At 72.1% G+C, this 57,671-nt stretch carries 46 protein-coding genes (1 of these 46 running past the window's edge); 18 read left to right on the top strand and 28 right to left on the bottom strand.

From position 1 onward, the window contains the following. Positions 1 to 170: 170 nt before the first annotated feature. Both AC067N_RS03350 and AC067N_RS03355 read right to left on the bottom strand, forming a co-directional pair. Positions 171 to 1,493, bottom strand: coding sequence for a helix-turn-helix domain-containing protein (locus tag AC067N_RS03350; RefSeq protein WP_478677193.1), 1,323 nt, complete (start codon positions 1,491 to 1,493; stop codon positions 171 to 173). Positions 1,494 to 1,838: 345 nt separating this feature from the next. Then, positions 1,839 to 3,485 (bottom strand): acyl-CoA dehydrogenase family protein, encoded by a 1,647-nt coding sequence (locus AC067N_RS03355; RefSeq protein ID WP_478677194.1) that lies wholly within the window; start codon positions 3,483 to 3,485, stop codon positions 1,839 to 1,841. A gap of 268 nt (positions 3,486 to 3,753) precedes the next feature. Between AC067N_RS03355 and AC067N_RS03360 the strand changes: the two genes are divergently transcribed. Next, entirely contained in the window at positions 3,754 to 4,878 is a 1,125-nt protein-coding gene (locus tag AC067N_RS03360; protein WP_478677195.1) for a YihY/virulence factor BrkB family protein, read from the top strand. Between the two features lie 421 nt (positions 4,879 to 5,299). Then, positions 5,300 to 5,995 carry a DUF6597 domain-containing transcriptional factor gene (locus AC067N_RS03365; protein ID WP_478677196.1) on the top strand — a complete coding sequence of 232 codons (696 nt, stop codon included), beginning with the start codon at positions 5,300 to 5,302 and terminating at the stop codon, positions 5,993 to 5,995. A gap of 59 nt (positions 5,996 to 6,054) precedes the next feature. On the opposite strand, the gene AC067N_RS03370 is transcribed toward AC067N_RS03365, so the two are convergent. Beyond that, a complete protein-coding gene (locus AC067N_RS03370) occupies positions 6,055 to 6,453 on the bottom strand; it encodes a VOC family protein (RefSeq protein ID WP_478677197.1) in 399 nt (132 codons plus the stop codon). A gap of 193 nt (positions 6,454 to 6,646) precedes the next feature. Between AC067N_RS03370 and AC067N_RS03375 the strand changes: the two genes are divergently transcribed. After that, a complete protein-coding gene (locus tag AC067N_RS03375) occupies positions 6,647 to 7,324 on the top strand; it encodes a hypothetical protein (protein ID WP_478677198.1) in 678 nt (225 codons plus the stop codon). Positions 7,325 to 7,417: 93 nt separating this feature from the next. Here the strand turns inward: AC067N_RS03375 and AC067N_RS03380 are convergent, their stop codons facing one another. From AC067N_RS03380 to AC067N_RS03410, 7 genes are all read right to left on the bottom strand, one after another. After that, positions 7,418 to 7,945: a DUF6584 family protein gene (locus AC067N_RS03380; protein WP_478677199.1), complete on the bottom strand. Its 528-nt coding sequence runs from the start codon at positions 7,943 to 7,945 to the stop codon at positions 7,418 to 7,420. A 179-nt stretch (positions 7,946 to 8,124) separates the two neighbouring features. Next, on the bottom strand, positions 8,125 to 10,908 hold the full coding sequence (locus AC067N_RS03385; protein WP_478677200.1) for an alpha/beta hydrolase family protein: 2,784 nt from the start codon (positions 10,906 to 10,908) through the stop codon (positions 8,125 to 8,127). Between the two features lie 203 nt (positions 10,909 to 11,111). Next, positions 11,112 to 11,300 (bottom strand): hypothetical protein, encoded by a 189-nt coding sequence (locus tag AC067N_RS03390; RefSeq protein ID WP_478677735.1) that lies wholly within the window; start codon positions 11,298 to 11,300, stop codon positions 11,112 to 11,114. Between the two features lie 204 nt (positions 11,301 to 11,504). Continuing rightward, positions 11,505 to 13,343: an alkaline phosphatase family protein gene (locus AC067N_RS03395; RefSeq protein WP_478677201.1), complete on the bottom strand. Its 1,839-nt coding sequence runs from the start codon at positions 13,341 to 13,343 to the stop codon at positions 11,505 to 11,507. A 734-nt stretch (positions 13,344 to 14,077) separates the two neighbouring features. Continuing rightward, entirely contained in the window at positions 14,078 to 15,118 is a 1,041-nt protein-coding gene (locus AC067N_RS03400) for a LacI family DNA-binding transcriptional regulator (protein WP_478677202.1), read from the bottom strand. 200 nt (positions 15,119 to 15,318) lie between these two features. Then, entirely contained in the window at positions 15,319 to 17,364 is a 2,046-nt protein-coding gene (locus tag AC067N_RS03405) for an NAD(+) synthase (RefSeq protein WP_478677203.1), read from the bottom strand. Then, complete coding sequence (locus AC067N_RS03410) at positions 17,361 to 17,603, bottom strand: Arc family DNA-binding protein (protein ID WP_478677204.1); 243 nt, start codon at positions 17,601 to 17,603, stop codon at positions 17,361 to 17,363. Before AC067N_RS03410 ends, AC067N_RS03405 begins: the two co-directional genes overlap by 4 nt. A 379-nt stretch (positions 17,604 to 17,982) precedes the next feature. On the opposite strand from AC067N_RS03410, the gene AC067N_RS03415 reads away from it, so the two are divergent. Continuing rightward, positions 17,983 to 19,566 (top strand): carboxylesterase/lipase family protein, encoded by a 1,584-nt coding sequence (locus tag AC067N_RS03415; RefSeq protein ID WP_478677205.1) that lies wholly within the window; start codon positions 17,983 to 17,985, stop codon positions 19,564 to 19,566. Positions 19,567 to 19,975: 409 nt separating this feature from the next. Here AC067N_RS03415 and AC067N_RS03420 read toward each other — a convergent pair whose 3' ends face one another. The 3 genes from AC067N_RS03420 to AC067N_RS03430 all read right to left on the bottom strand — a co-directional run bounded on the left by AC067N_RS03420 (position 19,976) and on the right by AC067N_RS03430 (position 22,402). Beyond that, positions 19,976 to 20,722 (bottom strand): anti-sigma factor, encoded by a 747-nt coding sequence (locus AC067N_RS03420; RefSeq protein WP_478677206.1) that lies wholly within the window; start codon positions 20,720 to 20,722, stop codon positions 19,976 to 19,978. A 191-nt stretch (positions 20,723 to 20,913) separates the two neighbouring features. After that, a complete protein-coding gene (locus AC067N_RS03425) occupies positions 20,914 to 21,546 on the bottom strand; it encodes a class F sortase (RefSeq protein WP_478677207.1) in 633 nt (210 codons plus the stop codon). A 43-nt stretch (positions 21,547 to 21,589) separates the two neighbouring features. Next, entirely contained in the window at positions 21,590 to 22,402 is an 813-nt protein-coding gene (locus AC067N_RS03430; protein ID WP_478677208.1) for a DUF4397 domain-containing protein, read from the bottom strand. A 364-nt stretch (positions 22,403 to 22,766) separates the two neighbouring features. On the opposite strand from AC067N_RS03430, the gene AC067N_RS03435 reads away from it, so the two are divergent. From AC067N_RS03435 to AC067N_RS03445, 3 genes are all read left to right on the top strand, one after another. Next, entirely contained in the window at positions 22,767 to 23,420 is a 654-nt protein-coding gene (locus tag AC067N_RS03435) for an RNA polymerase sigma factor (RefSeq protein WP_478677209.1), read from the top strand. A gap of 283 nt (positions 23,421 to 23,703) precedes the next feature. Beyond that, positions 23,704 to 24,774: a MerR family transcriptional regulator gene (locus tag AC067N_RS03440; RefSeq protein WP_478677210.1), complete on the top strand. Its 1,071-nt coding sequence runs from the start codon at positions 23,704 to 23,706 to the stop codon at positions 24,772 to 24,774. A gap of 203 nt (positions 24,775 to 24,977) precedes the next feature. Beyond that, positions 24,978 to 25,190, top strand: a complete 213-nt coding sequence (locus tag AC067N_RS03445; protein ID WP_478677211.1) for a DUF6480 family protein — start codon at positions 24,978 to 24,980, stop codon at positions 25,188 to 25,190. 33 nt (positions 25,191 to 25,223) lie between these two features. On the opposite strand, the gene AC067N_RS03450 is transcribed toward AC067N_RS03445, so the two are convergent. Further along, entirely contained in the window at positions 25,224 to 26,006 is a 783-nt protein-coding gene (locus AC067N_RS03450) for a YqjF family protein (RefSeq protein ID WP_478677212.1), read from the bottom strand. A 14-nt stretch (positions 26,007 to 26,020) separates the two neighbouring features. Beyond that, positions 26,021 to 26,587 carry a DUF4383 domain-containing protein gene (locus AC067N_RS03455; RefSeq protein WP_478677213.1) on the bottom strand — a complete coding sequence of 189 codons (567 nt, stop codon included), beginning with the start codon at positions 26,585 to 26,587 and terminating at the stop codon, positions 26,021 to 26,023. Positions 26,588 to 26,834: 247 nt separating this feature from the next. Here AC067N_RS03455 and AC067N_RS03460 point away from each other — a divergent pair, with 247 nt between their 5' ends. Further along, positions 26,835 to 28,325: a cryptochrome/photolyase family protein gene (locus AC067N_RS03460; RefSeq protein WP_478677214.1), complete on the top strand. Its 1,491-nt coding sequence runs from the start codon at positions 26,835 to 26,837 to the stop codon at positions 28,323 to 28,325. Positions 28,326 to 28,399: 74 nt separating this feature from the next. Here AC067N_RS03460 and AC067N_RS03465 read toward each other — a convergent pair whose 3' ends face one another. After that, positions 28,400 to 29,650 (bottom strand): NAD(P)/FAD-dependent oxidoreductase, encoded by a 1,251-nt coding sequence (locus AC067N_RS03465; protein ID WP_478677215.1) that lies wholly within the window; start codon positions 29,648 to 29,650, stop codon positions 28,400 to 28,402. Positions 29,651 to 30,237: 587 nt separating this feature from the next. Beyond that, positions 30,238 to 31,206, bottom strand: coding sequence for a homocysteine S-methyltransferase (gene mmuM / locus AC067N_RS03470; RefSeq protein ID WP_478677216.1), 969 nt, complete (start codon positions 31,204 to 31,206; stop codon positions 30,238 to 30,240). 136 nt (positions 31,207 to 31,342) lie between these two features. On the opposite strand from mmuM, the gene AC067N_RS03475 reads away from it, so the two are divergent. After that, on the top strand, positions 31,343 to 32,842 hold the full coding sequence (locus AC067N_RS03475; protein WP_478677217.1) for an amino acid permease: 1,500 nt from the start codon (positions 31,343 to 31,345) through the stop codon (positions 32,840 to 32,842). Positions 32,843 to 32,926: 84 nt separating this feature from the next. Here the strand turns inward: AC067N_RS03475 and AC067N_RS03480 are convergent, their stop codons facing one another. From AC067N_RS03480 to AC067N_RS03490, 3 genes are all read right to left on the bottom strand, one after another. Then, positions 32,927 to 33,493: a GNAT family N-acetyltransferase gene (locus tag AC067N_RS03480; RefSeq protein ID WP_478677218.1), complete on the bottom strand. Its 567-nt coding sequence runs from the start codon at positions 33,491 to 33,493 to the stop codon at positions 32,927 to 32,929. 273 nt (positions 33,494 to 33,766) lie between these two features. After that, positions 33,767 to 35,887, bottom strand: a complete 2,121-nt coding sequence (locus AC067N_RS03485; RefSeq protein ID WP_478677219.1) for an autotransporter — start codon at positions 35,885 to 35,887, stop codon at positions 33,767 to 33,769. A gap of 80 nt (positions 35,888 to 35,967) precedes the next feature. Beyond that, a complete protein-coding gene (locus tag AC067N_RS03490) occupies positions 35,968 to 36,573 on the bottom strand; it encodes a hypothetical protein (protein ID WP_478677220.1) in 606 nt (201 codons plus the stop codon). Positions 36,574 to 36,890: 317 nt separating this feature from the next. Here AC067N_RS03490 and AC067N_RS03495 point away from each other — a divergent pair, with 317 nt between their 5' ends. Continuing rightward, entirely contained in the window at positions 36,891 to 38,003 is a 1,113-nt protein-coding gene (locus AC067N_RS03495) for a glycoside hydrolase family 43 protein (protein ID WP_478677221.1), read from the top strand. A gap of 1 nt (position 38,004) precedes the next feature. Then, positions 38,005 to 39,417 carry an RICIN domain-containing protein gene (locus AC067N_RS03500; protein WP_478677222.1) on the top strand — a complete coding sequence of 471 codons (1,413 nt, stop codon included), beginning with the start codon at positions 38,005 to 38,007 and terminating at the stop codon, positions 39,415 to 39,417. 396 nt (positions 39,418 to 39,813) lie between these two features. Here the strand turns inward: AC067N_RS03500 and AC067N_RS03505 are convergent, their stop codons facing one another. Both AC067N_RS03505 and AC067N_RS03510 read right to left on the bottom strand, forming a co-directional pair. Then, positions 39,814 to 40,278 (bottom strand): hypothetical protein, encoded by a 465-nt coding sequence (locus AC067N_RS03505; RefSeq protein WP_478677223.1) that lies wholly within the window; start codon positions 40,276 to 40,278, stop codon positions 39,814 to 39,816. Then, the gene (locus AC067N_RS03510; protein ID WP_478677224.1) at positions 40,275 to 40,724 is read right to left on the bottom strand and encodes an ATP-binding protein; all 450 of its coding nucleotides are present in this window, start codon (positions 40,722 to 40,724) and stop codon (positions 40,275 to 40,277) included. The genes AC067N_RS03505 and AC067N_RS03510 overlap by 4 nt, the downstream gene beginning before the upstream one ends. A 244-nt stretch (positions 40,725 to 40,968) precedes the next feature. Between AC067N_RS03510 and AC067N_RS03515 the strand changes: the two genes are divergently transcribed. Together AC067N_RS03515 and AC067N_RS03520 are read left to right on the top strand one after the other, a co-directional pair. Further along, a complete protein-coding gene (locus tag AC067N_RS03515; RefSeq protein WP_478677225.1) occupies positions 40,969 to 41,832 on the top strand; it encodes a DUF5753 domain-containing protein in 864 nt (287 codons plus the stop codon). Further along, entirely contained in the window at positions 41,829 to 42,050 is a 222-nt protein-coding gene (locus tag AC067N_RS03520) for a DUF397 domain-containing protein (protein ID WP_478677226.1), read from the top strand. The genes AC067N_RS03515 and AC067N_RS03520 overlap by 4 nt, the downstream gene beginning before the upstream one ends. A gap of 67 nt (positions 42,051 to 42,117) precedes the next feature. Here AC067N_RS03520 and AC067N_RS03525 read toward each other — a convergent pair whose 3' ends face one another. Together AC067N_RS03525 and AC067N_RS03530 are read right to left on the bottom strand one after the other, a co-directional pair. Then, complete coding sequence (locus AC067N_RS03525) at positions 42,118 to 42,738, bottom strand: class I SAM-dependent methyltransferase (protein ID WP_478677227.1); 621 nt, start codon at positions 42,736 to 42,738, stop codon at positions 42,118 to 42,120. 350 nt (positions 42,739 to 43,088) lie between these two features. Next, the gene (locus AC067N_RS03530; protein ID WP_478677228.1) at positions 43,089 to 44,768 is read right to left on the bottom strand and encodes a rhamnogalacturonan lyase B N-terminal domain-containing protein; all 1,680 of its coding nucleotides are present in this window, start codon (positions 44,766 to 44,768) and stop codon (positions 43,089 to 43,091) included. Between the two features lie 191 nt (positions 44,769 to 44,959). On the opposite strand from AC067N_RS03530, the gene AC067N_RS03535 reads away from it, so the two are divergent. Then, the gene (locus AC067N_RS03535; RefSeq protein ID WP_478677229.1) at positions 44,960 to 46,003 is read left to right on the top strand and encodes a rhamnogalacturonan acetylesterase; all 1,044 of its coding nucleotides are present in this window, start codon (positions 44,960 to 44,962) and stop codon (positions 46,001 to 46,003) included. 77 nt (positions 46,004 to 46,080) lie between these two features. Further along, complete coding sequence (locus AC067N_RS03540) at positions 46,081 to 47,853, top strand: DUF2264 domain-containing protein (protein ID WP_478677230.1); 1,773 nt, start codon at positions 46,081 to 46,083, stop codon at positions 47,851 to 47,853. Between the two features lie 65 nt (positions 47,854 to 47,918). Here AC067N_RS03540 and AC067N_RS03545 read toward each other — a convergent pair whose 3' ends face one another. After that, positions 47,919 to 48,536, bottom strand: a complete 618-nt coding sequence (locus AC067N_RS03545) for a TetR/AcrR family transcriptional regulator (protein WP_478677231.1) — start codon at positions 48,534 to 48,536, stop codon at positions 47,919 to 47,921. Between the two features lie 143 nt (positions 48,537 to 48,679). Next, a complete protein-coding gene (locus AC067N_RS03550) occupies positions 48,680 to 49,999 on the bottom strand; it encodes a jacalin-like lectin (protein WP_478677232.1) in 1,320 nt (439 codons plus the stop codon). A 238-nt stretch (positions 50,000 to 50,237) separates the two neighbouring features. On the opposite strand from AC067N_RS03550, the gene AC067N_RS03555 reads away from it, so the two are divergent. The 3 genes from AC067N_RS03555 to AC067N_RS03565 all read left to right on the top strand — a co-directional run bounded on the left by AC067N_RS03555 (position 50,238) and on the right by AC067N_RS03565 (position 53,798). Beyond that, positions 50,238 to 51,962 carry a PHP domain-containing protein gene (locus AC067N_RS03555; RefSeq protein ID WP_478677233.1) on the top strand — a complete coding sequence of 575 codons (1,725 nt, stop codon included), beginning with the start codon at positions 50,238 to 50,240 and terminating at the stop codon, positions 51,960 to 51,962. Between the two features lie 8 nt (positions 51,963 to 51,970). Then, entirely contained in the window at positions 51,971 to 52,477 is a 507-nt protein-coding gene (locus tag AC067N_RS03560) for a hypothetical protein (RefSeq protein ID WP_478677736.1), read from the top strand. Positions 52,478 to 52,886: 409 nt separating this feature from the next. Next, complete coding sequence (locus tag AC067N_RS03565; protein WP_478677737.1) at positions 52,887 to 53,798, top strand: D-alanyl-D-alanine carboxypeptidase family protein; 912 nt, start codon at positions 52,887 to 52,889, stop codon at positions 53,796 to 53,798. Positions 53,799 to 53,917: 119 nt separating this feature from the next. On the opposite strand, the gene AC067N_RS03570 is transcribed toward AC067N_RS03565, so the two are convergent. Next, positions 53,918 to 56,821 carry a glycoside hydrolase family 2 TIM barrel-domain containing protein gene (locus AC067N_RS03570; protein ID WP_478677234.1) on the bottom strand — a complete coding sequence of 968 codons (2,904 nt, stop codon included), beginning with the start codon at positions 56,819 to 56,821 and terminating at the stop codon, positions 53,918 to 53,920. 184 nt (positions 56,822 to 57,005) lie between these two features. Then, positions 57,006 to 57,671 carry the 3' portion of a carbohydrate ABC transporter permease gene (locus tag AC067N_RS03575; protein ID WP_478677235.1) on the bottom strand. Its footprint extends 228 nt past the window's final position, so the window shows 666 of its 894 coding nt (coding positions 229-894); its start codon lies off the right edge, out of view — the gene reads right to left on this strand; it ends in the stop codon at positions 57,006 to 57,008.

Here is a 57,671-nt window from a genome sequence, read left to right on the forward strand (position 1 = left end):
ACGACACATGGCTCCACACCCGAGCCGCCGCCCTCAACCTCCGCCGACTGATCAACCTCGGACTCACCCACACCAGTGGCACCTGGCACATCGCACCGGCCAGTACATGACTGGAGGGGCTGTCCGGCCTGACGGCCGGACAGCCCCTCACCAAGATCTTCATCGACCTTCTAGGGTCGTTCGCCGTGCTCCAACGGCCCTTCGCCCCGCACCTGTCCGCTCGGCGCCGCCGCCGCTCTGGCCCGCACCACCCCCGGCGCCACCGAATGCGGCAGCAGGTCCAGGGGGTTGTCCGGGAGGACGACCTCGACGTCGGCCCGTTCGGTGAAACGGTAGGGCCGGTGGTCGAGGTAGGCGCCCAGGTAGCGGCGTACGCGGGACATCTCGGCGCGGACGGTGACCGTGCGGGCGGGGTCGCCGAACATGTCGTCGGCGAGGGCGGAGGCGCTGCGGCCTCCCCGGTGGAGGGCGAGGAGGTACAGGAGTTCGGCGTGGCGGGGGCTCAGCTCGTGGGTCCAGGAGCCGGCGCAGTCGGAGACGGTCACGGCCCAGCGGCGCGGGTGGGAGACGTCGAGACTGATGCGGGTGGCCGTCGGGGCGGGCGCGGGGTCGGCGGTGGGTCGTATCAGCCAGCCGGCGGCGAGCGGCTCGACCATGCACAGCCCGAGGGCGGGCAGCCGGCAGCGGCCGGGCGCGAGGGACTTGGGCAGGGCGAGGCGGCTGCTGTACGGCATGCCGGTGACCGCGGCCGTCCAGCCGTCCCGGTCCACGGCGACCGCCGGACCGCCGATACGGGCCAGCACCGGGGCCGCCACCGCCCGCAGCTGTTCGAGCGAGGAGAGGTGGAGGTCGCGCAACCTGGCCTGGGCCAGCTTGGCGACGGAGTCGACCAGCGCGAGCGTGGCGGGGTGCAGGGTCTCCAGGGGGCCGCTGATGTCGACCGAGCCGAGGAGCCGCCCGTCGCGCGGATCGGTGATGGGGGCGCCGGTGCAGGTCCATGAGTGCAGGGCCCGCACGAAGTGCTCGGAGGAGAACACCTGGACGGGGCGGCGGGACACCAGGGGAGTGCCCACCCCGTTGGTGCCGACGGTCTCCTCCCGCCAGTCCGCGCCGATCCCGAGACCCTGCCCGTCGGCCTTGCGGAGCACCGCCGTACTGCCCTCCCGCCACAGCACCCGGGCGTCCGCGTCGGCGACCATCATGATGTGCTGCGCGGTGTCCGCCAGGGACAGCAACCCCTCGCGCAGCACCGGCAGTACATGCCGCAGGGGAGAGGTCCGGCGGCGGCGCTCCACCTCGTCACGGCTCAGGAGGTCGGTCCGGAAGTCGTGGTCGGGATCTATCCCGTCGCGCAGCATGCGGCTCCAGGACTCCCGGATCACCGGGCGGGGGCCGGGCCTCGGACGCCCTCCGGCGAGGACGGAGGCACGGACCTCGCCGAGGACCCGTGCCGCCCGGGCGGCGTCCGTGGCGGTGAGCCGCGTGACTTCCATAGGCGAGTACGGCACTCGTTCCTCCCCGGCAGGCCGCCTCCCCGCCCGGGAGGGCCGCGGGAGTCCGACCTGCGTGACCGGCGTTGACTACGGGCCTCATAGTCTGCCGTTCCCCGGCCACGGAAGGGCTCACTCCGGCCACACCGCGCAGACGAGTTGCAACCCCCTGCAACTCTGGCGGACGGCCGGGGCCTGCCTGAAACTTGTTCGACGCCGCCCGGTGCGGCGCGTGTGCTCCGCTCGCAGGGGCCCGAAGGCGGGGGTGGTGCCGTGTCGGCGCAGCACCACCTCCGCGCCACTCGCAGGGGGTGGCCCCGCCCGGCGGCTCGGCCCCCCCGGTGGCGCTCAGCCCACCGGCCGGGCCCGCTCCACCACCGAGGCCAGGTCCAGGGTGTGCGGCAGGGTCCCGAAGGCCGTGCCCCAGTCGCCGCCCAGACGGGACGCGCAGAACGCGTCGGCGACCGCCGGGGGCGCGTACCGGACCAGGAGGGCGCCCTGGAGGACGACCGCGAGGCGCTCCACGAGACGGCGGGCGCGGGCCTCGATGCCGTCGAGGTCGGCGAGTTCGGTCAGCAGGTCCTTGATCGCACCGTCGAGACGGTGGTCGGCGCCGCGGGCCCGGCCCACCTCCCGCAAGTACGCGTCGAGCGCCCGGGGTTCCCGCTGGATGGCGCGCAGCACATCCAGCGCCTGGACGTTCCCGGCGCCCTCCCAGATCGAGTTGAGCGGCGACTCCCGCAGCAACCGGGGCATGCCCGACTCCTCGACGTAGCCGTTGCCGCCGAGGCATTCGGATGCCTCCGCCACCAGGGCCGTACAGCGCTTGGTCACCCAGTACTTGGCGGCCGGCACCGCCAGCCGCAGGAAGGCGCGCTCGTTCTCGTCGCCGTCCGGTCCCTCCGCCGCGTCGTACGCCGCGGCCAGCCGCATCGCCAGCGTGGTCGCCGCCTCCGACTCCAGGGCCAGATCGGCGAGGACGTTGCGCATCAGCGGCTTGTCGACGAGCTTCCCGCCGAACGCCTCCCGGTACGTGCAGTGGTGCACCGCCTGCGCCACCGCCTGCCGCATCAGCGAGGCCGCGCCCAGCGCGCAGTCCAGCCGGGTGACGGACACCATCTCGATGATCGTGCGCACGCCCCGGCCCTCGTACCCGACCCGGCGGGCCCACGTCCCGTCGAACTCGACCTCGCCGGACGCGTTCGACCGGTTGCCCAGCTTGTCCTTCAGCCGCTGGATGCGGAAGACGTTCCGGGTGCCGTCCGCCAGCACCCGCGGCACCAGGAAGCAGGTCAGCCCGCCGGGAGCCTGGGCCAGCACCAGGAACCCGTCCGACATCGGCGCGGAGCAGAACCACTTGTGGCCCCGCAGCCCGTACGTCCCGTCCTCGGCCAGCGGCCGGGCCTCGGTCGTGTTGGCGCGCACGTCGCTGCCGCCCTGCTTCTCGGTCATGCCCATCCCGAAGAGCGCCCCGGCCTTGCGGTCGGCCGGCCGCAGGTCCCAGTCGTAGATCGTGGACGTCAGCCGGGGCTCCCACTCGGCGGCCAGCGCGGGGTCCGTACGCAGGGCCGGGACCGCCGCGTGCGTCATCGACAGGGGGCAGCCGTTGCCGGCCTCGACCTGCGTCCAGACGACGAAGCCGGCGGCGCGCCGCACATGTCCGGAGGGACGCGCCCAGGCCGCCGTGAGGCCCGCCGAGACGCCCTTGCCGAGCAGCCGGTGCCAGGACGGGTGGAACTCCACCTCGTCGATCCGGTTGCCGTAGCGGTCGTGGGTGCGCAGCTTCGGCGGGTTGTCGTTGGCGAGCCTGCCCCACTCCTGGACCTGCTCGGAACCCGCCGTACGGCCGAGCCCCGACAGGTCGCCGCGTGCCTCGTCCAGCACGTCCGGGGCCACATGCCGCTCGACGGCCTCCGTCAGGACCCGGTCGGCGGCGAAGACGTCATAGCCCACCAGGGGCGGAACCTGATTGGTCACTGCGTGCGTGGCTGCCATGCCACGAAACCTACCCCCCGGTACGGCGCCGGTCACCCGCATCCGGGGGAAGGTGCCCTGGACCGGTCCACGCACCTCCGAGGCCATGGTCCCTTCGTCGCGGGCCGGCGATCCGGTGGGACCGGCAGGGCCGGCGGGCGGCCGGACGGCGCACCGCGGCCGGGTGCCGCCGCCCGGCGCGCGGCGAGCGGTCGGGCCCGTGTGAACCGGCCGCGGCCCGCCGCACCGGGAGGTGAGGCCGGCCTGCGCAGACGGATACCTTTAGGGCGTGCAGTCAGCAAGTCAGTCACCCCCCGGACCCGAGAGCCCGCACGGGCGTCTCCACCGCGCGCGTGCCCTCTACCGGAACGTCTCCAAGCGCAGGACCGCCTGGCTGCTCCTCAAGGACACCGTCAACTCCTGCATCGAGTACCGCATCCTCGGCCTCGCCGCGGAGGCGGCGTTCTTCACCCTGCTCTCCGTGCCGCCGCTGCTGCTCAGCATGATCGGCCTCCTCGGCTACGTCGACGACTGGACCGGCGCCGACACCATCGCCAGCCTGGAGCTCAACCTGCTGGAGGCCTCCCGCACCGTCCTGTCCGACAACGGCGTCCGGGAGATCGCCCAGCCCATCCTGGACGACGTGATGAAGGGCGGCCGCCCCGACGTCATCTCCATAGGGTTCCTGATCGCCCTGTGGTCCGGCTCCCGCGCGGTGAACGTCTTCATCGACACCATCACCGTCATGTACGGCCTCGACGGCGTCCGCGGCATCGTCAAGACCCGCCTGATGGCGTTCCTGCTGTTCATCGTGGCCCTGCTCATCGGTTCCGTCGCGCTGCCGCTGATGGTCGCGGGCCCCGACGCCGTGGTCCGGATCGTGCCGTGGTCGACCACCGTCGTCCAGGTCCTCTACTGGCCGGTCGTGATCGTCCTGTCGATCGTCTTCCTCACCACGCTCTACCACGTGTCGGTGCCCGTGCGCTCACCGTGGGTGGAGGACGTGCCCGGTTCGCTCGTCGCCCTCGGCATGTGGGTCCTCGGCAGCTTCCTGCTGCGCATCTACCTCGCCGCCACGGTCGAGGGGGCGACCATCTACGGCTCCCTCGCCGCCGCCGTCGCCGTGCTGCTGTGGATCGGTGTGAGCGCCTTCGCGGTCCTGGTCGGCGCCGCCGTCAACGCCGCCATCGACCGGGTCTGGCCGGCCGCCGCCACCGCCGCCGCCCGCGCCGCCAACGAGCGCCTCAGGGAGGAGCAGGCAGCCGAGTACGTCGCCCGTGCCGCCGCCGCCCGCTCCCACGATCCCGAGGACCCGGACATGCCCTCCGAGTTCCCGGAGCGCTGGTCCCGCTTCCTGCCCCCGGAGGACGTGACGTCCCGTCTGCGGTCACCCGCGAAGAAGGGTGACGAGTAGCGGGCGCGCCCCGCCGCGCTCCGCGCGACCCTGGACCGTGTCGGGCACTCGCCGCGGGGGCGGGCGGAGCCGGGGCGGCGCTCGCCGGCCGTTCCGCGAACCGGTCGGGGAACCGCCCGCGATCTGCCTCACGGGGTGGCGGCCCGCCGTGGCCGCGCACCGGCTCCGGGGCGCCGAGGACACACGTGCGGCGATCGCCCGGCGGGGCGGCCAAGGGAGCGCCTTCTCGCTGTGGAGCGTGTTCAAAGGTGTACGGGGTGAGCCCGCGGCTGCGTCGGGGGCGCGCGGCCCGGCGCCATTGACCAGGTGGGTCGCCGCCCCCGGCGGGGCGCGGGCGGGGGCCGCGGGGGGCCGCCGGTTCGTCCGGCCTTCCAGCGGCGGCGCTGCAGGCCACCGGTCGACGCAGGCGTAGCCTTTTCCCGTGTATGCGGAGCGGGCGTCCCGGCTGGGCGGTGCCGTCGTGTGGACCAGGAGTCCCGGCGGTGCGGGCGAGACCGGCTCCGGACGGGTCCTGCCCGACGGCTGCATGGATCTGCTCTGGAACGACGGGCGGCTGCTGGTCGCCGGGCCCGACACCCGCGCCTACATCACCGAAGGCACCCCCGGCAACTGGGCCGGGGTCCGCTTCTACCCCGGCACCGCACCCGCCTTCCTGGGCGTGCCCGCGCAGGAACTGCGCGACCGGCGCGTGGAGTTGGACGACCTGTGGCCGGCCGCCGTCGTACGCGGGCTCACCGCCCGGGTGAACGCGGCCGGCGATCCGGCGAGCGGCCTCGAAGAGGTGGTCCTGGCGCGGGCGGCCGAGGTCGAGCCGCCCGATCCGCTGCTGCGGCGGGTGGTCGCCGCGCTGGAGGCCGGGCGGCCGGTGTCGGCCACCGCCGACGAACTCGGGCTTGGCGCACGGCAGTTGCACCGCCGCTCCCTGGCCGCCTTCGGGTACGGGCCCAAGACGCTGGCCCGGGTGCTGCGGTTGCAGCGGGCGCTCGCGCTGGCCCGTGGCGGGGTGCCGTACGCCGAGACCGCGGACCGGGCCGGTTACGCCGACCAGGCCCATCTGGCCCGCGATGTCCGGGATCTGGCGGGACTTCCGCTCGGGGAGCTGCTGGGCGGACGGTGACGGGCCCGCCCGGGGGCGTGCCCCGCCGATGCCTGGCCGGGAGCCCCGCGCGGCGCCCGCTACCCGGCCGTCGGCAGCGGTGCGAAGAGGTCGACGCCGTTGCCGTCCGGGTCGAGGACCACGGCGTATCGCTGCCCCCACACCGCGTCCCACGGCTTGAGCTCGCCTTGGTGGCCGGCCGCGACCAACTCCTCGTACACCGCGTCGACCTCGGCCGGGCTCCCGCACAGCAGGGCCAGCCCCGCGCCACCACCCCGGCCCCGCCGCCACTCGGGGTGGAACGACCGCACGGTCTCCTCGGTGTCGAGCATCAGCCGCAACCCACCGGGCAGTGCGGCCTCGGCGTGCGGCAGGCCCTCGGAACCCTCCGGGAAGTCGAAGCCGAGCCGCCGGTAGAAGGTGACCGAGGCGGCCATGTCCGAGGCCACCATCCCGATCGCGTCGAGTCGTGGAGTCATACGGCCACCGTAGGCGTGCCACGGGCGGCCGGTCTTGAAGGAATCGGACACGTGGCGGAGCCCGTCGGCGGCACGTGCCGCCGCAGCCCCTCGGTGCGGCACGACGGTTGATCGCGGCGGCGCAGGGCAAGCGCTTCCACGCAATGGACCCTTTGCGCCGCCTGTGGAACAACTGTGCGGCAGGATGGGGGACATGTTCCGTACCGCGCGCACTCTGCTGCCCCTGGCGTTGCTGCCGCTGCTGCTCACGGGCTGCGGGAGCGAGAAGTCCGTGGCGGTGCCCCGCGAACCCCTGGCGCCGACCCCCGACCGGGCCCGGCTCCACGCCCGCGCCGAGGCGCTCGGTCTCACCCCGGGGCTCGTCTACGTCACCGAGTCCCCCGGGTTCGAGCCGGCCCGGCAGTCGGTCGGTGTGTACGGCGACGACGGTTTCTCCGCCGTCTACTGGTCCCGGCGGGACGGCGCCCGGCTCCTGCTCCTGGTCGACCGCGGCGCGATGACCGCCCGGAACTGCCCCGAGCGGCCCCTCGGACAGGGCACCGGCGCGCCGGTCAGCTGTGCGCGCGACGGCGACGCCTGGTACCGCACGTCGGCGGGACAGCACGAGTACGCCGTCCAGCGCGCGGGCAACGTCGTCCGGATCAGCGCCGCCACGGCCGCGGTCGACCGCGACGTCCTGCGCGCCGCAGCCCGGGCCGCCCACCGTCCGACCGACTCCGAACTGGCCTGCCTGCTCCCGCCCCCGCGCCACTCGACGGTGCCCCGCGAAGGGAAGACGCCACTCCCGGCCGACGGGACCCCCGTCGAACGCGGCGACCTGCCCCCGGTCGGCGACGGTGCACCGGACAACGAGGTCGGCGCGTCCGGCTGAGAGCCCCCGCCGGCCGGCCCGCCCGGCAGACCGCGGCGGCACGCTCCACGGCCGGCCGCCGGGCGCTTCCTCACCGGCCCCCGGTGCCCTGGGTCAGCCGAAGAGGGCAACGACCCCGTTCACCCAGATCGCGAGGAACGCGACAGCCCCCACCAGGCAGCCGACGCCCGCCAGTACACCGCCGACCGTCCGCGGCGCGGAGGGCGCCTCGTCCTTCTCCTCCGGGTCGTCCCGGTAGGAGGCGGGGTCGTCCCAGTCGACGGGGTGCCCCAGCTCCTCGGCGCAGGCGGTCCGCACGGCGACCAGCTGCCCCTCCGCGAAGGCGGTGGCAGCCATCGCCTCGGGGCCGCGCCAGGCGAGGGCCTTCATCCGCCGTCCGGGAGACCCGTACCGCTCCTCGAAGGCGGCGGTCTCGTCGGCGTCGCGGTCCTCTTCGAGGTACATCCAGCGCCCGGCCTCGGCGGCGTCGCCGTAGAGCCGGTACACCTCGGCCAGACGCCGGCGGAGCGTCAGGTCGTACGGGAAGGACGAGACGAGACCGCGCAAACGCCGGCGTGCGACGGGAACCCGGCCCGCGGCCAGGTCCGCATCGACTCTGGTAAGGGTCTCTCTCCGGGGCATGAACACATGATCGGGTACCGCACCGATCCACGTCGACCTGGTTTGCCGCGGGCTGTTCGCGAGGAACGCCGCGGCTTCAGCGCGCGTCGGGAACCTGGCCGGCGGGGGTGGGACGAGAACGGTGAGGGGGCACGGACCGATCACCCGGTCCGTGCCCCCTCCCGCTGCGGGCACGTGCCCTACGGTGCGTCCACGACCGTCCCCGTGACCCCCGGCCGGCCGGGGAGCGGCTCACCGTCCTCGCCGGTCAGCGCGAGGATCAACGACTCGGCCGGCTCGGCCACCTCGTCCTTCGCCGTCGGCACGGTGACGTCGGCGGTGGTGCGGCCGGCCGGGAAGCCGACCGACAACCACAGGCCCGTGCGCGACAGCGGGCGCTCCGGATCGGGCCGCTCACCGGTGTTCTCCCGCAGCCACCGCGGATCCACGTCCTTGGTGGACAGCTCGACGCCCTCGGTGATCGGCAGCACCCGGACGCTGTGCACGATGTCCTGCTCGGCCGGTGCCGAGAGCGACACCCGCCAGGTCAGCTTCCCGCCCTCGGTCACCCGGTCGACGACCGGCTTCAGCGTCACCTCGGGCGCCGGGTCGTCGTTCACCGCGGTGACGCCGCCCAGGTAGGTGCCGACGACCGCGCCGCGCACGGCCTTGGCGACGAGATCGCGCCTCTGGTCGGCACCGAAGCGGGTGTCGCCCTTGACCACGACCGGCACATCGACGGGGTTCACCCCGGGCCGTACCGTGACCAGCTTGTCCACGGCGCGGCCGGTGTCCGGGTCGAGGACCGAGAAGCGGACCTTGCCGCTGCCGTGGCCTGACACCTTGACGGGGACGCGGTACGTGCGGGAGCCGGAGTCGCCCTCCTCGACCCTGAGCCGGCCGATGTCGACTCGGGGAAGCGCGGCGGCGGTGACCGTCGGAGTGCCCGGGGCCCAGCCCCAGGCATCCATCAGCCAGGCGCGCCCGGACCGCGAACGCGGGGTCAACTCAAGGGACTTGACATGCTTGAGGTCGACTTTGCCGCGGATGGCCGCGGTCAGCGGGACCCGTATCTCGCGTGCCCAGTAGGAGGCGGTGCTTTCGGTGCCGGGCAGCCCGTCGACCTTGACCCGGCCCAGCTTGGCCCGGCGTCCGGCGGTGTCGGTGACGGACACGTCCAGCCTGGTGCCGGTGGTGTTCGGCGGCACGATCACCCGCAGCGCCAGGTCCTCGGCCCCGGACAGGGAGAGCGGTCTGGCCGGCGTGACCTTCGCCGCCTTGCCCGCCGCGGACCACTTCAGGGCGACGGCGCTGCGGCCGGCCTCCTTGTCCGAGTACCACCAGGCGAAGTGCGGGGACCTCCCCCGGACCTTTCTGCCCAGGCAGGCCTTGGCCGGAGCGGGGTCGACCGCCGCGCACAGCCTGCCACCGGTCACCTTCACCCCGGCGTCGGGCAGGAGTCCGCCGCTGCGGCGGGCGCCGACGGCGTGGGTCAGCACCCTGGCCGGGTCGGCCGACGGGGCACGCCGGTTCGAGCCGTCGAGCAGCGGGCGTACCCGGTCGTCGCCCGCCACGAACAGCCGGGCCGCGGCGGCGATGTAGGTGGCGCCGGCCCTGTGCTGCCGGCCGGGGGTGAGCCGGGTACGGGTGCCCGGGGAGCACACCGCGTCCCGGTCGCCGCTGTCCGGGTCGTTCCAGAAGTCGTCGAAGGCGGGCGCCTCGGCCTCGCCGGGCGTCCACTCGCTGTTGAAGAAGTTGTGGTTGGCGCCGATCATGTACACCGCGCTGTGCAGGGCCTTGCCCTTGCTGACGCCGCGCGTGCCGTCCACGTACACCTGACCCTGGAGGTCGGAGACGTCGCCGTCACAGCCGGGAAGGATGGTTACGGACGGGACGTCGGGCACGGGGTTCTGGCCGAAGATCGTGGGTCCGATGAGCACGGTGCCGCGGATCTTCCAGCGGACCGGGCCGCGGTAGCCGTCCCGCGCGGCGGGCGCCGGGTAGAGGCTGTCCATCGCGGCCCGGTCGACGCCCTCGCCGCCGCGCGAGTGTCCGACGAGCAGGACACGGGAGAGGTCGGCCTCGGGCGTGTCGCGCACGACGGCCGGGGCGTCGCTTCGATGGGCGCTCCAGTCGGCCCACTTCGCGAGGTGCTGCCGTACCAGCGAGGAACGGGCCTGCGCGCCGCCGTCCTCGACCTCCCCGTCCTGGCCGTTGATGCCGTTCGCCGAGATCGACACCGTCATATAGCCCTGGGAGGCCAGTAGTTTCTGGTCCCGCAGATAGCCCTTGTAGCTCGGGATCGCCTTCATTCCGGCCGGGCAGGGCCAGTCGCCGGTCACGTCGTCGCTGCCCGGCTTGTAACACGTGCCGTGCCGGCCGTGCAGGAACAGTGCGAGCGGCCGCTTGCCGGTGGCGCCCGTCGGCGCGACGACGACGGCCTGCATCTCGACCGGCTCGGCGAAACCGGGCAGCTTCACCGCCGGGAGGTCGTACTCGCCGGAGACCGTGCGGTAGGGGCCCGGCTTGCCCGGGTCGACGGAGTTCGCCGGGGGCTGGGCCGGGGGCCGTCCCGCGGCCTGCGCATCCCGCCCGCGGCCTTCGGTGCCTCCGCTGCCTTCGGCCGCCGCGTCGAGCCGGCGTCCGGCCGCCAGGACCCGCAGGTCCTCCAGCGGGGTGTCCTGGTCCAGCGCGAGCCGGAACGAACGGCCGTCCTTCGCCGGCTTCGGCACGCCGAGCAGCCGCTCACCGGCGTGGAACTCGACCCGGGCGTCGCCCATGGGCACCGTCCGCCCGGACCGCCAGACCAGCTCCCGTTCCACCCCTTCGCCGGTGACGCGCCACCCCGGCGGCAGGCCGCCGTTCGACGCCGCCGCCGACGTCCCATTGCCGGACGGGTGTTGGGCCTGAGCCAGTCCGGGTGATCCCGCCAGGGCCGCGAGCACGGCCACGGCGGTGACACCTATTCGACGGGCATGGATCAAGGGTTCCTCCCCACGCTTCGAGCGCGGGCGCCCCGTCCGTACCGGAGCGCCCCACGCCACGAAGGAAGCGAAACGGAACCCTTGGGTTGCCTTTGCGGCCGAACCTGCTGACGACTGAGCGGAATTGAGTGCCCGTCGGCAAGGCCGTGTCTGGCGATCCGGGTCGTCGCCCGGCGGGCGGACGGGATCGCCGGACTTGCCCCTCAGTCGTCGCTGCCGCCGCTGTCGGCACGGGACCTGTTGTTCGTCTTGGGCACCAGCTCGCTCATGACCTCCGTCGCCTTGGCCACGCCCCGTGCCCAGCGGGGGGCGTCGCCACGGGCGGTCCAGTAGACGCAGACGCAACCGCCGATGACGAGCAGGACGACGACGAACAGGATGGCTGTGAGCACGGTGGTCAATCGCTCTCTGTGGGTGCGGCCGAACGCCGGGGCCCTGCACGCCGAAGGAGACGGGGCCGGGTTCGATGTGGTGCGGCCATCATCGCGCAGGTGCGTCGGCACCTCCCGGGCGGTCGCCGTGGTGTTCCCGACTCGGCCCCCCGGAAACAGTGCCCCGGCCTCCGTCGGCGACCGCCGCTGTTCGCCGCGGAGCCCTCAGGACGTGCCGCCCGGCTGCTGCGGGCCGAACGCCGTCATGAACTGGTCGCGGAACTCGTCCATGCGCCAGACCGGGGTGTCCGAGGCGGGCTTGAGGCCGTCCGCCCAGCCCCAGTCGGCGATCTTCTCCAGCACCTTCGGGTCCTGGGCGACGACCGAGACCGGTACGTCGTGGCTCGGATTGTCCCCGGTCACCGTCTTGTTGGGCTGGTGGTCACCGAGGAAGATCAGGACCGTGTCCTTCGAGCCGTACTTGGCGACGAAGTCGACGATGCTGCTCACCGAGTACTGGATGGTCTTGCGGTACTCGTCACGGACGGCGAGGGGATCCTTCCAGACCTCCTTGGGGTCCTTGCCCTCGGCCTTCTGCAGGTCGTGGTAGACCGAGCCGTCACCGATCTCCTCCTCCGGGATCGTCCGGGGGATGGGCGCCCACGGGTTGTGACTGGACGTCAGGATGATCTCCGCCATCATCGGCTTGCGGCCCTCCTTGCCGTACTCCAGCTCCCTGAACGCCTTCAGGGTGTACTGGTCCGGCATGGTCGACCAGCTGAACTTCGGCCCTTGGTAACCCAGTTGGTCGGAGTCGTAGATGTGGTCGAGACCGAAGTACTTGCCCTCCGGCCAGGCCTTCTGGGTGCCCGGCACGATACCGACCGTGCGCCAGGCGCCGGTGCGGCGGAACGCCTCGGTGAGGGTGAGGCGGTCGCTCGCGACGAGGTGGTTGTAGCGGGACTGGTTCTTGATCCACAGCCCGGACAGGAACGTGGAGTGGCCCAGCCAGCTGCCGGCGCCCGTGATGGGCGAGCGCAGCCAGCCGCTGCGCGACGCGTACCCGGCGTCCTTCAGCTCCTGCGTCTTCTGCGCGAGCGTCTCGCTCAGCGGCTCGCCCATCTGCGGATTGTCGATCGCGGAGCGGCCGTAGCTCTCGATGAACGTGATCAGCACGTCCTTGCCGCGCAGCCCCGTCAGCAACTGGTCCGGCGGCACGTCGGCGAAGGCGTCGACCGCCGCCTGCTTCTGGAACGCCTCGCCGTCCTTCAGCCCTTCGCGCACCGACTCGATGCGGTTCTCGACGAGCGTGGCCGCGCTGTGCGAGGCCAGCGGGACGCCCGCGACCTCCAGGGTCAGTGTCGAGCAGGTGATCCAGACGGTGCCGAGGACGAGGAGCGTACGGCTCGCGGTGTGCCGGTCGCGTTCCATCAGCCGGCTGATCCGCCGCACGGCGAAGGTCGTCAGGAACGGCAGGGCGAGCACCAGCGCGATCACACCGATCGTCGCGGCCTGCGCCGCCGTGTTGCCGAGCGAGTCCTTCATGAACGACCGGGCGTTGTCCAGCAGCGGCCAGTCCAGCACCAGGTCGAACGGCCGGTCGAGGGTCCAGTACGACCCCATGTCCAGCACCTTGACGATCATCAGCAGGCCGAGCACCGCGCCGATGACCACCACGGCCACGCGCCGTGCCCTCGGCGGCAGCACCAGCAGCAGCGCCGCCCCGAGGATGCCCTCCGCCGGGATCCGCAGCAGTCGGCCCACCTCGAACTTCGTCATGTCGTTGGGCATGAGCAAGGCGAACATGACGAACGCGACGGCCAACCCGGTCCCGGTCCAGGCGAGTATTCGAGCCCTCCGGGGGTGCCGGGCGCGCCGGTCTCGACCGGTGGGAGCCTGAGCGGACGCCGAGTCGGGTTCCGCCCGGGCCTCGACTCCCGGCGCGGTCCGGGACTCGGCCTCGGCATGGGCCTCGACGTCGACGTCGGCATCGGCGTCGGAATCAGGCGTGACGTCGGCGGTCTCGGGGGCGACCGAGGGCCCGGCCGCGCGCCCATGCTCCACCGTGGTCTCCGGATCGGCCTGGACTTCGGTCGCCGTCTCCGGATCGGCCTGGTCCTCGGTCGCGGGCTCTGGCGGCGTATCGGCTGCGGGCTCCGGTGTCGCATGGGCCTCGGCTGCGGGTTCCGGCGTCGCGTCGGCTGCGACCGCGGGCTCTGGCGTTGCAGCGGCTGCGGATTCCGGCGTCGCGTCGGCCCCGGTTGCGGGCGCTGACCCGGAATCATTCCCGGGCTGCGGCTGCGGCTGCGGCTGCGGCTGCGGCTTGGGCGCCGACGCCGGCCGCGCCTGGTCCGCCGGCTCCGCCCGCTCTTTCAGCCCTGGCTCCGGCTCCGGCTCCGGCTCCGGCTCCGGCGCGGCGCCGGCCCCGGGCGCGGCCGTGGCTCCGGACTCTCCCTCCGGCGCGGGACCGGTCTCCGCCGCGGCCGCGGACCCCTCCTCGGAGTCCCGTTTCGGCTCTTCGGCCCCGGCGGTGTTCTCGGGGGCGGTGTCGTCGTCCGGTGCTGGTGCCGGGCCCGGAAGCTGCGGAGAGCGTGTGTGCGACAACCCGAAGGTCCTTCCCTGTGGAACATGCTGGAGCTGTGTGCTGGTGGACGGAGGGAGGAGAGGAGAGAAACGGGACCCGCCTTCGCACCCGTACGCCCATCACTATGCGTACGGTCCGACGACGCCCACCGTTCATCCGTGCCCAGGCCGTCCGCAACGCTCCACGTGAACCCCGACACCCTCCCACCCGCGGGTCAGGCCGAGCGCGGCGCCCCCGTGCTCGCCCGCTCCACCAGCCGCGTCGACAACTCCGTGCGCGTGCCCTCCGGCCGGTCGCCCTCCATCATCCGGACCAGCAGCCGCAGCGCCGTGGACGCCATCTCGGACAGCGGCTGGCGGACGGTGGTCAGGCCCGGCGTGGCCCAGCGCGCCTCCGGCAGATCGTCGAAACCCACCACGCTGATGTCGTCCGGGATCCTCAACCGCCGCTCGGCCAGCGCCTGGTAGACACCGAGCGCCATCTCGTCCGAGCAGACGAACACCGCGGTCGGCGGTTCCGGCAGGTCCAGCAGCTGGAGCATACGGTGATGGGCGGTGGTCTCCATGAAGTTGCCGTAGCGGACGTACTCCGAGCGGTACGGGACGCCCGCGGCCATGAGCGCCGAGCGGTAGCCCGCGACCCGCGCGCTGCTGCACATCTTGCGCCGGTACCCGGCGATCACGGCGACCCGCTCGTGCCCCAGCGCCAGCAGATGCTCGGTGGCGGTCATCCCGCCCTGCCAGTTGGCCGCGCCCACGGACACCACGCCGGGCGGCGGCTCGAGGACCGGGTCGATCAGAACGAACGGGATACGGTGCTGGGCGAGCCAGGAGTACTGGGCGGGGGACAGCTCGGCCAGGTTGAACAGCACACCCGCCGAGCCCCGGGCGGTCAGCTTGTCGAACCAGCCGCGCTCGGGGCGCGCGCCCCGGGTCCGGGTGAGGCCCGCCGAGACCACCACCTCCAGGCCCGCGTCGTGCGCCGCCTGCTCGACGCCGTGCAGCACCGCGCCCGACCAGGAACTTTCCAGCGAGTGCACCACCAGGTCGACCATGCGCGGCGGCTTCGACGGCTCGAACCTGGGTCTGCGGACATAGCCGAGCCGGTCCAGCGCCTCGGTGACCCGGCGCCTGGTCTCGGGGGCCACGTCCTCCCGGCCGTTGACCACTTTCGAGGCCGTCGGCACCGACACCCCGGCCTCGCGCGCCACCACCGCCAGGGTCGGCCCGGCCGTCGCGCTCCCGCCACGCACCATCGCGACTCCACCTCTCAGGCCCCGTCCCGAGGGCCGGTGAAATTTTCGAATAGCAAGCGCTCTCTACCGTAAGGCCAACTCAACACGGCGGGAAGGACAGGGGAATCAGAGGGGGCGCCCCTGCCGGGACGTCGGAAACCTCGTACCGAGGCCGAGACGGCGAGGACCCGACGGGGCGTCACTTCTCCGCGCGGTACCGGTTACTCGCCGACCTCCGGCAGCTCCCAGCGGGCCAGGTCCCGCAGCCACGCCGCGGCCGAACTGTCCGACGGCGCCCGCCAGTCACCGCGCGGCGACAGGGAACCGCCGGCCAGGACCTTCGGCCCGTTCGGCATGGCCGAGCGCTTGAACTGGGCGAAGGCGAAGAAACGGCGGCAGAAGTACTCCAGCCAGTGCCAGATCTCCGGCAGTTCGTACGCCACCCGCTCGCCCTCCGGGAACCCGGGCGGCCAGTCGCCCGCCTCCGCGTCCCGCCAGGCGTGCCAGGCCAGGAACCCGATCTTCGACGGCCGGTAGCCGTAGCGCAGCACATGGAACAGCGTGAAGTCGTGCAGCGCGTACGGGCCGATCTTGGACTCCGTGGACTGAAGCTCCTCGCCGGGCACCAGCTCCGGGCTGATCTCCGTGTCCAGGATCGCCGCCAGCGTCTCGTTGGTGTCCTCGTCGAACTGGCCGCTGCTGATGACCCAGCGGATCAGATGCTGGATCAGCGTCTTCGGCACACCGGAGTTGACGTTGTAGTGGCTCATCTGGTCGCCGACGCCGTACGTGCACCAGCCGAGCGCCAGCTCCGACAGGTCGCCGGTGCCGAGGACGATGCCGCCGCGCTGGTTGGCCAGCCGGAACAGATAGTCGGTGCGCAGCCCGGCCTGCACGTTCTCGAAGGTGATGTCGTACACCGGCTCGCCCGACGAGAACGGGTGGCCCATCTCCTTCAGCATCAGCCGGGCGGTCGGCGTGATGTCCAGCTCCGCCGCGGTGACCCCGAGGGAACGCATCAGCCTGTGGGCGTTGCCCTTGGTGTGCTCGCCGGTCGCGAAACCGGGCAGCGTGAACGCCAGGATGTCGCTGCGCGGGCGGCCCGCGCGGTCCATCGCCCGCGCGGCGACGATCAGCGCGTGCGTGGAGTCCAGGCCGCCCGACACCCCGATCACGATCCTCGGGCTGCCGATCGACGCCATGCGCTGCTGGAGGCCCGCGACCTGGATGTTGTAGGCCTCGTAGCAGTCCTGGGCGAGCCGGGCGGGGTCCGACGGCACGAACGGGAACCGCTCGACACGGCGCCGCAGCCCGAGATCGGTGGTCGGCGGGTCTAGCCGGAACGACACCTCACGGAACGCGCCGGTGCGCCCGGACAGTGCCCGGCGGTTGTCGTCGAACGTGCCCATCCGGTGCCGGGACTGGCGGAGCTGGTCGAGGTCGACGTCCGCCACCGCGTACTGGTCGCCCTCGGGGAACCGGTCGGTCTCGGCGAGCAGGGTGCCGCTCTCGTAGATCATGGTCTGGCCGTCCCAGGACAGGTCGGTGGTCGACTCGCCCTGTCCGGCCGCCGCGTACACGTAGGCGGCGAGGCAGCGGGCCGACGCCGACCGGCACAGCAGGCGCCGGTCCTCGGCCCGGCCGACCGTGATCGGGCTGCCCGAGAGGTTGACCAGGACGGTCGCGCCGGCCAGCGCAGCCTCCGCGCTCGGCGGCACCGGCACCCACATGTCCTCGCACACCTCGGCGTGCACCACCAGACCCGGGATGTCCTCGGCCGCGAACAGCAGGTCCGGGCCGAACGGCACCTCCGCGCCGGCGACCCGGATGGTCCCGCCCCGCTCGTCGTCGCCCGCGGCGATCTGGCGCTTCTCGTAGAACTCGCGGTAGTTCGGCAGATACGACTTGGGCGCGATCCCGAGGATCCGCCCCCGGTGCACGACCACCGCGCAGTTGTAGATCCGGTGCCGGTGCCGCAGCGGGGCGCCGAGGACGAGCACCGGCAGCAGCTCGGTAGATCCGGCGACCACCGTCCGCAGCGCCGCCTCGACCTCGTCGAGCAGCGCGTCCTGGAGCAGCAGGTCCTCGATCGAGTAGCCCGACAGGCACAGTTCGGGGAAGACGGCCACGGCGACCCCGTCCTCCGCGCAGCGGCGGGCCTGCCGCAGCACCGCCTCCGCGTTGGCGGGCGGGTCGGCGATCGTCGCGTGACCGGTGCACGCGGCGACCCGCGCGAAGCCGTGCTGATAGAGCGACCAGAAGTTCACCGGTTTCCTCCGTGGGTACCCCGGTGTGCGGCCGGGGAGGAAGTGGGCTCCTGCGGAGCAGGGTGGGGAGCCGGAGTGCCGTCGAGGCGATCCGGTGTCCTCGCCGCCGGGCCGATGGCGAACTCCAGCAGATGGATGATCTCCGAGTTGAGGGACCGCCGATCGGTCCGGGCTCGGTCGACGAGGCGTTCGTGGAGGTCAGCGGGCAGGCGGAGAGAGATCCGCTTCTCAGGATCCATGCTGAAATGATGCCACGATGGCATCGGGACGGAGTTTCGGGGGAGGGGATCGTCCAGCGGGTCCCGGCTGAGGGCCGGAGCCGACCCCGTTACGCGTCAGCGCCGGCCGACCCCGTCACGCCGCCGTTCGCCGCCCGCCAGGACCGCCCGCCAGGACCGCCCGACCGCCCGGCAGGGCCGTGCCTGCCGCCACGGGCTGTTCCGCACCACGCGCGGTACGTCGCCGACCGGGCTGAGGCCACTTCCCCTCCGGGACCCTTCTGTACGCCAAACAGCCGTCAAGGATCCGCCAGGACCGGAATACGGCGAGGGGATGTGGTGCTCTGATGCTCTGATGTGAAAGACGGTTCACGAGCGGGCGTGAGGAGCTGGTGAGCGCATGACGGCAGACCGGCCGGACCCCGTGGTCCGCACACCGTACGGGGAGGTACGCGGCAGGTACGCGTACGGGGAGGGGTACGAGAACGGGATCGCGGTCTTCCGCGGTATCCCCTACGCGGCCCCGCCCTTCGGCCCTCGCCGGTTTCGCCCACCCGCCCCGCCCGACCCGTGGGACGGCGTCCGCGACGCGGGCGCCTTCGGGCCGACCCCGCCGAAACCAGCGTACTCGGAGGCGTTCGCCCGCTATCTGTCCGACCCCGTCGTCGCGGGCGACGACTGCCTCAACCTCAACGTGTGGACGCCGGAGCCGGGCCCCGGGGCCAGGCTCCCCGTCATGGTCTGGATCCACGGCGGCGCGCTCACCCGGGGCTCGTCCGCGATCCCGGTCTACGACGGCAGCGCCTTCGCCCGTGACGGCGTGGTCCTCGTCTCCCTCAACTACCGCCTCGGCGTCGAGGGGTACGGCCTTTTCCCGGACGCCCCGCCCAACGCCGGACTCCGCGACCAGCTCGCCGCGCTGGAGTGGGTCCGGGACTCGATCACGGCGTTCGGCGGCGACCCCGACCGGGTGACCGTCTTCGGCCAGTCGGCGGGCGCCATCAGCATCGGCGCCCTGCTCGTGGCGCCCCGCGCCCGGGGCCTGTTCCGCCGGGCCGTGCTGCAGAGCGGGCCGCCCGAGGCCCTGGACCGGGACAAGGTGCGCCGCATGGTGCGCCGGATGGCCGCCCGGCTGAAGGTGCCGGCGACCGCCGCGGCCTTCGCCGACGTGGACCGTTCCATGCTCGCCGAGGCCCAGGCCGAGGTCGGCCGTCTCAGCAGCCCGGTGCTGGGCGGACCCGCCTTCGGCATCGTCGTCGACGGTGAGCTGGTGCCGCGCGACCCGCTCAAGGCCCTCGTCGAGGACGGTGCCGCCCGGGACGTCGGCCTCCTCATGGGCTGGACCCGCGACGAGCACCGCCTCTGGCTGGTCCCCGGCGGTCTCCACGAGCGCCTCGACCGGCTCGGCACGGTCGCCCTGACCGGCGCCCGCGCCCGCTGCCACTGCGGCCCCGAGCTCCCTCGCCGGTACCGCGAGCTCCATCCCGGCACGGGCCCCGCCGACCTGGCCGGCCGGCTCGTCACCGACCACCTCCTCCGCGTCCCCCTGCACCGAGTGGCGGACGCCCGCCTCGCCCACGCGCCGACCCACGTCTACGAGTTCGCCTGGCCGTCGAACCTCCCCGACCTCGGCTCCTGCCACGCGCTGGAGCTCGGCTTCGTCTTCGACACCGGCGACACCCCGGCCTCCGCGAAACTCGCCGGCGAGCACACCCCGCGCGCCCTGGCCACCGCCCTGCACGACGCCTGGGTCCGTTTCGCGACCCACGGCGATCCCGGCTGGACACCCTGGGACGCCACCCACCCCGTGCGTGTCTTCGACGACCCGGACGAGCGGCGGATCGCCCTCGGCCCCTACGACCGCGAACTCGCCCTCTGGGAAGAAGACGCGCGACGCCCCCGCAGACCCCAGGGCACCGGAACCTTCACCACCTCCGGCGGAGCCCCGCTACCGGCCCTCCGCCGCTTCCGCCGGGCCCCCTGAGCCGCCTCGTGGGCGAGCCTCCGGCGACGCGGCCGCGGGGCGGCACCCGGCCCCGGGAGATCGCCGACCGGCCTGTCCGCCGACCGGCCTGTCCGCCGGCCCGCCGGGTATCCCGGGCCCGGCCGGCGAGAGGGCCGGCGCGGTCGGCGCAACGGCATGACGGGCGTGCCACGCAGCGGCCGGGGCCCGAGGGGCGACGGAAGGCGGTGCAAGGGGCCCGAGGGGCGACGGAAGGGGCGGGGCGCCCGGATGCCGGAGGGGTGGCAGCGGGACGCGGCGGGCAGCCGCCCCGGCCCCCGGGTGGGTACGGGTCCTTTCGCCAGGGGTGACCCGCGGGCATGGTGAAGAGCCCCTGACCCGGACGGGAACCGCTGTGGACGGGTGCCCGCCGGCTCTCGGCGGCGCCGGGTCAGCCGGGCAGGGGGCCGCGTACGACGCTCCGGCCGGAGTGGGCCGGGTTCCCGTTGTCCTCCTGCGCCGACACGTCGATCAGGGGGTACCGGCCGAGGTCGACGCGTGCGGGGAGCGGCAGCGTGGCGGTGCCGTCCGGGCGGAGTACGCCCATCGCCACCAGCCGGGTGTGGCTGCGGTCCATCAGCCACACCTCGTAGTAGCCGTCCGTGCGCGGCAGGCCCGTGACGTTCACCGTGACCTCCCGTTCGGCCCCGGAGCCGCGGATCAGGCGCACCGTCCCCGCTGCCCGCGGCACGGCCAGCGGGGCCAGGCGGCCTGCGGGGCCGGCCTCGGCACTCGGTGTGCCGTCGTCGAGCCGCCATGCGGTGACGGCACTGCCCAGCAGCGCCCCCGCGACGAGACTCGCGGCGGCGGCCGACAGGGCGGGTCGGCGCAGCCACGCACGGCCGCGTCCGCCGGGTCCGCCCGGGACCGGTGGGGTGTCCTCGCTCCCGGCCCGCCGGTGCGGGGCCGTGCCCGGCCGCAGTTCTGCCGAGATCGAGTGCCACACCTCGTCGGGCGGTGCGGTCAGGAAGTCGTCGGTCGACACGTTCCGGGCGGCACGGACCACGCGTCGCAGCTGGTCGAGTTCATCGAGGCACCGCGGACACCGTGCCAGATGATCCTGCTGGCCCGGGGTGGGGCGGGCATCGGGCCCGAGCGCGAGGTCGGTCAGTTCGTCGGGGTCCAGGTGCTGCGCCATGCTCCACCTCCCCTCGTACCGGCCGGAGCGGCGGGGGCGGGCGGACGGGGGCGAGGGGTCCGCCGACCGTGTCGTTCGGTGTTCCCCCTCCCGTCGTCGCGCACCGGGGGGACAGCCGGTCGCCGCTCGGTCATGGTCTCCTCCGCCCCGGGCACGGACAGCAGCGTAGGCGTGAACACCGGGCCACGGGCTCATTCCGCGGCGGTGACCGGTACCGCCGTCACCACCAGGTTCCGCTGGTAGCCGCCTCGTTCCTCGTCGAAGGGGGGCGCGCAGGTGATCATCGTGAGGACCGGTTCGCCGCTCCTGGCGAAGGCCGAGGCGGGCAGCCGGTCCTTGTCCACCCGGTTGCGGGAGACGACCCGATACGTGACCGGCGGTGCGGCGGCCCGCCGAACGGTCACCTCGTCGCCGGCGCGTACGTCGAAGAGGGCGGCGAAGGCCCCGAGGTCGCCCGTGCGGGAGTCCACGTGTCCCACCATGACGGCGGAACCGGACGGTTCGCCCGGGGCGGGACCGAAGCGGTACCAGCCGATCTTCTCCGGGTCCTCGGGAATCTCGGCGCTGCCGTCCGGGGCCACTCCGCCGGGTTCGACCTCGGCGCTGAGACCGACGCGCCCGATGTCGAGCCGCCTCGGGACGGCGGCGGGGCCCGGGCTCGACGGCGCCGTCGGAGTGCCGGTGCCCGCCGCGCTGACGGGCGGGGCCACGGACGACGAGTCGGCCGCCCGCGCGTCGAAGTCCGCGGCAGGCGGAAGACTCGGGCCGTCGGACGGTGCCAGTGCCAGCACCGTGGCTCCGGACACCGCCAGCAGGGCTGTCACCGCTGTCCGGAGTCGTCGCCGGAGCCACGGGGCCGGCCTGGTGTCAGGCACGGCCGCGGGCCACCGCTCGGCGGACGGAGAGCGCGCCGGCGAGGCCGAGGAGGCCGGCTCCGGCGGCGTAGGCCAGCCATGCGTCGGTGTCGTTGGTCGCACCGGCGTTCACACCCGAGGGCGCGGAGTGCGTGCCGGTCAGGGTCTGCACCTTCAGGGCGAGGTTCTTGTCCTCGGCGCTTCCCCAGGCGTAGACGATGTTGGAGGTGCCCTCCTTGAGAGCGAGGTCGGCGGGACCGATGGCGACGTCGTCGGTACCGGCCAGCACGACGTCCGCCGAGACCGTGCCGGCGTCCACGGTCGCCGTGTCCTCCTTCGGGTTGACGAGGTCCTTGAAGACCGGTGTGCCGCCCGCCCTGACATCGACGGCCGGAGCCGCCGCCACATGACGGACCGTCAGCCGGGCCTTGCCTGCCGCGACTTTGGAGGTGTCGTTCACGTAGGCGTCCAACTGCGGCGCACCCTCGGCGTCCAGGTGGGCCACGACGGTCGCGTTGGCCCCCGCGGGAACCTCGACGGTCTTCTGGATGGCGGGCTCGCCCTTCGGGTCAGCCCCGGCCTCGAAGACCTTCAGGTCGTACGAGCCGGGGGGAAGGGGCTGCGGGTCGGTGAGGGTGCCCGGTTTGAAGTCGGGAATCAGTTCGTCGCCGTTGGCGTACACGTCGACGGTCAGGCCGGGAACGGCGTGGAGGACGGAGACCATGGCCTGGTCGTCGTCGGCGGCGTTCGCGGTTCCGGCGGCGCCCAGGGCGAGCGCGAACACGCCGAGAGAAGCCGCTGCGGCAACGGGGGTACGGGAGATCATGGCTGGCTGTCCCTTCGAACTGCCCACTCCCTGTGAGTGAGTGCACCAGGTCTTCGGCGCGCGCCGCGGCGGGGGATGCAGATTCTTTCGCGGGCGGTCGGGACCTGTGCGTGGAGCCTTGTTCCCCGGGCGGCCCGGGACCTGTGCGCGGAACCTTCTTCCGGGGGCGGCCGGGACGTGCGCGTGGAGGCCGTGCGTCGACCGGCGACCCTGTGCGGGGCGGTCCGAACGGAACGGCCGCGGCCGTTCCGGCGCGCACGGGCGCTTGAGCGGCCATTTCGATGCGCTAACGCTGCACGTTGCGGCGCCGCATCGTTTCGACGGACGGTCGTCGTGTCGTAGTCCTTCGACCTCGGAGCTCACGATGGCCACAGCACGGCCCGACACGCACCTGAGCGCCGACGCGGAGCGCACCCATCCGCGCCAACCCGACCCCGGCCGGGTGACCGGTCCGCTTCCGCCGCCCGAGGAGACCGATGACGACACCGAACTCGCCCGGCGCTTCCACGCCGGGGACGAGCAGGCGATCGCCCTCGCATACCGGCGGTGGGGCTCCCTCGTCTACACGCTCGCCCGGCGCTCCCTTAACGACCCGCGGGACGCCGAGGACGTCACCCAGCAGGTCTTCCTCGCCGCCTGGCGGGGACGTGAGCGGTACCGCCCGGAGCGCGGCGCGCTGGGCGGATGGCTCGTCGGCATCACCCGCCACGCGATCGCGGACGCGCACGCGGCGCGGGCCCGCCGGGCCGACATCGAGAGCATGTCCGCGGCGCAGCAGGAGGAGGCGGTGCGGCACTGGGGCGTCGACGAGAGCCAGGCCGCCGTCGACCGTGTGCTCGTCCTGCAGAAGCTCCAGCGGCTGACGCCGGTGCAACGGCGTCTGCTGGGCATGGCCGTGTACGGCGACATGACCCAGGCGCAGATCGCCGAGCACACGGGACTGCCCCTGGGCACGGTGAAGAGCCACATCCGCCGGGCCCTGCACTCGCTGCGCCGGGTGATGGAACCCTCTGTCTGACCGCGTTCCCGGCGCTCCCTCCGGCCCGCGTTCCGGCCCGCGCCCGCCGGCGGCGGGCGCGCGCACCGCACCCGCCGCGGCGTATCGCCGGACCGCACCCGCCGCCGGCGGCGGGTGCGCGCACCGCACCCGCCGCGGCGCATCGCCGCACCGCACCCGCCGCGGCGCATCGCCGGACCGCACCCGCCGCGGCGCATCGCCGCAGCGCATCCGTCCGTCCGCCGGACGGGGAATACCTCTCGGGCTCTGGGCCCGGGTCATCGGCTACGGCGGAGGCGACACCATGGACACGCACGAGGAACCCGGCGCCGGCGTGACGACCGGGGTGCTCGCGCGCAGGCTCGGCATCTCTCCCACCACACTGCGTTCATGGGACCGCCGCTACGGTCTGGGGCCCGCCACCAGGGTCGAGGGACGTCACCGGCGATGGACGGCCGAGGACGTCGCGATGGTGCGGGAGATGTGCCGCCTGACCGCGGAGGGTCTCCCTCCCGCGGAGGCCGCCCGGGCCGCCAAGGCCCAGGCGGTCCGGACCGGCACCGGGCGGTCCCCGGCCGCCGAGACGCCCCCGGCCGGCCATCCGCCTTCCCGCCCTCTCCCGCCGGTCGGCGAGCCGCGGTCCCCCGTGGACGCGGCACCGGCGGAGATCCCGCCCATCGCCGACTCGCGCCGACTGTGCCGCGGACTCGCGCGGGCGGCGGTCCGCATGGACGCCGAGGCCGTACAGGAGCAGATCACGTCGACGGTGGAGTCGTACGGCCTGATGGCAGCGTGGGAGGAGGTCCTCGTTCCGACGCTGCGGTACGTCGGACGCAGGTGGGAGTCCTCCGACGACCGGTACGTGGAAGTGGAACACCTGCTGTCCTGGCACGTCTCCGCGGCCCTCCGCCACGCCTACGCACGCGCCACGGCCCGGAACGGGACCGCCGACACGCGCCAGGTCCTCCTGGCGTGCCTGCCGGGCGAACAGCACACCCTTCCGCTGGAGGTGCTCACCGCCGTACTGGCGGAGAACGGCCTGCGCGTACTCATGCTGGGCGGTTCGGTGCCCGTCGAGGCGCTGGAGGCCACGGTACGGAGGGTCGCCCCGGCCGCCGTGGCCCTGTGGTCGCAGTCCCGGAGCACCGCGAACCTCCCGCTCGCCCGGCACCTCGCGGCCATCCGCTGGGGAATCCACGGTGCCCGGACCCGCAGTCATGTCCTGCTGTGCGGCCCGGGATGGGGGCTGCGTCCGGATCCGGAGCTCCCGCGCCCCCTCGGTCTGGGCGACGCCGTCCGGATCATGGTCTCCGCCGGCCGTCCCGGCGGCGACGCGGCCACGCCGGGTGAGGAGCACGCACCGGAGTCCGTGTGACCCGCGGTGCCGTGACGGAACCGGCGGCAGGACCCACCGGAGGCAGGAGCGCCGAGCCGTTCGACGGCGCGCTCCGCATGCGCATCCGGACGGGCCCTCCGCGCGGAAGAGCAGGTGTGACGCATATCCGTATGCGGCTCATGTTCCGCATACGGCTTCTGTTCCGTATCGGGGGGCGATCGTTCCAAGCCCGGAGGAGTGCCATGAACCCCGAGAAGCCGCATGAGGCAGGTGTCAGGAGCGAGGGGCTCCTCCCGCCCGGTGAGACCCCCGCCGCCGAGGGGTCGACGGCCGAGGCGCACCGCGAACGACCGGACGGCGGCATCTGGGAGCATCCGCACCTGTGGCTGTTCCTGATCGCGATCGGCGGTCTGCTCGTCGCCGCCTTCTTCCTGGTACGCATGGTCACCCTGTGATGAACCGGCCGTGTCGCCGACGGCCCGCCCGGATCACCGGGCGGGCCGCCGGGGCAGCGCCACGGGGGTGCCGAAGCGCACCGGGACGCCGGGGGAGTACAGGACGCTGTCGGGCTGCGTGCGCAGCGGTGTGAGGCCCGCCGCGGCCAACGGGGAGGCGTCCAGGCCGAGGAGATCGCAGCGGCGGAACGGCCAGCCGGGATGCGTGTTGGGCAGGTAGTACGTCCGCCGCCCGGGCCCCCGCTCGTGCAGCCCCCAGCGGTAGGTCAGGAACTCGTCCAGCGGCCCGGGTGTCACCACCTCGTCCGACACATCCAGCCGGACGCGGCCGCTCGGACGGTCGTGCACACGTCCCCGCGTGCGGTAGAGCAGACGCCGCCCGTGCCACTGCCGCGAGATGCGTACCCAGCGGTAGGGCAGCCCGAATCCGGCGCGCGCGGCGAGGACCGGCAGCAGCCGGTCGCAGTCGAGCGACCGGAAGACGACACCCCGCCGTCCGAGCGTGTCACGGCTGTACAGGCGGACGTTGACCTCGTTGAACGAGCCCAGGTACGGCAGCGGCGGGGTGTGCCCGAACGCGAGGCCCTCCATACGGAAGAAGACCAGTCCCGCGTACGCGCGGCCGCGATACAGGTCAGGGACGGTTCCCCGCGGGAGGAGGCGGGCCACCGCGCAGGGCTCCACCTCCCAGTGCAGGAACACCAGGTCGCGCCAGACCTGACGGAACAGGACACGGCGCAGGCGGCGAGGGGCGAGCGGAGTGAGCGACTCGACGCGACGGACAGGTTGTTCCTGTCGTTCGCCACCTACGTCCATGACCCTTCCTTCCCTCAGTCCCGGGGCTGCGCGAGCGCGGGCGCCGGCGCCGAGTCCGGTGCGGGGGCGAGCGCCGCCTGGCGTGCCCGGCGGCGTGCGGCGAGGGCCTCCCGGGCCGCCTCGCGGGGGTGACGGCGCCGCCAGTACGGGTTGTCGTGGGGCAGCTTGCTCGACACCCGGCCGTACATGCCGAAGCAGGCGATGAGCAGCCCCATGACGAAGCTGAACATGACGTTGGACATGCCGAAGTCCAGGACGTTGGCCGGGCGGTCCAGGACGAAGATGTGGAAGAAGCCGCTGAGCAGGAACAGCGTGCCCACCGTCATGTTCAGCGTGGACGCGAAGTTGCCGCCGACCACGGCACCGCCGATCAGGGCGAGGCCCACCAGGACCGAGATCAGGCTGAGCACGCCGTTGGTGGACATCCCGGAGATCCGGGTGCCGTCCGTGTCGAAGGGAGTGAGCCGGTCCGCGAAGCCCAGACAGCCGAAGACCAGCAGGATGACACCGCACAGGCCGGCCCCGTACCGGTACACCCGGGCCAGCCGGTGGTCGACGGGAAGTTCATCGCGAAGCCTCATGACGTGTCCTCTCTCCCGTGCCCGAAGGTGCCCGCCCCGTGTCGGAGCCGGCACCCGGTCTGCTTTCGTCACCTTTTCCGCCGATGTGCGGCATACGGTTGCAGTGTCTTCCCGGACGCATCCGCGGCACGGCCCGGTCCGTGAACATCCGTGCCGCTACCGGGCGGGCCCCGCACGGAGACCCGAAGGCGCCACGGCGCGGAGATCGCGGACATCGCGGAGATCGCGGAGATGAGGAGACGTTGTCGTGACCGTCCCCCACTGGCTGTTCGGCGACCAGCTCGGGCCGCGATTCCTGACCGGCCGCTCCGACACGCCCGTCGTGATGGTCGAGGCCCGCTCCGTCTTCCGGCGCCGCCGCTTCCACCGGGCGAAGGCGCACCTGGTGCTGTCCGCGATGCGCCACCGCGCCGCCGAACTCGGTGACCGGGTCCGCTACGTCCGCGCCGACACCTACCGCGAGGGGCTGCGCGAGGCGGTCCGGGACGGGCCGGTGACGGTACGTCACCCGACGTCGTACGCGGCACTGCGGCTGGTGAGGTCGCTGGACCCGGTGACCGTGCTGCCCGCCCGCGGTTTCCTCGTCACGCACGACGACTTCCGTGCCTGGGCCGACGGGCACGGGGGACAGCGGCTGCGGCAGGAGGACTTCTACCGGTGGGTGCGTCGCTCGCACGACCTGCTGATGGACGGCGACCGGCCGGTGGGCGGCCGGTGGAACCACGACCACGACAACCGCGAGCCCCCGCCGAAGGGGGCGCGCACCCTCGGCGCCCCGCCGCCCTACCGACCGGAGGAGGACGAGATCGACGACGAGGTGCGCCACGATCTCGACCGCTGGGAGCGCGAGGGCTCCGTCGCCTTCGTCGGCAGGGACGGCCCCCGCCTGTTTCCCGCCTCCCGGCGAGAGGCGCTGGCCGCACTGCGCCGGTTCGTCGAGCACCGGCTCGCCGGCTTCGGGCCGCACGAGGACGCGATGCTGGCGCGGGACCCGGTGATGAGCCACAGCCTGCTGTCCTCCTCCCTCAACCTCGGCCTGCTGGACCCGGCGGAGTGCGTGGAGCGCGCCGAGGACGCGTGGCGGGCGGGGCGCGCTCCGGTCAACAGCGTGGAGGGGTTCGTCCGCCAGGTCGCCGGCTGGCGTGAGTACGTCTGGCAGCTCTACTGGTACTTCGGCGAGGACTACCGCCTCCGCAACGCCCTGCGGCACCACGCGCCGCTCCCGCGGTGGTTCCTCGAACTCGACGCGGACGCGGTGCGCGCGCGCTGCCTGGCCACGGCACTGGCCCAGGTGCGGGACACCGGGTGGACGCACCACATTCCCCGGCTGATGCTGCTGGGCAGCCACGCCCTGCAGCGCGGCTGGGACCCGGCGGCGGTGACGGACTGGTTCCACCGCTGCTTCGTCGACGGCTACGACTGGGTGATGGTCCCCAATGTCGTCGGCATGTCGCAGTACGCCGACGGCGGGCGCATGACGACCAAGCCGTACACGTCCGGCGGCTCCTACGTGAACCGGATGAGCGATCTGTGCGGCGGGTGCGTCCACCGGCCTGGCGAGCGGACCGGTGACCGCGCCTGCCCGTACACCGCCGGGTACTGGGCCTTCCTCCACCGGCACCGGGCCCTCCTGGAGCGCAATCCCCGGATGGCTCAGCCGGTCCGCGGGCTGGACCGGCTCGCGGACCTGGAGGAGCTGCTGCGCCAGGAGAGACGGCGCGGCGACGGCCCGCCCTGACGCCATCAGTCCCCGGAGACCGCCCGCCCTGACCCCCTGAAGGCCGGCCCTGAAGGGGACGACGGCCACCCGCCTCAGCGTCGCAGGTCCCGCAGTACCTCGCGCGCGGCCCGTGCCCCGGAGGCCAGCGCGCCCTGGACGGAGCCGGTGGCGCGGTGGTCGCCGCACACGTAGCGGCCCGGTGCCACGCGTGTGGTGCGGGTCAGCGGCTGCGGCGGCGCCATGGCGGGCAGCGCGTCCTCGACGCGGCGGACGGTCAGCAGGGTCCAGCCGTCCGTGTTGGCGCCGTACGCCTCGCCGAGCGCCGCCCGGACCCGCCGCTCCCCCTCCTCCCGGCCCTCCTCGCCGCGGCCGAGGACCGACGTGGCGACGAGGGCGTGGCCCGGCGGGGCGTAGGCGGGCACGACGTCGCTGAGGACACAGGTGTTCAGGAAGCGGCGCCGGGTGTCCACGAGCAGGGTCGGCTCGCCGAGGGGGGAACGCGGGGCGACGTGGTAGTACGTGGTGACGGTCCGGTAGCCGGGGAGGGCGACCTCGGGAAGCAGCGCGCCGACGGAGCCCGGGCCGGTGGCGACCACGACCGCGCGTGCGGGGATCTCCCGGCCCCCGGCCGTCAGCACCCCGTCGTCCGTGAGCCCCGCCACGGGGCTCTCCAGCCGTACGGCCCCCTGGGGCAGGGCGCCCGCGAGAGCCCGGGGAACCGCTCCGACGCCCTCGGCCGGCAGGCACAGGGTGCCGCGCAGCATGCTCCGCCACACCAGGTGGAACATCCGGGCCGAGGTCTCCAGGTCGTCCTCCAGGAAGACCCCCGACAGGAAGGGGCGGAAGAAGCCTTCGACGAACGCCTCGGAGAACCCGGCGTCCGCGAGCGCGGTGCGGGTGGTGGTGTCCGCGAGCCGTTTCAGCCGGCGGGGGGACGAGAGCATGTCGCGGGCGGACAGCAGGCCGAGGGCGGCCAGGTCACGAGGTCCGGCGAGACGGCCCGGCAGCAGGTCGGGCAGGGTACCGGGGCGGCGGGTGGGGTCGCTGAAGCGGAGGCGGCCCGAGGGGCCGTGGACGAGGACGCCGGGGGTGAAGGCCCGCAGTCTCAGGTCCTTCAGGGTGACGCGGCGCCGGAGCTGTGGGTACGACGTGTTGACGACCTGGAACCCGCGGTCCACCACGAAACCCTCGACCCGGTCCGAACGCATCCGCCCGCCGACCCCGTCACCGGCCTCCAGCACCCGTACCCCCACTCCGGCCGCCAGCAGATCCCGGGCGCACGCGAGCCCGGCGACACCGGCCCCGACCACCAGCACGTCCGTCGCGTTCTCGGTTGCGGACACACGACCACCTCTCCCGCCTGCCGGCGCGGCCCACGCCGCCCCTTCACCGGAGTGTTCCGCGCCCGACGGGTCCGCGGATGCGCCACCGGCACCCCGCGGCCGCCATCCGCGCGGACCGGCGCCGGGGCGAGGTACGACCCAGGGGGTGTTTTCAGCGCCCGCACGCACAGCCCCCGCGGCGCCCGGCACGCACCCTCGCCGTGCCTGCCGATGACCCGAGCGGCTCTCCGCTACGAAGGTCATGGTCCGGCGCTCCCCCAAGCTCTTCCAGCGGGGGACCCCCAGGACGGGCACCCGACACCGGGGGCAGCGCACCGGGCTCTCAGAACGACCCCGACCGCAGACGAAGGTCCGCGGCCCCCTCACCGGTGGCGTCGGCCGGGGAAGCCGCGCGGGGTTCGTTCGGTGGCACCCCACACGCGGCGCGGAAGGCGGGGGGGTGAAGCCGGCGGGGCGGGGGAAGCCCCGGCGGGGCCGAGCGTGTGGAACGGGCCGGCCGCGCAGCGGCCGCCCGGTAACAGAACGTGCCGGTTCCCCCGTGCCGGACGTGCCCGCAGAGGGCGTACGTGCCGCCCCCGTCGGGCTCCTCAGTCCAGCACCTCCGCGATCGCGGAGATCGCCCCCGGACCCACCCGGCAGCACCCGCCGATCAGCCGGGCCCCGCCGGCCCGCCATCCCTCGACCTCCGCCGCCGTGAACCGGGACCGTCCGGTCCACTTCCGCGCGGACGCGTCCCACGCCTCCCCGCTGTTCGGATACACCACCACCGGCTTGCCGGTGACCCGCGCCGCCGTCTCCACCGCCGCGTCGACGTCCTCCGGGGCACAGCAGTTCACGCCCACCGCGACGACCTCCTCGGCCTCGGCGGCCAGGGCGAACGCCTCCGCCAGCGGCTGCCCGGCGCGCGTCCGCTCCCCGGCCACGGTGTACGACAGCCACGCCGGCACCCCGAGCCCGCGCACGGCCCGCAGCAGCGCCTGGGCCTCCTCCGCGTCGGGGACCGTCTCCAGGGCGAGGACGTCGGGCCCGGCGGCGGCCAGGACCTCCAGGCGCGGCCGGTGGAACCGCTCCAGCTCGGCCACGCTCAGCCCGTACCGGCCCCGGTACTCGGAGCCGTCCGCGAGCATCGCCCCGTACGGGCCGACCGAGGCCGCCACCCACAGGGGCCGCCCCACGCCCTTCGTCCGGGCCCGCCGGGCCGCCTCACGGGCCGACTCCACGCTGAGGCCCAGGAGTTCGGCGGCCCGCGCGGAGTCGATGCCGCGCTTGGCGAAGCCCTCGAAGGTGGCCTGGTAGCTGGAGGTGATCGCCACGTCGGCGCCCGCCTCGAAGTAGGCGAGGTGGGCCTCGGTGATCGCCTCCGGCCGCTCGGCGAGCAGCCGGGCCGACCACAACTCGTCGCTCAGGTCGTGCCCGGCCGATTCGAGCTGGTTGGACATGCCGCCGTCGAGGACGAGCGCTCCGGCGGCAAGCGCCTCGACGAGGTCGGGGGAGGGGACGGAGGAGGGGGAGGGGGCGGAGACGGGGGAGGGGGTCCCCGGGGCGTTGCTGGTCATACGACGACGGTAATCGAGCCGTGGGTGTGGGCCCGAACCGATTGTGTCCACCTTATGAACAGATTGACCACCATGTGGAATGCCGGGATACGATCACGGCCCTCCCCGTCCCACCCTCCCCACCCCCGGAACCGCCATGACCACCACCAGCACCCCCGAGGCCGCCGAGCCCGGTCCGTCCCCGGCCGCCGCGTCCCCGGCCGCCGAGCCCGGCTCCGCCCCCGCTGCCGCCCTCGTTCCCCCCGGCCGCAAGTTCGGCGTCGCCGCGGCCACCGCCCTCGTCATGGGCAACATCATCGGCGGCGGCATCTTCACCCTGCCCGCCGCCGTCGCCCCGTACGGCACGGTGAGCCTGGTCGCGTTCGTCGTCCTCTCCGTGGCCGCCGTCCTGCTGGCGCTGCTCTTCGGGAAGCTGGCGAGGCGCAGCCCGGTCACCGGCGGTCTCTACGTCTACCCGCGCGACGCCTTCGGCCCCTTCGCGGGCTTCCTGTCGGCGTGGTCCTACTGGACGATGTGCTGGGTCAGCATCGCCGCCCTCGCCGTGGGCGTCGTCGGCTACGTCGACGTGCTGATACCCCTGGGCGACGGCAAGGCGGTCCTCGCGCTGGTGGCCCTGGCCGCGCTGTGGCTGCCGGCCGCCGCGAACTTCGCGGGCACCCGCTATGTGGGCGCGGTGCAGGTCGTCTCCACGATCCTGAAGTTCGTGCCGCTGCTGCTGGTCGCCACCATCGGCCTGTTCTTCATCGACACCGACAACTACGGCCCGTTCAACGCCTCGGGGGAGAGCGTCCCCGGCGCGATCGCCGCCTCGGCCGCCCTGCTCCTCTACAGCTTCCTCGGCGTCGAGTCGGCCGCCGTGAGCGCCGGTGAGGTCCGCGACCCCGAGCGCACCGTGGGCCGCGCCAGCGTCCTCGGTACGGTCGCCTCCGCGGTGGTCTACATCCTCGGTACGGTCGCCGTCTTCGGCCTCGTCCCGCACAAGGAACTCGTCGAGTCGGGGGCCCCGTTCGCCGACGCCGTGGACTCCATCGCCGGGGGCGGCTGGGGCGGTACGGTGATCGCGCTGGTCGCCGTCGCCTCGATCGTCGGCTGCCTCAACGGCTGGATCCTGCTGAGCGCCCAGATGCCGTACGCCGCAGCCCGCGACGGTCTCTTCCCGAAGCCGTTCGCCCGGCTCGGCAAGGGCGGTGTCCCCGGCTTCGGCGTCCTCGCCACCGCGGTCCTCGGCACGGTCCTCATCGTCGTGAACTACGCGGACGACCCGGACACCGCGTTCCGCGTCCTCGTGCTCATCACCACCTTCACCGGCTGCGTGCCGTACCTGCTCTCGGCCGCCGCCCAGCTCTACTGGCTGGCCCGCGGCACCCGCCAGTGCGTGCGCCCCGCCGGCCTGGTCCGCGACCTGATCGTCGCCGGGCTCTCCTTCGCCTTCTCCTTCTGGCTGATCGCCGGCGCCGGCTACGCGGCCGTCTACCAGGGCGCCCTGTTCCTCTTCGCGGGCATCCCGGTCTACGTGTGGCTGCGCGGGCGGCAGGAAGCGCCCGAGGACGCGGCCACCGAGGGCGAGAAGAAGGACGCGGCCGAGAGCGCGACGAGCGGCACGGAAGCCGGAGCGGACACCGTCACCCGGTCGTGACCGGTCGTGCACCCGCCGCCCTGATCGGACCCGGCCGACCTTGCTCCCTCCTTCCTGGCTCCGCGAGGATCCTGGGCGACGGCCTCACGGGGCCGACGGCGGTCGGTCCACCGCCGTCGACGATTTCGCCGCGCACCATTCCTCCTCCAGCACGCTGAACATCAGGGAGTCCCGCCAGCCGTCCCGGATCCATGCCGTGTGGCGGAGGCGGCCCTCGTACGTCATGCCGAGCTTGGTCAGCACCCGGAACGAGCCGGTGTTGCGCGGGTCGCAGGTGGCGTGGATGCGGTGGAGGCCCAGCCGGCCGAAGCCGAGCGCGAGAAGCCGGCGGCCGATCTCCGTGCCGATGCCCCCGCCCCAGACCCGCGGATGCACGATGTAGGAGATCTCGCCCTGGCCGTGCGCATGGCTGCGGACATGCAGCTCGCCCATCCCCACGACGTCGTCGCCCAGGCGCGCCACATGGGCGAACCTCCGCTGCGGCGTGCTCGACCAGGCCTCGGCCGCCGCCGTCACGAAGGCGCGTGTCCGGTCCTCCGTGTTGGGGCCCCACGGCTGGAAACGGCACGCCTCCGGGAGGCGGGCCCACGCGTGCACGGCCCGCCAGTCCTCCGGAGCGATCCTGGTCAGGGTCACCGGCAGCTCACTCATGGGCTGATCCTGCCAACTGTGCACGCAGAGCACACTCCTCCTTCCCTGCCGGACAAGCGTCGTCCGTACGAAACGCTGACGTCAGCCGTCAAGGGGCCTGTGGTGAGGGAGCCTGCGGGAGAACTTCGACACGATGGCGCGGCTGCACGCCGAGTACGTCGGGGAGCACCGGCCCACCAGCACGGTCATTGGGCGTCGCCGACCTGGCGCTGCCCGACCAGCTCGTGGAGATCGGCGCGCTCGTGCGTCTCGACGTGCGGCCGTAGGCCGGGCTCACCCGGTCGCCGCGTGGCGGCCGCCTCCCGGTCGGCGGTTCCTGGCGCGGCGCCTGCTCACCGGCACGACGAGCCCGCAGAGCAGACCGAAGGCCAGGGCGTACGGCCACCAGCCGAGGCCGCTGTCGCCCGAGGCACCGGTGCCGGTCAGCGCGCCGGGGCCCCGGACGTCGGTGTCGGTGCCCGCGGCGGACCTGGTCTTCGACGACGCGCCCGCCTTCGTCGCCGTCAGGACGACGTCGTTGCCGTCGCCTCCCCGGTAGCTGATCCGGTACGTCTTCTCGGCCGGCTTCACCTTCGCACCCTCGCGCAGACCCGAGAACGTACCGGAGACGCCGCCCTTGCCCGTGTGGTCGATCACGGTGACCTCGTCGCCCGGGCCGCCGACGGCACCGAGGGCCGCGAAGTCCAGCCCGCCGGACAGCCGTACCGCCCCGGCCACCTTCAAGGGCTGTTCGCGCAGCACCAGTTGGCCCCGCCCGGTCTGGGTGTAGCCGCCGGTCACCCTGAGGCCCGCCACGACCACACCCGCGTTGGTCACCGAGCCCCGCACCGTGCCCTTCCCGGAGAGGGAGCGGCTCACCCGCAGCCCCGCCGTGCCCACGTCGAGCTTCGCCCCGGCCGTGGTGAGCCGGATCGCCTTGCTGCGCGCCAGGGTCGCCCCGGAGCGGAGCGCGAGCGTGCCCCGGGTGACCGTAGTCCGTCCGGTGTACGTCACCCCGCTGCCCGTCAGCGTCGTCGTCGCGGCGCCGGACTGCGTGAACGAGCCGCTGCCGCCGATCCTGGACAGCGTCACGGGCTTGGCGACGTTCCGGACGATCAGCGCACCGTCGTTGACGACCTTGTACAGGTCGCCCTTGGTGTACAGCCCGCCGTCGCCGCCCCGCTTCCCGCTGCCCAGCCGCAGCACCGCGTTCTTCTGGACCGTCGTCGAGCCGTTGTAGTACTGGACGGCCGCGAAGGTGACGTCGTTGCCCTTCGTGCCCTTGATGACGACGTCCCCGGCGCCGGGCGCGGCCAGGGTGTCGTGGAACCTGCCGCCGCCGATGGGGGCGCCCAGGGTGACCGGGCCGTTGTAGTCGAAGGTGAGCAGCGAACGGGAGCGGGCGGCGAGGAGGTTGATGTAGACCGTCTCGGCGGTGCCCGGCATGAAGATCCTGTTCGTGGTGCCGTCGCCCCACTGGACGTTCGCGCCCTTGATGTTGGTGCCGCGCTTGTTGACGTTCTTCCGGGCGGGCGTCCAGTTGAGGGCCGGGTCGCTGAGCGAGGGGTCGGTGTCACCGCCCCGGTCCGACCAGCTGTACTGGCCGGTGAGGATCACCTTGCTGCCGGGCCGGGACTGGACGTTGATGTCGCTGCCGTACTCGCGCTGGTAGAAGTCCATGCCCTGGGTGACGGTCTGCCCCAGTGGTGTGTCCACGGTCCAGGTGCCCTGGTTCAGGATCTTGCGTACCCGGGGCAGCGAGGTCGCGAACTCCGGCGCTCCGGCGTTGACCTGGGTGCCGTTGTCGATGACACCGGTGAACGGATGGGTGCCCGAAAGGTCCCAGGTGGCCCAGAGGAACCTCGGCTGGCTGACCAGTCCCGAGCCGCTGATGGTGCCCAGGTTGTACTGGACGTCCTTCAGCGCCAGCCGCAGGGTGCCGTCGACCCGGATGTTGTCCTGGTTGAGCCGGAACCTCGGGGTGTCATAGGGGAAACGGCCGATCAGTCCGGTCCTTCCGCCGTTCCCGTACTGGAGGGTCGCGCCCCGCGCGACGGTCACGGCCGGCGGGTCCGGGTTCGTGACCGTGACGTACGGATGGTTGCCGCCGAGCGTCTTCACGACCTGCCGCCGCCGGGACTCGGGCAGGGTGAAATCGCTGTCGCGGGTGAGGATCAGGGTCCCGGTGCCCCGGACGGTGAGCGTCCCGGTGCCGCTGAAGGTGCCGTCGTACGTCGTCGTCCCGGGGGGCACGGTCACCGCCGTGTCGCCGTCGAGCCGGACGTTCCGGCCCGCCAGCACATCGGCGGTCACATCGCGGGGGCCGGCGGCGGTCGCGGTCGGGGCACCGAGCATCAGGGCGGTGACCGCCAGGGCTCCGGCGGCCGCCGCTGTCTTGTTGGTATGGCTGCGCACGACTTCGGAGACGGCCGGAACGCCGGCCGATAACAGAAATCCGGGCACGCCTCTGCGGCCGGCGCGTCTCGGCCGAGAGCTCAGCCGCTGAGCGGGAACACCTGGAAGGGGGTGTCCCCGGTCCACGCGAACTCACCCGCGGGCAGGCAGTTCTCCTCGCGGTCGCGCCCCAGGCCGTCGCAGTGCTCGGCGCTCAGCGTGAGGTACGTGATGACGGTGTGCCCCCCGACGCCGAGCGGGGCGAACGGGGGAGAGACCGGGACGGAGAAGGGCCGGCCGTCCGGTCCGGTGAACCCGGTCCGCAGCACCTCGCGGCCGGCGGTGAACTCCCTCTCCCGGGCCGTGCCCCGGTCCAGGACATAGCGCGCCCCGAGGACCTTCGAGCCGAAGTCGTCGATCGGGTCCGCCTCCTGCGGCCGGTAGCCCCGGGGGTAGACGGGCCGCTCGTCGTCGGCCGCCGTGACCCAGCCCGGCCCGATCCGCACCCACCGCTCCCCGGCGAACGCCTCGCGGCACGGAGGCGGCCCGATGATCCGCTCGTCGATCCCGAGCAGCTCGTTCTGGTCCGCCCCCTCCCACAGGCAGACGTGCTCCCGGGGCGGTACCGCCCCGGCGGCCGTCGCTCCGGCCAGGGGCGCCGCCAGCGCGGCGGACACCACGGTCGCCAGGAACCGGACTGGTCTCATGGGTTGTCACCTCTTGGCTTTCCACGTACGGGACTTGGCCCCAGCCGACCATGTACGGCCCACTCGCGCCCCCGCACACGGTCGTTCGAGTGAGCGAACGGTGGAAAGCGCTCTCTCCCATCTCGTCGGACCCGTTGACCTCCCGAGGGTGCGCCCTTACCTTTTCGCCGTTCGGAGTGACCGATCTTGTGCGAAATGCCGAACGATTCTGTGCCTTTTTGTGTCACCCCCGCTCCGACGACCCCCACGAACAACTCCCGCGACCCCCACGAACAACCCCCACGCCCCCACGCGGAACCTTCAGAGAGGCAGACCGCATGAGCCGCGACAACGCCTTGCCCCTTCCCCCCGACCGCAGGCTGCTGCTGAAGGGTGCCCTGGCCGCGGGCGCCCTCGCCGCGCTGCCGGCCGGCGTCGCCCACGCCGCGACCGGTCGGCCCGCCGGTTCGCCGGCAGGTCCGGGCGCCGCCCCGTACGTCAACCCCCTGGTCCGCAACCGGGCCGACCCGCACATCCACCGCCATCGCGACGGCTTCTACTACTTCACGGCCACCGCGCCCGAGTACGACCGGATCATCCTGCGCAGATCCCGCACCCTGCGCGGTCTGTCGACCGCCGCCGAGTCCGTGATCTGGCGCAAGCACGCCACCGGCGTCATGGGCGCCCACATCTGGGCGCCGGAGATCCACCACATCGACGGCAAGTGGTACATCTACTTCGCCTCCGCGCCCGCCGAGGACATCTGGGCCATCCGGATCTGGGTGCTGGAGAACTCCCACCCCGACCCGTTCAGGGGCACCTGGGTCGAGCGCGGACAGCTGAAGACCGCCTGGGAGACCTTCTCCCTCGACGCCACCACCTTCACCCACCGCGGCACCCGCTATCTGGCCTGGGCGCAGCACGAGCCCGGCATGGACAACAACACCGCGCTCTGGCTGTCTGAGATGGCCGGCCCGCTGACCCTGACGGGGCCTCAAGTGCGGCTCTCCACACCGGAACTGCCCTGGGAGATCATCGGCTTCAAGGTCAACGAGGGCCCGTCGGTCATCAAGCGCAACGGCCGCCTGTTCATGTCGTACTCGGCGAGCGCCACCGACTCCCACTACTGCATGGGCCTGCTGACGGTCGACGCCGACGCCGACCTGATGGACCCCGCGAACTGGTCGAAGTCCCCGACGCCGGTCTTCACCAGCAACGACACCACCAAGCAGTACGGGCCGGGCCACAACAGCTTCACCGTCGCCGAGGACGGCCGCACCGACGTCCTCGTCTACCACGCCCGCCAGTACAAGGACATCGTCGGCGACCCCCTGAACGACCCCAACCGGCACACCCGGATCCAGCGCCTCGGCTGGAAGCCCGACGGCACGCCCGACTTCGGCGTCCCCGTCGCCGACACCCCCACCCCGAGTTCCCGGAAGGAGAGCTGAGATGAGACGTGCGTACGCGATCCTCCTCGCGCTCTGTCTCGCGCTGGCCGGCGCCCTCGTCACCGCGGGCCCGGCCCAGGCTGCACCCCAGACGATCCCCAACGGTGTGCAGTTCACCGACAGCGGCGGCAGCCCCGTGCACGCGCACGGCGGCGGAGTCGTCAAGGTCGGCTCGTACTACTACTGGTTCGGCGAGCACCGTAACCCCGACAACACCTTCAAGTACGTGTCGGCGTACCGCTCGACGGACCTGAAGAACTGGGAGTTCCGCAACAACGTCCTGACCCAGGCCACCGCCCCGGAGCTGGCGACCGCCAACATCGAGCGGCCGAAGGTCATGTACAACGCGTCCACCGGCAAGTTCGTGATGTGGATGCACAAGGAGAACGGGGTCGACTACAGCGAGGCCCGCGCCGCCGTCGCCGTCTCCGACACCGTCGACGGCGACTACACCTGGCGGGGCAGTTTCCGTCCGCTCGGGCAGCACATGTCGCGTGACATCACCACCTTCGTGGACACCGACGGAACCGGCTACATGATCTCGGCGGCCCGCGAGAACTACGACCTCCAGATCTACCGGCTCACCGCCGACTACACCCAGGTCGCCGCCCTCGTCGCCGACCCCTGGCACGGCGGCCACCGCGAGGCCCCGGCCCTGTTCAAGCGGGGCGGCGTCTACTTCATGCTGACGTCGGGCGCGACCGGCTGGAACCCCAACCAGCAGCAGTACGCCACCGCCACCAGCATCGCCGGCCCCTGGACGGCCATGACCAACATCGGCGACTCCACGACGTTCGGCTCGCAGACCGCGTACGTCCTGCCCGTGCAGGGCACGTCGACCACCTCGTACCTTTACATGGGCGACCGCTGGGGCAACTCCTTCGGCGGCACGGTCAACGACTCCCGCTATGTGTGGCTGCCGCTCACCTTCCCGACCTCGACCACGATGTCGATGTCCTGGTCGCCGGAGATCACCGTCGACACGGCCGCCGGCACGATCAGCGGCACCGGCGCCACGTACAACACCCTGGTCGCGCGGCACTCCTCCCGGTGCGCGGACGTCACGAGCCAGTCGCTGTGGGCGGGCGCCCAGATCAAGCAGTACGCCTGCAACGGCGGCAACAACCAGAAGTACTGGTTCAAGTCCGTCGGCGGCGGCTACTACCAGCTGGTGGCCCGCCACAGCTCCCTGTGCCTGCGGGAGAACGCGAGCACCGTGACCCAGGAGAACTGCGACTCCTCGGCGACGAACCAGCAGTGGTCCCTGACCACCACCGGCTCCTATGTGAACGTCAAGTCCCGCGCGACCGGCGAGTGCCTGGACGTGAACGGCGGGTCCACCGCCGACTCGGCCGCGATCATCACGTACACGTGCAACGGCGGAACGAACCAGCAGTGGACGCGCGGCACATGACCGTACGTCAGCTCAGCAGGTCGATCGCGTCGATCGCCGTCCCGGCGCTCAGATAGGAGGTCGTCCCCGACCCGCTCACCGCGTTGATCCTCAGCACGTTGTACTGACTCGTGTCCGTCAGCCAGGCGGACGCCGGGACGCTGTAGGTACTGCGTCTTCCCGGGGGACAACCCCCGGACCCCCAGCAGAAAAGCAGGTCGGCCGACGTGACCGGCGCGGACATCGCGAGGCAAGCCGGCAGCAAAGATCGTCCCTGATCCCTCACCGCGAGGGATCAGGGCCGTCTGGCGTCGCAGCGCGGATCAGTTCCGTGGTGTCGGACGGTGGCTTGTAGGCTCGGTCCGGCGGGTCGACCCGGGGTCCTCATCACTCCGTGGCGACCCGTTCGCTGTTCGGTCAGATGCGGTACGTCGTCCCCCAACGCATCGCGCCGCGCTGGTAGCAGTCGCGCAAGTGCTCGGCGGTCTGGTGCTGGTTGGCTCCGGGTGCGAGGGGGTCGAATAGGACCAGGACGTGGATCGGTTCGCCATGTGCGGCCACGTCGACCCACGACCGCGCCGCGGGTACGCGTAGGCGGTACTCGTCGTCGCCGTAGTCGAGCCACGGCATACCGCGCCGTATCCGGATGCGGTGACCGATGTACGGCGGCTCGTTGTCGTGTGGACCGAGGTGCATCGCGGCGGCGAAGGACCGCATGCCCTCGCGGATGCTCTCGTCGGTCTCGTGCGCCAGGCGGGGCGGCGAGTGGAACACGAGCAGGTCGGCCACGGTGAACGCGTCGGTTTGGTGGATGCCGGTCGCGAGACGGATACCGGCGACGAATCCGGCGCTGGGGGGTGCCTTGGTGATGTGTACGGTCATGACGTCTTCAGCTCCGCCCACACGACTTTGCCCAGTGGGATGTCCTTGACTCCCCACCCTGTGCCGTGGGGGCCGCACAGGGCGTCGAGGATGATCAAGCCCCGGCCGCGATCCCGTTCGTCGGACTTGGGGCGGGAGCGGGGACGGCGGCGAACGGGGTCATGTACCTCGATGCGCGTCCGGACGTCGTCGGCGTGGATCTCCACCCGAAGGGAGTCGCCGGGTTCGGTGCCGTACCGGATGGCGTTGGTGACCATTTCGGAGGTGGCCAGGATGGCGTTCTCGACGTGCTCCTCGGATGCGCCCGGAACGTGGTACGCGATGAACTCACGTACGAACTCGCGGGCATGTCTGGCGGATTGAGGCACGCCGTCCAGTAACAGGATGGAAGGCGGGCTGACGGCCGGTGTGCAGCGGGCGGGCACGGTGGCCCGTCGTTCGATCATGCACGTCCCCTCACGGGTAAGCGCCGCAGCGCACACTGCCTCTCGTGGCATGTCTGCGGTCGCATTCGCATTTCGACACAACCAGGTTGCTGTCTCGGCTCTCTTCAGTGCAAGCCATATCGCTATTCCGTAGAAAATTGCACACGATGGTGGGATGGGGCGTGGTGTGTTAAGTGTGCAGGTGACAGCGAATATGGGACCACGGCAGACTGTTGAGCGGACCGTCGAAGGGGAGGGAGCGAACGTGAGTGCGCCTACAGTGCGCCGCCGACGCCTCGGTGCCAAGTTGAAGGCACTTCGGGGTGAACTCACCCTCGAAGAGGTCGCGGAGAAGTCCGAAGGACGGTTCGTCTCCTCGAAGTTGTCGAGGATCGAGACGGCCAAGAGCCCGGCGAAAGAGAAGGACGTCGATGCTCTGCTCGATCTGTACGTGGAGCTGGGCCGGGAGGTAAGCGACGAACTACGGGCCGCGCTGCTCACCCTCACCAAAGAGGGTGCGCAGCGTGGTTGGTGGCACTCGTATCGGGGCGTCCTCAACCCTGTGTACGAGGATCTGATCAGTCTTGAGGCCGAGGCCGAATCGGTCTCGTCGTGGCAACTAGGGGCGATTCCGGGCCTGTTGCACACAGCTGAGTACGCCCGCGAGATCATCCGGGCCACGGCGATGTCCGAGGCGGTTGAGGCGCGGGTCGATGCCTTGGTCGAGGTACGCCTCGCTCGTCAGGCAGTTCTCACCCGCGAGGACCCTCCCACGCTGTGGGCGATCATCGCCGAGGGTGCCCTACGGTCTTCATCGAAAACTGAGGGCCTGATGAATGAGCAGCTGGGCCGCTTGCTCACCATGGCGAAACGTCCGAACGTCAACATTCAGGTGCTCCCCTCGGACGCGCCCCTTCACGTCGGCCAGTTGGGCAGCTTCACGATTCTGGGTTTCGGCCCGCATGCTGACCTCGACGTCGTCCATACCGAGGGGTTGGCCTCGGCACTGTACGTCGAGGACGGCGACGGGGTCGCCGCTCACCGGGACGCCTGGCAACGGCTGACCTCTGCGGCGCTCTCGGTCGAGGAGTCGGCGGAACTGATCACGACAATAAGGAAGACCGCATGAACTCTGTTGGCGACGCGTCCACCCTCCCCGTGACGTGGTGGAAGTCCTCGTACAGTGACACGGGGGCGCAGTGCGTCGAGTGCGGCATCGTCGATGCCGAGACGGTGGCCGTACGGGACAGCAAGAGGCCGCAGGGGCCCGCGCTGTTGGTGAACCGTGGGCAGCTCTCCGCGTTCGTCTCCGCTGCGGCCGAGGGCCGGTTCGGCGGTCTTGAGTGAGAGGTCGCGGAGACGACATGACCCGAGAGGTCAGGTGAGACAGTCGAACGAGCGATTGGGAGGGGCATCAGCCGCGTCGAGCCCAGAACAGTGCGTGCCCACCCTCGCCTTCGGGTACGAACTCCTCCTCCTCGACCGTCAGCCCAGCTTGAGTGATCCATGCTCGGTTCGTTGCAACGTCCGCGTGACTCCACCACATAGCGGTCCCGCCACCCAGCCAGTCCTCGTCGACACCCGTCCAGGCTCGATAGCCAGTGGTGCCCAGGAACCAACCGCCAGGTCGCAGCCATCCGGCGACCTTCCGCAGCAACGGAAGCTGTTCGTCAAGCGGGATGTGGATCAGTGCGTAAAAGGAGACGACCGCGTTGAAGGAGGCCGGCGCGAAGTCCACGGCCGTAGCATCAGCGCGGATGAACTCGGCCTGCGGCACAAGCTCCCGGGCTCTGCGGATCTGCACATCGCTGATGTCGACACCGGTGACATAGTGACCGGCGGCGGACAACGCGCGAGCGACGGGAACCCCGCTCCCGCACCCGAGATCCAGCACCGTGCCTCCGGCAGGGATACGACCAGATAGTTCCCTGATCCATGACCGGTACTTCGTCTCGGCGCCATACGCTTGGTCATAGCGGAGGGAGAGCGCGTCGTACCCCCGCCGGACCAGCTCTTTGGGATCCTCGATGCCCACGCCAGTGCACGTTAGCCACCCACAATGAGCGGCCGCGAATGATTTCCCCAGCTTCCCTTCCCAGCAGGGCAGCGTGACAGGATCTTCATCCGCTCAGTCCATCAAGTCCTGGCAGCACGCGCACTCCCGTTCCAGAACGAAGATCAACCACTAACCCTGTAGGGCCAAATCACGGCGCTCTGCCCGACTTCACCTGGCGTTGACGCAGGCGCACTCGCCCCAGCCGTTCACGCGCGGCTGACGAACCGATGGGGCGGTGGCAGAGTCTGCCACCGCCCCCACCTTCGCCGACGAGTCACGTACACGTGCAACGGCGGCACGAACCAGCAGTGCACGCGCGGGACGTGATCTCAGACGAGTAGGTCGATCGCGTCGATCGACGTCCCCGCGCTGAGGTAGGAGGTCGTCCCCGAACCGCTCACCACGTTGATCTTCAGGATGTTGTACTGGCTCGGGTTCGTCAGCCAGGCGGACGCGGGCACGCTGTAGGTGAACGTGTGGTTGTTGCCCCGGTACGAGCCGTTCGTCAGCGAGCGGGTGTTCGGCTGGGTGGGCGGGGAGGGGATGGCCGAGGTCCAGCCGTTCACCTCGATCTGCGGCCGGCCGTTCGCGTAGGCCGTCGTCACGCCGATCCGCAGGGTGTGCGCGGCGGCGGCCTGGGCCGCGGTCAGCCGGAAGTAGACGAGGAGGCCGCTGTTCACGTCCTTCCAGAGGTAACAGGGGAAGTCGGAGGACTCGGTGCCGCTGCCGATCACCACGTTGCCGGTCCAGGAGGCGGCCCGGACGTCCGACGGGTGCGCGTACGTCATCAGGTCCGCGTTCTTGAAGCCGCTCGGCGTGCCGTTCCAGTCGTTGATCCGCCAGATCGCGCTCGCGTTGGACGGGTCGTTAGACGACGGGATGGCGATCGTGTTGAGCGTCGTCGTGCCGCCTGCCGTGACCGTCACGGAGGTCGTGTACACCGCCAGCTCGCTCTTGTAGACGGTCAGCGTGTACGTCCCCGGCAGCACACCCGTGATGTTGAAGTAGCCGTCCGACGAGCGTGCAGAACCCCAGTACTGCGCGGCCGAGTTGGCGAGCCCGACCGTGTACGGGTACGACGTGTTCCGCCCGGTGATGCCGACGCCCGCGACCCGGCCCCGGCCGCCCGCGCCGACGTAACCGGCGATACCGAGCGCGTCCGCCCAGGGGGTGGTCAGCGTGCCCGGGAACAGCGACGAGGAGGGCGCCCCGCCGTCCGTGAACGCGATGACGTACGGGCCCTGGAGGCCGAACCGCTGCGCCTCGGTCTGGTTCTGCCCGTAGTACAGGATCTCGTACAGCCCGCCGCCGTCCGCGCTCTGGTGGCGCAGCAGCGAGCGGTAGAACGGGCCGCCGGAGGCCTTCTCGTGGTTGCTGCGGACGATCCACAGGCCGACGCCGTTCGCCGACCAGCCGACGTAGTCGTAGTCGATCACCCGCAGCCGGGAGAAGTGCTTCGAGCGGGTCTGGCCGTCGGACTTCCGGAAGACGTCCGAGGCCTCGATGGTGGTGGGCGCGTACGTGTAGGAGTCGGGCTGGTCGTTGAGGAACAGGCCGGCCTTGACGCGCAGGATGAAGCGGGTCGCCGACACCGAGCTGTCGGCCTTGTTCGTCCACAGGTAGATGTTGTTCTCGCCGCTGCGGGCCGCGTAGTAGTGCCGCAGGGTGCCGTAGGCGACGGAGACCAGGATCGTCGAGCCGGACTGCCGGATCGTCACCGTGGAGCTGCCGAGTCCGGACTCGATGTGCGAGTTCATGCCGCCGTAGCCCTGGTACTCCGTGCCCCGGTAGACGAGCGACGCCAGGTCCCCGTTGCTCTTCCTGACCTTGAACACGAGGTTCGCGCCGGTGTCGACGACGTAGTGGGTGCCGTCGTCGCTCCAGCCGAACGCGGCGGCGCGGGCGGTACCGGCGAGCGGCCCGGCGAGCGCCGCGCCGGCCGCGGTCGCGGCCGTGCCGAGCACGAAGCCGCGGCGGCCGAGCGCCGCTCTGTCGGTGGCCTGGGACATGGGGGTGCCTCCTCGGGAGGTGTGGGGGGCGCGGGTGATTCGGAAGAGTGACAGTTGAATCGATTTCGCGAAAGGGCTTGCGCAGCAAGGAGGTTAGCAATCTTGTGAAAGTGGGCGGACATCTAGAAAGCGCTTGCCGAACGGGGTACGGTCCAGCCGCCGGGTCTTGTCCCCCCTCCCGAGGAGCCGCAATGAGACGTTTCACCGTGGCCGCGCTGACGGCGGCGACCCTGGGCACCGTCCTGTCGGCCGCACCGGCCCAGGCGCACCACGGCCGAACCGTCCTGGGTCCGGAGAACTGCACCGCGAACGCCTGCCACTTCGACGTCCCCCCCGGCACCTACGACGTGACCGTCCGCCTCGGCGGCGAGAGCGCCGCGAGCACGAGGATCACCGGCGAGACCCGCCGCGCCCTCCTGCCCGAGACGGCGACGGCGGCCGGCGAGCCGGTCTCCCGCGGCTTCACCGTGAACGTCCGCACCCCAGAGGGCGAACCCACCGGCGCCGACGGCACCCCCGGCCTCGACCTCGTCATCGGCGGCTCGGCGCCAGCCCTCGCCGACATCCGGGTCACCCGCGCCTACCGGGCCCGGCAGATCTTCCTCGTCGGCGACTCCACGGTCTGCGACCAGCCCGGAGACCCGTACTCCGGCTGGGGCCAGCAGCTCCCGCAGTACCTCGGGAAGGGCCTCTCCGTCGCCAACCACGCCGACTCCGGCGAGAGCACGGTGTCCTACCTCGCCGACGCACGGCTGTGGGACACCGTCCGGCCGCGGATCCGCCGCGGCGACCTGGTCCTGATCCAGCTGGCCCACAACGACAAGCAGACCGACGAGGCCACCTACCGCGCCAACCTGGAGACCCTGGTCGCGGGCGTCCGCGAGAAGGGCGGCAGGCCGGTCCTGGTCACCCCGATCGTGCGCCGCTGGTTCAACGCGGACGGCACCCTCGACAACAACACGGCCCTCCTCGTCAACGGGCTCGGCGTCGACCACCCGGCCGTCATCCGCTCCGTCGCCGCCGCCCACGACGTGCCCCTGATCGACCTCACCGCGAGGACCAAGTCGCTGGTCGAGTCGCTGGGCACCGAAGCCTCGAAGGCGCTCTACCTCTACAACGAGAAGCGCGACAACACCCACACCTCCGTCCACGGCGCCACCGTGTACGCCGGCCTCGTCCGCGACGAACTCGTCGCCCAGGGGCTGGTGCCCGCGGGCAGGACCAGGGTGGGATGAGCCCCTGGGGCGCCCCGACCGGAACCGGGGCGCCCCAGGTTCCAACCGACGGCGACGACCCAGGAAAGCGTGCGCACATGCCCTCCCAGCCCGACGAGGACCGCAGCCTCAGCCCGTACACCGGCTACACCCGCGCCCACTGGGAGGCCGCCGCCGGGGCGCTGCTGGCCGCCGTGGAGCCGTACGCGACCGCCGACGGCGCCCTGTACCACCTGCCCGGCGACCGTACGAGCTGGTCGGGCCGGCTCTCGGACGGTCTCGAGGGCTACGCCCGCACGCTGCTCCTCGCCGCGTTCCTCAAGGACGAGAAGGCCCTCGCCCGCTACGGCGACGGACTCGCGGCCGGAGTCTCGGGGGTCTGGCCGCGCATCGAGGACCGCGGTCAGCCGCTCGTGGAGGCGGCGTCCGTCGCCCTCGCGCTCCGGCTGACGCGACCGCTGCTGTGGGACCGCCTCGACGACGGTGTGCGACAGCGCGCCGCGGACTGGCTCGGCGACGCGCTCACCGCCGAACCCTGGCCCTGCAACTGGGAGTTGTTCCCGGTGACGGTCGGCGGCTTCCTCCAGGAGATCGGCCATGAGCCGGAGCTGTCCCGCCGGGTGGTCGAGGAGCGGCTCGACCGTATCGAGCAGTGGTACCGCGGTGACGGCTGGTACACCGACGGCGACGGCCGCAAGTTCGACTACTACAACGGCTGGGCGATGCACCTCTACCCGGTGCTGCACGCCCGGCTCGCAGGCGACGAACGCCTGCTGGACCTGTACGGCGGCCGTCTCTCGGCCCATCTCGCCGACTACGCCCGCCTGTTCGGCGGCGACGGCGCCCCCATGCATCAGGGCCGCTCCCTGACCTACCGCTTCGCCACCACGGTCCCGCTCTGGCTGGGCGCCCTGACGGGCCGGACACCGCTCGGCCCGGGCGAGACGCGCCGACTGGCGTCCGGCGCCCTGAAGTACTTCCTCGACCGGGGCGCCGTCGACGACCGCGGCCTGCTGTCGCTCGGCTGGCACGGCCCCGACCCGTCCGTCCTCCAGGGCTACTCGGGCCCCGCCTCCCCGTACTGGGCGAGCAAGGGCTTCCTCGGCCTGCTGCTGCCGCCGGACCACCCGGTGTGGACGGCGACGGAGGAGGCGGCGCCGGTGGAGCGGGCCGACGAACTGCGCCCCGTCGGCCCGCCCAACTGGCTCCTCCAGTGCACGCGTTCGGACGGCCTGGTCCGACTCCACAACCACGGCAGCGAGGACGTCCGCTACGACCCGCACTACACCCGCCTCGCGTACTCCACGGTGACGGCGCCCGTACCCCTGGCGGAGCCCCCGGTGCCGTACGACAACAGCGTGATCGTCGACGGTGACGCGACCCGGACGGACATCGAACCGCTCGGCGTGGGCGAGGGGTGGGCGGCGTCCCGGCACACGGCCGGCGGAGGAGCGCGGGTGACGAGCCTCGTGCTCGCGCGCGGGGCGGTGGAGGTAAGGGCCCACCTCGTGGCGGGGGCGGCGCCCGGGACGCCGGTCCGCGTGACCGGCTGGGCGGCGGCCGACGGCGTCCGCGCCGAACTCCGGCCGGCCATCGGCCTCACCGCAGCCACCGGCGAAACCGACGGCGGGACGGGGCCGGACTCCCTCACGGGAGCGACGGCCGACGGCGCCACGCTCTTCGTCGCCCTGGCCCGGCTGACGGCCGAGCCGGACCCGGTGCCGCTGGCGGACACGGTGTCCGTACGGCTCGGTGCGCCGGGCGAACTGCACGTCAGCTGGACCGGCGGGCCGGAGGCACGGGTCCGTCTGACGGACGGCTCGGTCGTCTCGGACGCCCTCGTACCGGTCGGTGTGCCCCGCGCGACGTGACGGTGCAACCGGACGGCGCGGCGCCGACCGGCGTGCTCCCGCGGTTCAGGCGTGCCCGCAGGCTGTCAGGCCCGCGGTGCGGCGTCGCCCGGTTTCCCGGTGTCCCGCGTCGCCGCCTCCCGGGGCCAGTTCTCCAGGGCCACGTGCAGGGCCTCGATCGCCCGGTCCCAGGACGCGCGTACGTCGCGTGCCGCGCCGAAGCCGCCGTCGGCCTCCAGGGCGCAGTAGCCGTGGAAGGTGCTGCGCAGCAGGCGTACCGCGTCGGTGAGATCGGGTTCTTCGAGGCCGTAGGCGCGCAGCATCCCGTAGGTGATCTCGGCGGTGCGGCGGAAGACGGGCGAGGCGGCCACGAGGTCCTGGTCGACGCGTGCCTGGGTGGCCGCGTACCGACCCGGCCGCTCCAGAGCGTACGCCCGGTAGGCCCCCGCGAACGCGGCCAGCGCGTCCTTCCCGGCCCGCCCGGCGACCGCCTCCGCGATCCGCTCGATCATCTCCCCGCCGGCCAGGAACGCGAGCCGGGTCCGCAGGTCCTGGAGGTTCCTGACATGCGAGTACAGACTCGCGTCCTTCACCCCGAACCGCCGCGCGAGCGCCGACAGCGTGACGTTCTCGAACCCGACCTCGTCCGCGAGATCGGCCGCGCCCGCCACGACCCGCTCGGTCGTGAGCCCGGTTCTCGGCATGGGCGACCACCTCGTGTTCCGTCCGCCTGGGGTGTCCGTGCGACAGCCTAAGGCAGGCGGCAATTGTCCGAGGGAGCACACCGGGTACGGGACCCGGCGCGCACGGACGGTGCGGGCCGGGTCCCGGGCGCGGTCCGGGCCGGTCAGCCGATCGGTGCGTACAGGACGCCGAGTTTGTCGATCTCGGTGCCCGAGCGGCCGGTGAAGCCGACGATCTGCCGGCCTGCGGGGGCGGTGAAGGTCCGGGTGTCGGCGGTGGGCGTGCCGGAGGCGAGGGTGCGGCCCTTGTCGGTGGTGAAGGCGGCGGAGAAGATCCGGGTGCGGCCGTCCTTCTTGCCCTGGGTGAGCTTCACCGAGGTGAGGTGCTCGCCGGGGGCCAGGGTCAGCGAGGCGGCCGTCCCGCCGGTGCCTCCGTGGGTGAGGGTCGTACCGCCGTCGTGGGTGAGCGCCACCGCGTCGAGGCGGGACGCGCCGCGCAGTGTGAGCGTGCGGGGCGAGACCGTCGCGGGGAGGTCGTCCGCGTCGCTGAACGCCGTGCCGTGCGGGCCGCCGAAGAAGTCGCTCGCCCCGAGCCGGGAGTTGACCGTCCAGGAGAAGTCGACGGTGTGCGGGAAGTGGTCGGAGAGGTTCTTCCCGGCCGCGTCGAGGAACTTCGCCCACTCGTTGTGGTAGCGCGTGGCGGTCAGGTCCACGACGGCGCTGTCCCGGTAGAGGACCTTGTCGACGACCTCGCAGTCCTGGGCCGGGGCCGTGGTGGCGCAGACCAGCGCGTCGCCGCCCTGGGCCGGCGGCGTACCGCCCTTGACGAGGTCCACCCACGGGTCGCGCAGGCCGTTCTCCGTCAGCAGCGTGCGGATGTTGTCGCCCGTGCGTGTGTAGCGGGTGTTGGTGTCGCCCATGACGATCACCGCGTTGCCCGCCGAGTTCGCCTTGATGAAGTCGGACAGCTGTGTGATGTTCGCCCGGCGGGCGGCCAGGGCCGCGTCGTCGGAGTCGGCGTTGGTGTGCACGTTGTAGAGGTCCACGAACACGCCCTCGGCGAGCCGTACCCGGGCCAGTGAGAAGCCCTTGGGGGTGAGGCAGTTGGTGCCGGTGCACTTGTTCCACTTCACCCGCTCGAAGTCCTCGAAGGGGAGGTCCGAGAGGGTGTTGAGGCCGTCCCCGAAGGGCACCCCGCCGCTGGTCGCCGTGCGGTACGGGTGGTCGTCGCCCGCGTACAGCGCCGCGTGGTAGTTGAAGTCCTCCTGCACGTTGACGATGTCGTACGCGCCGAGTCGGGGCGAGATCAGCGGAGTGTTGGTCTTCGGGCTGCCGGAGCTCAGCCCTTCAGGGAGACCCGCGACGTTGTACGTGAGCACGTTGAAGGTGCCGGAGGCGGCGGCCGTCGCGGGGGCCGCACCGGTGGTGGTGAGGCCCGTGACGGCCAGGGCGGCGGCGGCGAGGGTGCCGAGGAGTCGTCTCATGCGGGTACTCCGGAGGGGGGTGGGAAAGGTGAGCGGTGCTCAGGTTCTGTGGTAATCAGTGTGACGGGCAAGGGCGGTTGAGGAAACAGTGAGGGACGTGGCGATCCGCCGCATCCAGGGAACCTGACGGCCACTCATGGATCGTTTAACGTTCATGTTTCGCCTCGATTCTCCACGGGTGGCGCGGTCGCGTCACGAAAGGCAGCCGCAGAAGGCAGCGGCATCCAGGAGGCGTTACATGGGACACGGACACGCGCACGGCCACGGGCATCACCACCACGGGCACGACCACGATCATCGGCACGAGGCGGCGGCCGCCCTCCCGGCCGCCTTCGACACCTCCGTGCCCGACGAGGCGCTGACCCCCGAGCAGCAGTCCCGCCGCACCCTGCTGCGCCGTGCCGGCCTGCTCGGCGCGGGCCTGACCGTCGCGAACGTCCTCCCGCACCACACCCAGGCCGCGGCCGCCCCCGCATACGCCACCACGGACGGCCGTAAGCGAGGTGGCTTCCTGTGGCTGGCCGGTGACCACCACATCCACACCCAGTACAGCAACGACGGCAAGTACCGCGTCGTCGACCAGGTCCGCCAGGGCGCCAGGCACGGCTTGGACTGGATGGTCATCACCGACCACGGCAACGAGACGCACGCCAAGATCGGCGTCGAGAAGGTCAACCCGGACATCAAGGAGGCCCGGGCCGCGTACGAGGACACCCTCGTCTTCCAAGGCCTGGAGTGGAACATCCCGGCCGCCGAGCACGGCACGGTCTTCGTGCACCCCGGCAGGAACGAGGTCTCGGTCCTCAAGCAGTTCGAGACCGACTACGACGGCGGTGTGAAGAAGGCGACCGACTCGACGCCCGCCAACGAGGCCCTCGCCATCGCGGGCCTCAACTTCCTTGCGGACCAGGTCCGGCGGCGCAAGGTCAAGGACATCCTGATGCTCGCCAACCACCCCGCGCGCAAGGGCATCGACTCACCGCACGAGATCCGCGCCTGGCGCGACGCCACGTCCGCGCGCCACCGGATCGCCGTCGGGATGGAGGGGGCGCCCGGCCACCAGGCCGCCGGCATCGAGAAGTCCGTCGGCATGGGCCGCGCCCGCGGTCTCTACGACGGCAGCCCGGGCGCCAACTCCTTCGCCGGTTACCCCCTGGAGAGCTACCGCACCTGGGGTGGCTTCGACTGGATGACCGCCACCGTAGGCGGCCTGTGGGACAGCCTCCTCGCCGAGGGCAAGCCCTGGTGGATCACCGCCAACTCCGACTCCCACAACGTCTACACGGACACCGCCAAGCGCGGCGGCCCGGACAGCGACTACACGGCCAACGGCAAGCACACCGACCCCGTCTACAGCGGCAGGATCGACCTCACCGAGGGCGACTACTGGCCCGGCCAGTACAGCCGCACCCACGTCGGCGCCGACGGCTTCTCCTACGCCGCCGTCATGGACGGCATCCGAGCCGGCCGCGTCTGGGTCGACCACGGGCAGCTCATCAGCGGCCTCGACGTCCGAGTCTCGGGCGGCAGCCGCTGGGCCACCCTCGGCGGCGCCCTGCACGTCAAGAAGGGCACCAAGGTCACGGTCACCGTTGACGTGGCGCTCGCCGACGGCGCCAACTGGGCAGGCTTCATACCGAAGTTGGCCCGTGTGGACGTCATCAGGGGAGATGTGACGGGCGCGGCCGCAGACAAGGACACCTTCACCGCCCCGACCGCGAAGGTCGTGAAGTCGTACGAGGTGAACAAGTCCACCGGCACGGTCCGGCTCACCTACGAACTCGGAAAGGCCGACCGCCCGCTCTACGTCCGCCTGCGCGGCAGCGACGGCAATCGCTCCGCCGTCGGCGCGATGGGCGCGGCCGTCGACCCGGCGGGCCCCGCCATCGACGTCGTCGGCGACGCCGACCCGTGGCGCGACCTGTGGTTCTACTCCAACCCTGTGTGGGTCCTGCCCTCGTGACCGTGGCGATGTATGCCCTCACCGTGGACGCCGGGGTCACGGACCTCCGCGCGGCCGATCACCTGCTCCACGCGCTGGCAACTGAACTCGCCCTTCCCGAGGGGGCGTTCGGCTGCACGCACTTGGTACGGGGAGACCGGCCACGCGTCGCCCTGTCCCTCGCACTCCCGTCGGAACCGCTCCTGCGCAGCGCCCAGGAGCGGCTCACGGCCCGGGGGTACGAGGTGACATCCGGCATCCCCGACCCGATGGGCCGCGCGGTGCTCTACCCGGGCGTCTCCTCGCTCACCGGCACGCTGACGATCGCGGAACTGCTCTCCCGCTCCGCGATCGCCCGCGTGACCGTCCTGGGCTCACCCGGGCAACCCGCCCCGGACACCGCACTGGTGACACGAGATCACGTACGTCCGCACTGGCATGACGGCGAACTGGTCCTCCCCGCCATGCCCGCAGTCGGAGGCACCCTCGTTCCGTTCGAGGTACCGGACCCGACGCCGTGCTGCGCGGACCACTGAGAGCGTCTCCGGAACTCTTGAGGGCCCTGGTCATCGCGTGGCTCCGAGGGGTGGAAGCGGTGACGAGCACGGACGGGTCCGGGATTGGCGCCCCGCCGGCCTTCTGGTGCCGCAACAGGCCGGTTGCCTGGGCGAAGCCGTGGCGCCGGCGGCGGGGGCTGCGCGTACTTCGAGCGCGCGGCACCCTGTGTCCGAGCGGAAATGCGCATAAAGGGGTGCCCGAAGGCTGGTGGGAGAGCTGTGCGACCATACTCTCCCTTGTGATCCATGTGAGGACAGGGTGCGTTGTGCCCGCTCTATGGCTTTCATTGCGATTCGGCTGGCTTTCGGAGCGTTTGAATTGACAACCCTTGACAAGAGCAGGCGTGTTCGCCGGAGTGCGGGTGCACGAAGATCCGGTGCGGGGCGCCTGCGCAGGATCGCCGCGGTCGCCGCGACCGCGGGTACCGTGCTGCTGGCCACGCCGGTCGCCTCGCCCGCCCAGGCGGACACCGCCCCCACGGTCAGCGCCAAGGGCGCCTACCTGCTGGACAACGCGACCGGCACCCAGCTGTTCGGCAAGTACTCCGACACGGAGCGGCCGATGGCCAGCACGACCAAGATCATGACCGCTCGGGTGGTCCTCAGCCAGACCGGTCTCGACCTCGACCGCAAGGTCACCGTCAGGCAGGCCTACCGCGACTACGTGGCGGCCAAGGGCGCGAGCACCGCCGACCTGAGGACGGGCGACCGTGTGACGGTCAGGCAGCTGCTGTACGCGATGATGCTGCCCTCGGGCTGTGACGCCGCGTACGCCCTCGCCGACACCTTCGGCACCGGTGACACCCGCTCCGCTCGGGTGAAGTCGTTCATCGGCAAGATGAACAAGAAGGCCGCCGACCTCGGTCTGACCCACACCCACTTCGACTCGTTCGACGGCATCTCGACGACCGGAGAGAACTACACCACCCCGCGGGACCTGGCGAAGCTGGCTCGCAGCGCGATGAAGTACTCGACCTTCCGTGCCGTCGTCAAGGCGCCGAAGACCGTGCGCTACGCGACCACGAGCACCGGCGGCACCCGCACCTACACCTGGTACAACACCAACCAGCTGCTCGGCTCCTACACCGGCGCCAACGGCATCAAGACGGGCACCAGCACCCCCGCCGGACCGTGTCTGGTCTTCTCCGCCACCCGTGGTGACAAGACCGTCATCGGTGTCGTGCTGAACGCCACCAGCCGGTACGGCGACGCCGCGAGGATGCTGGACTACGGCTTCGGCACCAGCACCGCGTCGACCATGCGGCTGCGTCAGTTGCCCGCGGACGCACAGCGGGACTGACCGGGGCGAACGACCGGGGCCCGGGAACGACATGCCGTTCCCGGGCCCCGTGCCGTGATGGCGCGACCGTCCGGCCGCCCGGGTTCTGCCGTCGAGGCTCCCCCGGGAAGCGACGGGAATCAGTCGCCGGTCGCCGAGAACACGAAGGAGAACTCCGCCGGCTCCGCCCGCAGGTGGTACTGGGGCAGGGCACCCGGCCCGCAGGACTGCGAACCGATGCCCATCTGCCCGTGGTCGAGGTTGACCCACACCGTGTCACCGGCCCGGAGGTCCGTGAGGTGTTCGGCGGCGTCGAGTTGTTCGCTCGTCCAGCGCCGGGCGGTGAACCAGAACTCGGGGTCGCCGTCGATCCGCAGACCGCCGAGTTCCGCCCAGCGGACGTCGGGGCGGGCCCCGTTCTCCTGGGGGCGGACGTACGGGGTCTGCAGCTCGTCGACCGTGGAGTGCCAGCGGTACAGCATGGACGCCGACTTGGTGTCGGGGTAGCCCTCGCCGGGGCCGCCGCCGTACCACTTCACCGTGTTCGCGGACGACAGCCCGAAGCGGATGCCGAGGCGGGGGAGCGGGACCGTCCAGTCGCCCTCCGGGTCCACCGACACGGTCAGCCTCAGCCTCGACCCGTCCGACGTCCACCGGTACGTCGTGCGCAGGCCGATCTCCCACGCCGCCGGCGCCACCCGGGTCCGTACCGTCAGCGCGTCCTCGCCCAGCTCGACGGCGTCCAGCCGGTGGCGCATCCGGTGGAGGCCCAACGTGCGCCACAGCAGGCCGTACCGCTGATCCGGCTGCCAGGACGCCCCGGCGTCGTTGTCGGTCGGCGCCCGCCACACGTCCAGCCGCAGCCCCGTCACATCGAGGCCTCCGATGGTCTTCAGCGCGCCCGTGCGCACGTCGAAGGAGGCCGGACCGAGATGGATCAGCCGCTCGCTCGCCGTGGGACGGTCACCCGGCACCACCGTCGGCAACGGCCGCTCCACGACCGGCAGCTGGGCCCACGCGACCTGGTGGTCCTTCCGGCCCCACGCGCTGTCCTCGGCGAGCAGTGCCCGCACGGTCCACAGCGCCTCGCCCGCCGGTCCGCCGGACGGCGGCTGCGGCAGCTTCACCTCGGCCGATTCGCCGGGCCTCAGGGCGGGCACGGCGAGGGCGCCCGCCTCCAGCGTCTTCCCGTCGACCTGGTACGACCATTCGAAGGTCAGCCCCGAGAGGTCCGCGAAGTCGTACGCGTTGCGCACCCGTACGGTCCCGGCGGCGCCGTCGCCGTCGATCCGGACCGGCTCGACGACCTTCTTGAACTCGGTCAGGCCGGGGGACGGCGTCCGGTCCGGGAAGACCAGGCCGTCGCAGACGAAGTTGCCGTCGTGCAGCTCCTCGCCGAAGTCGCCGCCGTAGGCGTAGCCCAGCCCGGGGTGCTTGACGCCGTGGTCGATCCACTCCCAGATGAAGCCGCCCTGGATGCGCTCGTGCGCCTCGAAGATCCGCTGGTAGTCGGCGAGACCGCCGGGGCCGTTGCCCATGGCGTGCCCGTACTCGCACTGGATGAAGGGCAGTCCCCGGCGCTTGTGGGTGCCGCCGTCCAGGCCCTTGCCGATGCGCTCGACCTCGGCGTGGTCGGCGTACATCCGGGAGTAGACGTCGGTGTCCCGGCAGTCCCAGTCACCCTCGTAGTGCACGAGTCGGGAGCCGTCGCGGCCGTGGATCCACTCGGCCATGGCGGTCAGACCGCGGCCGGTGCCGCACTCGTTGCCGAGCGACCACATCACGACCGACGGGTGGTTCTTGTCGCGCTCGACCATCCGGGCCGCACGGTCCAGCAGGGCCGGGGTCCAGCGGTCGTCGTCGACGGGGTTGTCCCGCCAGTTCTGCTCGGTGAAGCCGTGCGTCTCCAGGTCGCACTCGTCGATCACCCACAGCCCGTACTCGTCGCACAGGTCGAGGAAGGCGGGGTGCGGCGGATAGTGCGAGGTGCGCACGGCGTTGATGTTGTGCCGCTTCATCAGCAGCACGTCCGCGCGCATGGTCTCCAGGTCGAGCGCGCGGCCCCGCTCCGGATGCCACTCGTGGCGGTTGACGCCCTTGAACAGGATCGGCCGGCCGTTGACCTTGATCAGGCCGTCCTCCAGCACGACCGTGCGGAAGCCGATCCGCAGCGGGACGCGCTCGCCCTCCGTCACCAGCTGACCGTCGTACAGGCGGGGGATCTCGGCGGTCCACGGCTCGACCGGCACGGTCACCGCCTCGCCCGTCGCGACATCGATGTCCAGCGCGGGCACGAGGACCCTGCCGTCGACGTCGGAGTCGACCCGCAGGGTCCCCGTGCCGCCCACGTGGTCGTACGAGGCGTGTACGAAGAAGTCGAGGACGGCGCCCGCCGGGCGGTGCAGCAGGGTGACGTCCCGGAAGATGCCGGGCAGCCACCACTGGTCCTGGTCCTCCAGGTACGAGCCCGCCGACCACTGGTGGACCCGCACCGCGAGCACGTTGCCCGTGGGCTTCAGCAGCTGCCCGACGGCGAACTCGTGGGCGAGGCGCGAGCCCTTGAACTCGCCGATGTCCGTGCCGTTCAGCCAGACCCGGGCGCAGGACTCCACGCCGTCGAAGCGGAGCACGGCACCGCCGTCCGCGGGCCACCCGTCGGGCAGGTCGAAGTACCGCAGATGGTCGCCGGTCGGGTTCTCCGTCGGCACCCGGGGCGGGTCCACCGGGAAGGGGTACAGGTGGTTGGTGTAGATCGGCGCCCCGAAGGCCCCGTCGCCCTGCAGTACCCAGTGCCCCGGCACGGACACCCGGGCCCAGCCCCCGGCGTCGTACCCCTCGGCGGCGAAGGAGTCGTCCTCGGCGTCGGCGGTCGGCGACAGCCGGAAGCGCCAGTCGCCGTTGAGGGACAGGGACCGGGCGTCGGAGGACGCGTACCAGGCGCGGGGCGGCAGGGCCCCGCTGCCCGGTGAGACGTCCTCGACGTAGTCGACGGACGAGGCGGTGGTGCCGGTGGTGCCGGTGGTGCCGGTGGTGCGGAAAGACATCGGTCTCCTTGCTGGTTCCCAGTGCCGCGGCAGGCAACGTTTGCCCGTCAAGGAGCGGCGTCTGGTGCGTGCTCTCGGCGTGCCGGGCGCAAGCCCTCGTACCGGACCGTACTCGGGCTTGTGCCCGGTGCGGCGAGAGTGCGTGCCGGGCGTCGCGACGGGGTGAACGCTGCCTGTTGCGGCACTAGCCCTTGATGCCCGTCTGCGCGATGCCCTGCACCAGCCAGCGCTGGAGGAAGAGGAACACGAACACCAGGGGCAGGATGGAAATGGCCGTCGCCATGAAGATCAGATGGAAGTTGACGGTCTGGCCGGTCGTGTAGTTCGAGAGCGCGACCTGGACGGTCCACGCGCTCGGGTCCTGGCCGATGACCAGGGGCCACAGGAAGGAGTTCCACCCGCTGATGAACGTGATCGTCGCCATCGCGGCGAAGAAGTTCAGCGAGTTGGGTACGACGACGCGCCAGTACGCGCCCAGGTAACCGAGCCCGTCCACCCGCGCCGCCTCCTCCAGCTCCTTGGGGAACCCCAGGAAGTACTGCCGGAACAGGAAGCAGGTGAAACCACTGAAGAGCCCCGGGATGATGAGACCCCGGTACGTGTCGATCCAGCCCAGCGAGGACACCAGGACGAAGCTGGGCACGAACGTCACGGCGGTGGGGACCATCAGGGTGCCGAGGACGACGTAGAAGACCTTGTTGGCGTGCTTGTAAGGGATGCGGGCGAGACCGTAGCCGGCCAGCGAGCAGACCAGCAGGGTGCCCACGGTGTGCAGAACGCCGACGACGGCCGAGTTCCACAGCGAACGCGCGAAGTCGACCGACGGGTCGTCGAACGGCTCGTTGACGTT

It is taken from the genome of Streptomyces sp. NPDC042364 (assembly GCF_056437585.1).

Excerpts from the sequence above, each read along its gene's own strand:
- AC067N_RS03350 (WP_478677193.1), bottom strand. The coding sequence starts at position 1,493 with ATGGAAGTCACGCGGCTCACCGCCACGGACGCCGCCCGGGCGGCACGG.
- AC067N_RS03355 (WP_478677194.1), bottom strand. The coding sequence starts at position 3,485 with ATGGCAGCCACGCACGCAGTGACCAATCAGGTTCCGCCCCTGGTGGGC.
- AC067N_RS03370 (WP_478677197.1), bottom strand. The coding sequence starts at position 6,453 with ATGACTCCACGACTCGACGCGATCGGGATGGTGGCCTCGGACATGGCC.
- AC067N_RS03375 (WP_478677198.1), top strand. The coding sequence starts at position 6,647 with ATGTTCCGTACCGCGCGCACTCTGCTGCCCCTGGCGTTGCTGCCGCTG.
- AC067N_RS03380 (WP_478677199.1), bottom strand. The coding sequence starts at position 7,945 with ATGCCCCGGAGAGAGACCCTTACCAGAGTCGATGCGGACCTGGCCGCG.
- AC067N_RS03400 (WP_478677202.1), bottom strand. The coding sequence starts at position 15,118 with ATGGTGCGTGGCGGGAGCGCGACGGCCGGGCCGACCCTGGCGGTGGTG.
- AC067N_RS03410 (WP_478677204.1), bottom strand. The coding sequence starts at position 17,603 with ATGGATCCTGAGAAGCGGATCTCTCTCCGCCTGCCCGCTGACCTCCAC.
- AC067N_RS03415 (WP_478677205.1), top strand. The coding sequence starts at position 17,983 with ATGACGGCAGACCGGCCGGACCCCGTGGTCCGCACACCGTACGGGGAG.
- AC067N_RS03420 (WP_478677206.1), bottom strand. The coding sequence starts at position 20,722 with ATGGCGCAGCACCTGGACCCCGACGAACTGACCGACCTCGCGCTCGGG.
- AC067N_RS03430 (WP_478677208.1), bottom strand. The coding sequence starts at position 22,402 with ATGATCTCCCGTACCCCCGTTGCCGCAGCGGCTTCTCTCGGCGTGTTC.
- AC067N_RS03435 (WP_478677209.1), top strand. The coding sequence starts at position 22,767 with ATGGCCACAGCACGGCCCGACACGCACCTGAGCGCCGACGCGGAGCGC.
- AC067N_RS03440 (WP_478677210.1), top strand. The coding sequence starts at position 23,704 with ATGGACACGCACGAGGAACCCGGCGCCGGCGTGACGACCGGGGTGCTC.
- AC067N_RS03445 (WP_478677211.1), top strand. The coding sequence starts at position 24,978 with ATGAACCCCGAGAAGCCGCATGAGGCAGGTGTCAGGAGCGAGGGGCTC.
- AC067N_RS03450 (WP_478677212.1), bottom strand. The coding sequence starts at position 26,006 with ATGGACGTAGGTGGCGAACGACAGGAACAACCTGTCCGTCGCGTCGAG.
- AC067N_RS03455 (WP_478677213.1), bottom strand. The coding sequence starts at position 26,587 with ATGAGGCTTCGCGATGAACTTCCCGTCGACCACCGGCTGGCCCGGGTG.
- mmuM (WP_478677216.1), bottom strand. The coding sequence starts at position 31,206 with ATGACCAGCAACGCCCCGGGGACCCCCTCCCCCGTCTCCGCCCCCTCC.
- AC067N_RS03475 (WP_478677217.1), top strand. The coding sequence starts at position 31,343 with ATGACCACCACCAGCACCCCCGAGGCCGCCGAGCCCGGTCCGTCCCCG.
- AC067N_RS03480 (WP_478677218.1), bottom strand. The coding sequence starts at position 33,493 with ATGAGTGAGCTGCCGGTGACCCTGACCAGGATCGCTCCGGAGGACTGG.
- AC067N_RS03490 (WP_478677220.1), bottom strand. The coding sequence starts at position 36,573 with ATGAGACCAGTCCGGTTCCTGGCGACCGTGGTGTCCGCCGCGCTGGCG.
- AC067N_RS03495 (WP_478677221.1), top strand. The coding sequence starts at position 36,891 with ATGAGCCGCGACAACGCCTTGCCCCTTCCCCCCGACCGCAGGCTGCTG.
- AC067N_RS03500 (WP_478677222.1), top strand. The coding sequence starts at position 38,005 with ATGAGACGTGCGTACGCGATCCTCCTCGCGCTCTGTCTCGCGCTGGCC.
- AC067N_RS03505 (WP_478677223.1), bottom strand. The coding sequence starts at position 40,278 with ATGACCGTACACATCACCAAGGCACCCCCCAGCGCCGGATTCGTCGCC.
- AC067N_RS03510 (WP_478677224.1), bottom strand. The coding sequence starts at position 40,724 with ATGATCGAACGACGGGCCACCGTGCCCGCCCGCTGCACACCGGCCGTC.
- AC067N_RS03520 (WP_478677226.1), top strand. The coding sequence starts at position 41,829 with ATGAACTCTGTTGGCGACGCGTCCACCCTCCCCGTGACGTGGTGGAAG.
- AC067N_RS03530 (WP_478677228.1), bottom strand. The coding sequence starts at position 44,768 with ATGTCCCAGGCCACCGACAGAGCGGCGCTCGGCCGCCGCGGCTTCGTG.
- AC067N_RS03535 (WP_478677229.1), top strand. The coding sequence starts at position 44,960 with ATGAGACGTTTCACCGTGGCCGCGCTGACGGCGGCGACCCTGGGCACC.
- AC067N_RS03540 (WP_478677230.1), top strand. The coding sequence starts at position 46,081 with ATGCCCTCCCAGCCCGACGAGGACCGCAGCCTCAGCCCGTACACCGGC.
- AC067N_RS03545 (WP_478677231.1), bottom strand. The coding sequence starts at position 48,536 with ATGCCGAGAACCGGGCTCACGACCGAGCGGGTCGTGGCGGGCGCGGCC.
- AC067N_RS03550 (WP_478677232.1), bottom strand. The coding sequence starts at position 49,999 with ATGAGACGACTCCTCGGCACCCTCGCCGCCGCCGCCCTGGCCGTCACG.
- AC067N_RS03555 (WP_478677233.1), top strand. The coding sequence starts at position 50,238 with ATGGGACACGGACACGCGCACGGCCACGGGCATCACCACCACGGGCAC.
- AC067N_RS03560 (WP_478677736.1), top strand. The coding sequence starts at position 51,971 with ATGTATGCCCTCACCGTGGACGCCGGGGTCACGGACCTCCGCGCGGCC.
- AC067N_RS03570 (WP_478677234.1), bottom strand. The coding sequence starts at position 56,821 with ATGTCTTTCCGCACCACCGGCACCACCGGCACCACCGGCACCACCGCC.